This window comes from Micromonospora sp. IBHARD004 (genome assembly GCF_052814115.1).
The window spans coordinates 1902210-1957904 of record NZ_CP199934.1 but is presented as its reverse complement, the minus strand read 5'-3'; the positions used below and the strand labels follow the sequence as shown (position 1 = coordinate 1957904).

Annotated in this window: 52 protein-coding genes, 5 tRNA genes and 2 pseudogenes (2 of these 59 running past the window's edge); 29 read left to right on the top strand and 30 right to left on the bottom strand. The window is 73.7% G+C overall.

What is annotated here, in order from left to right; translation table 11 throughout:
* Positions 1-19: the start of a transposase gene (locus ACTWO6_RS09635; RefSeq protein ID WP_446219299.1), read on the bottom strand. It extends 665 nt beyond the left edge of the window; the window shows 19 of its 684 coding nt (coding positions 1-19); it begins with the start codon at positions 17-19; its stop codon lies off the left edge, out of view.
* A gap of 13 nt (positions 20-32) precedes the next feature.
* On the opposite strand from ACTWO6_RS09635, the gene ACTWO6_RS09630 reads away from it, so the two are divergent.
* The 9 genes from ACTWO6_RS09630 (at position 33) to ACTWO6_RS09590 (ending at position 9718) form a co-directional block, all read left to right on the top strand.
* Positions 33-191, top strand: coding sequence for a hypothetical protein (locus ACTWO6_RS09630; RefSeq protein ID WP_446219298.1), 159 nt, complete (start codon positions 33-35; stop codon positions 189-191).
* 31 nt (positions 192-222) lie between these two features.
* Positions 223-789 (top strand): TetR/AcrR family transcriptional regulator, encoded by a 567-nt coding sequence (locus tag ACTWO6_RS09625; protein ID WP_446219297.1) that lies wholly within the window; start codon positions 223-225, stop codon positions 787-789.
* Positions 786-1610 carry an oxidoreductase gene (locus ACTWO6_RS09620; protein WP_446219296.1) on the top strand — a complete coding sequence of 275 codons (825 nt, stop codon included), beginning with the start codon at positions 786-788 and terminating at the stop codon, positions 1608-1610. Before ACTWO6_RS09625 ends, ACTWO6_RS09620 begins: the two co-directional genes overlap by 4 nt.
* A 91-nt stretch (positions 1611-1701) precedes the next feature.
* Entirely contained in the window at positions 1702-2526 is an 825-nt protein-coding gene (locus tag ACTWO6_RS09615; RefSeq protein WP_446219295.1) for a universal stress protein, read from the top strand.
* Positions 2527-2653: 127 nt separating this feature from the next.
* Positions 2654-5056 carry a phosphoketolase family protein gene (locus ACTWO6_RS09610; protein ID WP_446219294.1) on the top strand — a complete coding sequence of 801 codons (2403 nt, stop codon included), beginning with the start codon at positions 2654-2656 and terminating at the stop codon, positions 5054-5056.
* Positions 5057-5087: 31 nt separating this feature from the next.
* A complete protein-coding gene (locus tag ACTWO6_RS09605) occupies positions 5088-5954 on the top strand; it encodes a universal stress protein (protein ID WP_446219293.1) in 867 nt (288 codons plus the stop codon).
* A gap of 100 nt (positions 5955-6054) precedes the next feature.
* A complete protein-coding gene (locus ACTWO6_RS09600; protein ID WP_446219292.1) occupies positions 6055-6663 on the top strand; it encodes a DUF402 domain-containing protein in 609 nt (202 codons plus the stop codon).
* Between the two features lie 280 nt (positions 6664-6943).
* A complete protein-coding gene (locus tag ACTWO6_RS09595; protein ID WP_446219291.1) occupies positions 6944-7954 on the top strand; it encodes an Acg family FMN-binding oxidoreductase in 1011 nt (336 codons plus the stop codon).
* 42 nt (positions 7955-7996) lie between these two features.
* Complete coding sequence (locus tag ACTWO6_RS09590) at positions 7997-9718, top strand: GAF domain-containing protein (RefSeq protein ID WP_446219290.1); 1722 nt, start codon at positions 7997-7999, stop codon at positions 9716-9718.
* 30 nt (positions 9719-9748) lie between these two features.
* Here ACTWO6_RS09590 and ACTWO6_RS09585 read toward each other — a convergent pair whose 3' ends face one another.
* A complete protein-coding gene (locus ACTWO6_RS09585; RefSeq protein WP_446219289.1) occupies positions 9749-10387 on the bottom strand; it encodes a response regulator in 639 nt (212 codons plus the stop codon).
* A gap of 186 nt (positions 10388-10573) precedes the next feature.
* Between ACTWO6_RS09585 and ACTWO6_RS09580 the strand changes: the two genes are divergently transcribed.
* Positions 10574-11548 carry an Acg family FMN-binding oxidoreductase gene (locus ACTWO6_RS09580; protein ID WP_446219288.1) on the top strand — a complete coding sequence of 325 codons (975 nt, stop codon included), beginning with the start codon at positions 10574-10576 and terminating at the stop codon, positions 11546-11548.
* A 3-nt stretch (positions 11549-11551) separates the two neighbouring features.
* On the opposite strand, the gene ACTWO6_RS09575 is transcribed toward ACTWO6_RS09580, so the two are convergent.
* On the bottom strand, positions 11552-12568 hold the full coding sequence (locus ACTWO6_RS09575; RefSeq protein ID WP_446219287.1) for an NAD-dependent epimerase/dehydratase family protein: 1017 nt from the start codon (positions 12566-12568) through the stop codon (positions 11552-11554).
* Positions 12569-13002: 434 nt separating this feature from the next.
* On the opposite strand from ACTWO6_RS09575, the gene ACTWO6_RS09570 reads away from it, so the two are divergent.
* On the top strand, positions 13003-13587 hold the full coding sequence (locus ACTWO6_RS09570; protein ID WP_446219286.1) for a hypothetical protein: 585 nt from the start codon (positions 13003-13005) through the stop codon (positions 13585-13587).
* 213 nt (positions 13588-13800) lie between these two features.
* Here the strand turns inward: ACTWO6_RS09570 and ACTWO6_RS09565 are convergent, their stop codons facing one another.
* The 4 genes from ACTWO6_RS09565 to ACTWO6_RS09550 all read right to left on the bottom strand — a co-directional run bounded on the left by ACTWO6_RS09565 (position 13801) and on the right by ACTWO6_RS09550 (position 18359).
* A complete protein-coding gene (locus tag ACTWO6_RS09565; RefSeq protein WP_446219285.1) occupies positions 13801-15456 on the bottom strand; it encodes a PKD domain-containing protein in 1656 nt (551 codons plus the stop codon).
* A 322-nt stretch (positions 15457-15778) separates the two neighbouring features.
* A complete protein-coding gene (locus tag ACTWO6_RS09560; protein ID WP_446219284.1) occupies positions 15779-16036 on the bottom strand; it encodes a hypothetical protein in 258 nt (85 codons plus the stop codon).
* Positions 16037-16221: 185 nt separating this feature from the next.
* A complete protein-coding gene (locus ACTWO6_RS09555; protein WP_446219283.1) occupies positions 16222-17754 on the bottom strand; it encodes an alpha/beta fold hydrolase in 1533 nt (510 codons plus the stop codon).
* Between the two features lie 74 nt (positions 17755-17828).
* A complete protein-coding gene (locus ACTWO6_RS09550; protein ID WP_446219282.1) occupies positions 17829-18359 on the bottom strand; it encodes a PadR family transcriptional regulator in 531 nt (176 codons plus the stop codon).
* A gap of 101 nt (positions 18360-18460) precedes the next feature.
* Here ACTWO6_RS09550 and ACTWO6_RS09545 point away from each other — a divergent pair, with 101 nt between their 5' ends.
* Positions 18461-19192 (top strand): alpha/beta fold hydrolase, encoded by a 732-nt coding sequence (locus tag ACTWO6_RS09545; RefSeq protein ID WP_446219281.1) that lies wholly within the window; start codon positions 18461-18463, stop codon positions 19190-19192.
* Positions 19193-19364: 172 nt separating this feature from the next.
* On the opposite strand, the pseudogene ACTWO6_RS09540 reads toward ACTWO6_RS09545, so the two are convergent.
* Positions 19365-20677, bottom strand: a pseudogene (locus tag ACTWO6_RS09540) (transposase); the annotation flags it as partial.
* Positions 20678-20702: 25 nt separating this feature from the next.
* Positions 20703-20843 (bottom strand): hypothetical protein, encoded by a 141-nt coding sequence (locus ACTWO6_RS09535; RefSeq protein ID WP_446219280.1) that lies wholly within the window; start codon positions 20841-20843, stop codon positions 20703-20705.
* A gap of 358 nt (positions 20844-21201) precedes the next feature.
* On the opposite strand from ACTWO6_RS09535, the gene ACTWO6_RS09530 reads away from it, so the two are divergent.
* Positions 21202-22527 (top strand): polysaccharide pyruvyl transferase family protein, encoded by a 1326-nt coding sequence (locus ACTWO6_RS09530; RefSeq protein WP_446219279.1) that lies wholly within the window; start codon positions 21202-21204, stop codon positions 22525-22527.
* A gap of 306 nt (positions 22528-22833) precedes the next feature.
* On the opposite strand, the pseudogene ACTWO6_RS09525 reads toward ACTWO6_RS09530, so the two are convergent.
* The 3 genes and pseudogenes from ACTWO6_RS09525 to ACTWO6_RS09515 all read right to left on the bottom strand — a co-directional run.
* A pseudogene (locus tag ACTWO6_RS09525) lies at positions 22834-23678 on the bottom strand (transposase); the annotation flags it as partial.
* Between the two features lie 264 nt (positions 23679-23942).
* Positions 23943-24017, bottom strand: a tRNA-Val gene (locus ACTWO6_RS09520).
* A 61-nt stretch (positions 24018-24078) separates the two neighbouring features.
* Positions 24079-24151, bottom strand: a tRNA-Gly gene (locus ACTWO6_RS09515).
* Positions 24152-24344: 193 nt separating this feature from the next.
* Here ACTWO6_RS09515 and ACTWO6_RS09510 point away from each other — a divergent pair.
* The gene (locus ACTWO6_RS09510) at positions 24345-24584 is read left to right on the top strand and encodes a DUF6458 family protein (RefSeq protein ID WP_089010427.1); all 240 of its coding nucleotides are present in this window, start codon (positions 24345-24347) and stop codon (positions 24582-24584) included.
* A gap of 103 nt (positions 24585-24687) precedes the next feature.
* On the opposite strand, the gene ACTWO6_RS09505 is transcribed toward ACTWO6_RS09510, so the two are convergent.
* Positions 24688-25506, bottom strand: a complete 819-nt coding sequence (locus ACTWO6_RS09505) for an isocitrate lyase/PEP mutase family protein (RefSeq protein ID WP_446219278.1) — start codon at positions 25504-25506, stop codon at positions 24688-24690.
* A 70-nt stretch (positions 25507-25576) separates the two neighbouring features.
* Between ACTWO6_RS09505 and ACTWO6_RS09500 the strand changes: the two genes are divergently transcribed.
* Positions 25577-26557, top strand: a complete 981-nt coding sequence (locus ACTWO6_RS09500) for a helix-turn-helix domain-containing protein (protein ID WP_446219277.1) — start codon at positions 25577-25579, stop codon at positions 26555-26557.
* A 71-nt stretch (positions 26558-26628) separates the two neighbouring features.
* Here the strand turns inward: ACTWO6_RS09500 and ACTWO6_RS09495 are convergent.
* The 5 genes from ACTWO6_RS09495 to ACTWO6_RS09475 form a co-directional block, all read right to left on the bottom strand.
* Positions 26629-26703, bottom strand: a tRNA-Val gene (locus ACTWO6_RS09495).
* A 13-nt stretch (positions 26704-26716) separates the two neighbouring features.
* Positions 26717-26787: transfer RNA gene (locus ACTWO6_RS09490), tRNA-Cys, on the bottom strand.
* Between the two features lie 34 nt (positions 26788-26821).
* Positions 26822-26894 (bottom strand) — tRNA-Gly (locus tag ACTWO6_RS09485).
* A gap of 222 nt (positions 26895-27116) precedes the next feature.
* Positions 27117-28283, bottom strand: a complete 1167-nt coding sequence (locus ACTWO6_RS09480) for an alkane 1-monooxygenase (protein ID WP_446219276.1) — start codon at positions 28281-28283, stop codon at positions 27117-27119.
* Positions 28284-28437: 154 nt separating this feature from the next.
* Positions 28438-29292, bottom strand: a complete 855-nt coding sequence (locus ACTWO6_RS09475; protein WP_446219275.1) for a hypothetical protein — start codon at positions 29290-29292, stop codon at positions 28438-28440.
* 182 nt (positions 29293-29474) lie between these two features.
* Here ACTWO6_RS09475 and ACTWO6_RS09470 point away from each other — a divergent pair, with 182 nt between their 5' ends.
* The 4 genes from ACTWO6_RS09470 to ACTWO6_RS09455 all read left to right on the top strand — a co-directional run bounded on the left by ACTWO6_RS09470 (position 29475) and on the right by ACTWO6_RS09455 (position 33256).
* A complete protein-coding gene (locus ACTWO6_RS09470; protein WP_446219274.1) occupies positions 29475-30143 on the top strand; it encodes a class I SAM-dependent methyltransferase in 669 nt (222 codons plus the stop codon).
* Between the two features lie 9 nt (positions 30144-30152).
* The gene (locus tag ACTWO6_RS09465; RefSeq protein ID WP_446219273.1) at positions 30153-31316 is read left to right on the top strand and encodes a cytochrome P450; all 1164 of its coding nucleotides are present in this window, start codon (positions 30153-30155) and stop codon (positions 31314-31316) included.
* A 186-nt stretch (positions 31317-31502) separates the two neighbouring features.
* A complete protein-coding gene (locus tag ACTWO6_RS09460) occupies positions 31503-32438 on the top strand; it encodes an ABC transporter ATP-binding protein (RefSeq protein ID WP_446219272.1) in 936 nt (311 codons plus the stop codon).
* Positions 32435-33256: an ABC transporter permease gene (locus ACTWO6_RS09455; RefSeq protein WP_446219271.1), complete on the top strand. Its 822-nt coding sequence runs from the start codon at positions 32435-32437 to the stop codon at positions 33254-33256. Before ACTWO6_RS09460 ends, ACTWO6_RS09455 begins: the two co-directional genes overlap by 4 nt.
* Before the next feature lie 35 nt (positions 33257-33291).
* On the opposite strand, the gene ACTWO6_RS09450 is transcribed toward ACTWO6_RS09455, so the two are convergent.
* From ACTWO6_RS09450 to ACTWO6_RS09435, 4 genes are all read right to left on the bottom strand, one after another.
* On the bottom strand, positions 33292-33915 hold the full coding sequence (locus ACTWO6_RS09450; protein ID WP_446220607.1) for a response regulator: 624 nt from the start codon (positions 33913-33915) through the stop codon (positions 33292-33294).
* A 50-nt stretch (positions 33916-33965) separates the two neighbouring features.
* Complete coding sequence (locus ACTWO6_RS09445) at positions 33966-35549, bottom strand: sensor histidine kinase (protein WP_446219270.1); 1584 nt, start codon at positions 35547-35549, stop codon at positions 33966-33968.
* A gap of 234 nt (positions 35550-35783) precedes the next feature.
* Positions 35784-36515: a dethiobiotin synthase gene (gene bioD / locus ACTWO6_RS09440; RefSeq protein WP_446219269.1), complete on the bottom strand. Its 732-nt coding sequence runs from the start codon at positions 36513-36515 to the stop codon at positions 35784-35786.
* 295 nt (positions 36516-36810) lie between these two features.
* The gene (locus ACTWO6_RS09435) at positions 36811-37947 is read right to left on the bottom strand and encodes an 8-amino-7-oxononanoate synthase (RefSeq protein WP_446219268.1); all 1137 of its coding nucleotides are present in this window, start codon (positions 37945-37947) and stop codon (positions 36811-36813) included.
* Positions 37948-38130: 183 nt separating this feature from the next.
* Between ACTWO6_RS09435 and bioB the strand changes: the two genes are divergently transcribed.
* From bioB to ACTWO6_RS09415, 4 genes are all read left to right on the top strand, one after another.
* Positions 38131-39126, top strand: a complete 996-nt coding sequence (gene bioB, locus ACTWO6_RS09430; RefSeq protein ID WP_446219267.1) for a biotin synthase BioB — start codon at positions 38131-38133, stop codon at positions 39124-39126.
* Positions 39123-39320, top strand: a complete 198-nt coding sequence (gene bsaP / locus ACTWO6_RS09425) for a biotin synthase auxiliary protein BsaP (RefSeq protein WP_446219266.1) — start codon at positions 39123-39125, stop codon at positions 39318-39320. The genes bioB and bsaP overlap by 4 nt, the downstream gene beginning before the upstream one ends.
* A gap of 4 nt (positions 39321-39324) precedes the next feature.
* Positions 39325-39831, top strand: coding sequence for a GNAT family N-acetyltransferase (locus tag ACTWO6_RS09420; protein WP_446219265.1), 507 nt, complete (start codon positions 39325-39327; stop codon positions 39829-39831).
* A 250-nt stretch (positions 39832-40081) separates the two neighbouring features.
* On the top strand, positions 40082-41191 hold the full coding sequence (locus ACTWO6_RS09415; RefSeq protein ID WP_446219264.1) for a YbfB/YjiJ family MFS transporter: 1110 nt from the start codon (positions 40082-40084) through the stop codon (positions 41189-41191).
* 78 nt (positions 41192-41269) lie between these two features.
* Here ACTWO6_RS09415 and ACTWO6_RS09410 read toward each other — a convergent pair whose 3' ends face one another.
* Together ACTWO6_RS09410 and ACTWO6_RS09405 are read right to left on the bottom strand one after the other, a co-directional pair.
* Positions 41270-42256 (bottom strand): GlxA family transcriptional regulator, encoded by a 987-nt coding sequence (locus ACTWO6_RS09410; protein ID WP_446219263.1) that lies wholly within the window; start codon positions 42254-42256, stop codon positions 41270-41272.
* Positions 42234-42740 carry a DUF488 domain-containing protein gene (locus ACTWO6_RS09405; RefSeq protein ID WP_446219262.1) on the bottom strand — a complete coding sequence of 169 codons (507 nt, stop codon included), beginning with the start codon at positions 42738-42740 and terminating at the stop codon, positions 42234-42236. Before ACTWO6_RS09405 ends, ACTWO6_RS09410 begins: the two co-directional genes overlap by 23 nt.
* 456 nt (positions 42741-43196) lie before the next feature.
* Between ACTWO6_RS09405 and ACTWO6_RS09400 the strand changes: the two genes are divergently transcribed.
* From ACTWO6_RS09400 to ACTWO6_RS09390, 3 genes are all read left to right on the top strand, one after another.
* The gene (locus ACTWO6_RS09400; RefSeq protein ID WP_446219261.1) at positions 43197-43943 is read left to right on the top strand and encodes an LPXTG cell wall anchor domain-containing protein; all 747 of its coding nucleotides are present in this window, start codon (positions 43197-43199) and stop codon (positions 43941-43943) included.
* Positions 43944-44094: 151 nt separating this feature from the next.
* On the top strand, positions 44095-44613 hold the full coding sequence (locus ACTWO6_RS09395; RefSeq protein ID WP_446219260.1) for an isochorismatase family protein: 519 nt from the start codon (positions 44095-44097) through the stop codon (positions 44611-44613).
* A gap of 289 nt (positions 44614-44902) precedes the next feature.
* The gene (locus tag ACTWO6_RS09390) at positions 44903-46468 is read left to right on the top strand and encodes an aldehyde dehydrogenase family protein (protein WP_446219259.1); all 1566 of its coding nucleotides are present in this window, start codon (positions 44903-44905) and stop codon (positions 46466-46468) included.
* A 120-nt stretch (positions 46469-46588) separates the two neighbouring features.
* On the opposite strand, the gene ACTWO6_RS09385 is transcribed toward ACTWO6_RS09390, so the two are convergent.
* Positions 46589-47647 (bottom strand): GNAT family N-acetyltransferase, encoded by a 1059-nt coding sequence (locus tag ACTWO6_RS09385; protein WP_446219258.1) that lies wholly within the window; start codon positions 47645-47647, stop codon positions 46589-46591.
* Between the two features lie 80 nt (positions 47648-47727).
* Positions 47728-48432: an amino acid-binding protein gene (locus ACTWO6_RS09380; protein ID WP_446219257.1), complete on the bottom strand. Its 705-nt coding sequence runs from the start codon at positions 48430-48432 to the stop codon at positions 47728-47730.
* Positions 48433-48581: 149 nt separating this feature from the next.
* Between ACTWO6_RS09380 and ACTWO6_RS09375 the strand changes: the two genes are divergently transcribed.
* Together ACTWO6_RS09375 and ACTWO6_RS09370 are read left to right on the top strand one after the other, a co-directional pair.
* Positions 48582-49670: a phosphotransferase family protein gene (locus ACTWO6_RS09375; RefSeq protein WP_446219256.1), complete on the top strand. Its 1089-nt coding sequence runs from the start codon at positions 48582-48584 to the stop codon at positions 49668-49670.
* Positions 49670-50890, top strand: coding sequence for an acyl-CoA dehydrogenase family protein (locus ACTWO6_RS09370; RefSeq protein WP_446219255.1), 1221 nt, complete (start codon positions 49670-49672; stop codon positions 50888-50890). Before ACTWO6_RS09375 ends, ACTWO6_RS09370 begins: the two co-directional genes overlap by 1 nt.
* Before the next feature lie 36 nt (positions 50891-50926).
* Here ACTWO6_RS09370 and ACTWO6_RS09365 read toward each other — a convergent pair whose 3' ends face one another.
* From ACTWO6_RS09365 to ACTWO6_RS09355, 3 genes are all read right to left on the bottom strand, one after another.
* Positions 50927-51973, bottom strand: coding sequence for a LacI family DNA-binding transcriptional regulator (locus ACTWO6_RS09365; RefSeq protein ID WP_446219254.1), 1047 nt, complete (start codon positions 51971-51973; stop codon positions 50927-50929).
* Positions 51974-52053: 80 nt separating this feature from the next.
* On the bottom strand, positions 52054-53487 hold the full coding sequence (locus tag ACTWO6_RS09360; protein ID WP_446219253.1) for a GH1 family beta-glucosidase: 1434 nt from the start codon (positions 53485-53487) through the stop codon (positions 52054-52056).
* A gap of 185 nt (positions 53488-53672) precedes the next feature.
* Positions 53673-54218, bottom strand: a complete 546-nt coding sequence (locus ACTWO6_RS09355) for a plasmid pRiA4b ORF-3 family protein (protein WP_446219252.1) — start codon at positions 54216-54218, stop codon at positions 53673-53675.
* A 150-nt stretch (positions 54219-54368) separates the two neighbouring features.
* Between ACTWO6_RS09355 and ACTWO6_RS09350 the strand changes: the two genes are divergently transcribed.
* A complete protein-coding gene (locus ACTWO6_RS09350; protein WP_446219251.1) occupies positions 54369-55154 on the top strand; it encodes a pyrimidine reductase family protein in 786 nt (261 codons plus the stop codon).
* Here the strand turns inward: ACTWO6_RS09350 and ACTWO6_RS09345 are convergent.
* Positions 55151-55695 carry the 3' portion of a sigma-70 family RNA polymerase sigma factor gene (locus ACTWO6_RS09345; RefSeq protein WP_446219250.1) on the bottom strand. It continues 496 nt past the right edge of the window, so only the last 545 of its 1041 coding nucleotides appear in the window; its start codon lies off the right edge, out of view — the gene reads right to left on this strand; its stop codon occupies positions 55151-55153. The two genes, ACTWO6_RS09350 and ACTWO6_RS09345, sit on opposite strands and share 4 nt — an antisense overlap.

Genomic DNA, 55695 nt, shown 5'->3' with positions numbered 1-55695 from the left:
GGCTGCTGGAGCTGATCACCGTCGACCACACCATGGCCTGGCTGGGCCTGCTGCCCGGCTGGTGGCCGGCGGCGTCCCCGGAGGCGGCCCGCGCCCGCCACCAGCTGCTGCGCCACGTCGGCCACCCCGACCGGCCGGACGCGGCGGGTACGCCGCTGCCCGGCTCCCGGCGTGACCGCGAACACCCTTGACGCTCTGACACTCTGTGCAAATATTGTCAGCATGTCGAACAAACGGTTGGACACCATCCTCGCCGCCGCGTACGAGTGCTTCACCCGGCACGGCGTGCGACGCACGACGATGGACGACATCGCGGCGGCCGCCGGCATGTCCCGTCCCGCCGTCTACCAGTACGTCCGCAACAAGGACGACGCCTACCGGCGGCTCGCCGAGCGGCTCTTCGCCGGCTCCCTCGCCGACGCGCGGCAGGCCGCCGAGGCCCCCGGCGCGGACCTGACGCAGCGGCTGCACGACGTGCTCGCGGCCAAGCTGGAGCTGACGCTGCGGCTGCACCGGGAGAGCCGGCACGCCGCCGAGCTGCTCGACACCAGCACCCGACTCACCGGGGACCTCGCCGAGGCGTACACCCGGGAACTGACCGACGTGGTGGCCGGCGCCCTGGCCGGCGCCGCCGGGCCACGGGCCCGCGCGGTCGCCGACGTGCTGGTCGCGCTCACCCGCGGCCTGGAGGCCGACCTCACCGACCCCGACCTGCCCCGACGGCGGCTGGGCGACGGCGTCGCGCTGGTCGTCGCGGGCCTCGCCACCCACCCTGGAGCCCCGTCATGACCACCGTTCTGATCACCGGCACCTCCTCCGGCATCGGCCGGGCCACCGTCCGGCGCCTGGCCCGCCGCCCCGACCTGACCGTCTACGCCACCGCCCGCAAGGTCGAGGCCATCGCCGACCTGGCCGAGGCCGGAGCCCGGCTGCTCCCCCTCGACGTCACCGACGAGGCGTCCATGCGGGCCGCCGTCGCCGCCGTCGAGGCCGAGCACGGTCAGGTCGACGTGCTGATCAACAACGCCGGCTACGGCGAGTACGGCCCGATCGAGGAGGCCCCGATGGACCGGGTCCGGGCCCAGTTCGAGACGAACGTCTTCGGGCTCAGCCGACTCACCCAGCTCGTGCTGCCCGGCATGCGCCGGGCCGGGCGGGGTCGGATCGTCAACGTCAGCTCGATGGGCGGCCGGCTGGTCTTCCCCGGTGGCGGCTATTACCACGCCAGCAAGTACGCGGTGGAGGCGATCTCCGACGCGCTGCGGCAGGAGGTGCGGCCGTTCGGCGTCGACGTGACGATCGTCGAGCCGGGGCTGATCCGGACCGGCTTCGGCGCGGTCGCCAGCTCCTCGCTCGGCGCCGGGGCCGACCCGGCCGGGCCGTACCGGAAGATGGTCGCCTCCGTCGACGCGGTGATGGCGAAGTCGTACCGCAGCACGGCCCTCTCGGCCACGCCGGAGACGGTGGCCCGGGTGATCGAGCGGGCGGTGACCGCCCGCCGGCCGCGGACCCGCTACCTGGTCACCGCCGCCGCCTGGGCCATGGTGCACACCCGCCGGCTGCTCGGCGCCCGGGTCTTCGACGCGGTGAACCGGCTCCAGTTCCGCTGACCCGATCCCGCCCCGGGTGGGCACGGCCCCGACTACCGTGGGTGAGGAGAACGTGGTCGTGCCGTACCCGGCGCCGGGGAGGTGAGGCGGGATGGCCGCACCCACCCACGGGGCCGTCGTGGTCGGCGTCGGGTCGTCGGAGGAGGACCTCCAGGTGGTCCGGGAGGCCGCCGGCGAGGCCGCCGCCCACGACCGCCCGCTGCACCTGCTGCACGCCTTCAACTGGGCGGCGGCGCTGGAGGCACCGTCCGTGGCCGGGTCGCGCACCGCGGCGGAGGACCTGCTCGAGCGGGCCGGCCAGGTCGCCGGCGAGGTCGAGCCGGCGGTCCCGGTGAGCGGCGAGATCGTCGAGGGCTCCCCGGTCGAGGCCCTGATCCACGCCTCGGAATCGGCGTTCATGGTGGCGCTCGGTGACGGCGGCATGGCCGATTGCCCGGACTGCGTGCCGGCCGACGCGCCCGCCGTGCAACTCGCCGCCCGGGCCGGCTGCCCGGTGCTGGTCGGCCGCGCCGAACCGGCACCGCAGGGACCGGTGCTGATCGGAGTGGACGGCTCGTCGAGCTCCGAGACCGCCCTCGGTTTCGCCTTCGACTACGCCGACCGTCGCGGCGCCCGACTGCTCGCGGTACGGGTGGTCGAGCCCGGCCGGCCGGACGACGACGTGCTCGCCGCGGCGGTCGCCCGGCACGCCGAGCGGCACCCGTCCGTGGCCGCGGAGTGCCACACCGTCCGCGGGGACCCCAGCACCGTCCTGGTCGAACAGTCCCGGTCCGCGCAGGTGGCGCTGGTCGGCGCGCGCGGCGACGAACCGTGGCGGGGCATGCTCGGCGAGGTAAGCCAGACCCTGCTCTACCACTCACCGGCCCCGGTGATCGTCGTCCGTGGACTGAAGCCCGCGCCGCCGGTCGGGACATGACGCCCTCCGGTCCCGGGACCAACGGCCCTGATCGATTGCCCGGGCCTGGGGCGAAGCTGGACGGGCCCGGGGCGGATTCCCGCCTTCGGGTGGCAGAAGACCCCGAGCCGCGAGAGGCTAACGCAGCATGGACACCGCTCTCGACCTGCAGAGCCCACTGACCGAAGACGAGCTGCGCCGGCTTGACGCCTACTGGCGGGCGGCGAACTACCTGACCGTCGGGCAGATCTACCTGCTCGACAACCCGCTGCTCCGCGAGCCGTTGAAGCCGGAGCATGTCAAGCCCCGGCTGCTCGGCCACTGGGGCACCGGCCCCGGCCTCAACCTGATCTACGCGCACCTCAACCGGGTCATCGTCAACCGCGACCTCAGCGTCATCTACATCACCGGTCCCGGGCACGGCGGGCCGGCCCTGGTGGCGAACACCTGGCTGGAGGGGACCTACAGCGAGCTGTACCACTCGGTCAGCCGGGACGAGGCGGGCATGCAGCGGCTGTTCCGCCAATTCTCCTTCCCCGGCGGCATCCCCAGCCACGTGGCGCCGGAGGTGCCGGGTTCGATCCACGAGGGCGGCGAGCTGGGGTACGCGCTGAGCCACGCCTACGGCGCCGCCTTCGACAACCCGGATCTGCTGGTCGCCTGCGTGATCGGCGACGGCGAGGCGGAGACCGGCCCGCTGGCCGGAAGCTGGCTGTCCAACGTCTTCCTCAACCCGGCCCGCGACGGCGCGGTGCTGCCCATCCTGCACCTCAACGGCTACAAGATCGCCAGCCCGACGGTCCTGGACCGGATCCCCACCGACGACCTGCTCTTTCTGATGCGCGGCTACGGATACGAGCCGTACCTCGTCTCCGGCGACGACCCGACCCGAGTGCACCAGAGCCTCGCCGCCACGCTGGACCGGGCCGTCGACGAGATCGCCGAGATCCAGCGCCGGGCCCGCTCCGGCGGGGACAGTCGGCGCCCCCGCTGGCCGATGATCATCCTCCGTACGCCGAAGGGCTGGACCGGCCCGCGGGAAATCCACGGCAAGCAGGTCGAGGGGACCTTCCGCGCCCACCAGGTGCCCATCGACGGGGTGCGGAAGGATCCGGAGGCCCTGGCCGAGCTGGAGCGCTGGCTCCGCAGCTACCGGCCGGAGGAGCTCTTCGACGCCACCGGCGCCCCGGTCGCCGAGCTGACCTCGCTGCCTCCGACGGGGAACCGGCGGATGAGCGCCAACCCGGTCACCAACGGCGGCGTGGTGCTGCGCGACCTGAACCTGCCGGACTTCCGCGCCTACGCGATCGACGTCAAGGAGCCGGGCGAGCCCATGGTCGGCTCCACCGGCGTGCTCGGCCAGTGGGTCCGCGACGTGATCACCGCCAACCCGCAGAACTTCCGCCTGTTCGGCCCCGACGAGGTCGCCTCCAACCGGCTGGGCGCCGCCTTCGAGGTCACCGACCGGGCGTTCGTCGGCAAAACGGTCCCCGGCGACGACCACCTCTCCCCCGACGGCCGGGTGATGGAGGTGCTCTCCGAGCACCTCTGCCAGGGCTGGCTCGAGGGCTACCTGCTCACCGGCCGGCACGGTATCTTCACCAGCTACGAGGCGTTCATCCACATCGTCGACTCAATGGTCAACCAGCACGCCAAGTGGCTGAAGGTGACCCGCGGCATTCAGTGGCGGCAGCCGCTGGCCTCGCTCAACTACCTGCTTTCCAGCCACGTGTGGCGGCAGGACCACAACGGCTTCTCGCACCAGGACCCGGGCTTCATCGACCACGTGGTCAACAAGAAGGCCGAGGTGGTCCGGGTCTACCTGCCGCCGGACGCCAACACCCTGCTCTCCACCATGGACCACTGCCTGCGCAGCCGGCACTACATCAACGTCGTGGTGGCCGGCAAGCAGCCGGCGCCGAACTGGCTGACCATGGACGAGGCCATCCAGCATGCCAGGCGGGGCCTGGGCATCTGGGACTGGGCCAGCACCGACCAGGGCACCGAACCGGACGTGGTGCTCGCCTGCGCCGGCGACGTGCCGACGCTGGAGACACTCGCCGCGGCCGACATGCTCCGCCAGCACCTGCCCCAGTTGAAGGTGCGGGTGGTCAACGTGGTCGACCTGATGCGGCTCCAGCCGCCGTCGGAGCACCCGCACGGCCTGCCGGACAACGAGTTCGACACCATCTTCACCAGGGACAAGCAGATCATCTTCGCGTACCACGGCTACCCCTGGCTGATCCACCGGCTCACCTACCGCCGGACCAACCACGACAACCTGCACGTACGCGGCTACAAGGAGGAGGGCACCACCACCACGCCGTTCGACATGGTGATGCTCAACGACCTGGACCGCTTCCACCTCGTCATCGACGTCATCGACCGGGTGCCCGGGCTCGCCGCGCGCGCCGCCCACCTCCGCCAGGAGATGGTCGACGCCCGGCAGGCCTGCCGCGACTACACCCGCCGGTACGGCGAGGACGACCCCCGGGTCGCCGAGTGGCGCTGGATCCGCGAGACCGAGCCCGGCCTGCGGAGCGGTCAGTGAGCGGGCTTCGAGGCGACGGGAGGTCGGTCCGGTGAGCGGCGATGAGATCCTGGTCGGCTACGACGGCTCCGCGGACGCCACGGTCGCCCTGAACTGGGCCCTGGACGAGGCGGGTCGCTCGGGCCGGCCGGTCCGCCTGGCGTACGTCTTCGAATGGCTCACGGTGGCCGGTTGGATCGGTCCCGGGCTGGCGCCCGGCGTCTGGCCGGACGAGCACGCCCGGCGGCAGGTCGAGGAGCTGGTCCGCAAGGCGGCGGCGGACGCCGCCGCCGAGCGGCCCGGGCTCACCGTGCACGGCGAGGTCTTCGACGGCCCGCCCGCCCTGGTGCTGCAGGAACGCTCCAACCAGGCCGGGATGCTGGTCCTCGGCAGCCGCGGGCACGGCGGGTTCGGCGGCCTGCTGGCCGGCTCCACCGCGGTCTCCGTCACCGCCCACGCGCACTGCCCGGTGGTGGTGGTCCGGGACGGCCAGGCCGCCACCTCCGGCCCGGTGGTGGTCGGCGCGGACGGCTCGGAATCCTCGCTGCGGGCGCTCGGCTTCGCGGTCGAGCGGGCCCAGCAGCGGGACGTGCCGCTGCGGGTGATCCGGGTGTGGGAGCCGCCCGGCGAGCCGTGGGCACCGCCGGGCTTCGACCCCGAGGAGGCGAACGCCACCGCACGGGCGGCGGCCGAGGAGGAGCTGGCCGGCTGGCGGGAGAGCTTCCCGGCCGTCGAGGTCGACCTGCGGGTGTCGCCGGGCAACCCGGCCGCCCTGCTGGTCGAGGCGAGCCGCGAGGCGCAGCTCGTGGTGGTGGGCAGCCGCGGTCGGGGCGAGCTGCGCGGAATGCTGCTCGGCTCGGTGAGTCAGCAGCTGCTCCAGCACGCGCACTGCCCGGTCGCGGTGGTCCGGGAACGCTGAACGCCCCGACCCGACCGCCGGCCCGCCGGTCGCCGGTCGGCGGTCGGCGGGGTCGATCTCGGGTACGGCGTGCTCGATCAAGCTCCGATACCCTGCGGCGATGGTGTTCGAGCCGGGACAAGTGATCATCCGCAGATACCTCCGGGGGCCGTGGTGCACCTGGGCGCAGCCGATGCGGGTGCTGGCCGACGACGAGCGGGGGCTGCTGCTCTGGCACCCCGTCGGCAGCGACTTCGCCCGGCTCGTCGACGCCGACGGCAACACCCAGCACGAGATCACCGTCGACCGGATGCGGGACCCGAAGCTGACCGGCCTCACCTGGCGGGAGTACGACGTCCTGGTGCTCATGCCGCCGGGGGCGGCCCACTCGGTCTGGTGGTTCTTCCGTGCCGGTGTCTTCGCCGGCTGGTACGTCAACCTGGAGGAGCCGTACGTCCGGCGGCCGGACGGGGTGGACACCAACGACCTCATCCTCGACATCGTCGTGACGCCCGACCGGCAGTGGGAGTGGAAGGACACCGACGAGTTCGACGAACGCATCGGGCATCCGCTCTACTTCGACGAGGCGACCGCCGCCGTGGTGCGCGCCGAAGGCGACCGGCTCGTCAAGCTGATTGAGGCGGGCGAGTTCCCGTTCGACGGCACCTGGACCGACTTCCGGCCGGACGGGCACTGGCCGCCACTCCGACTACCGGCGGACCTCGGCTGAGGGCGCGGATCATCGACCGTCGCCCGGCCGGCCTTCCGCCGGGCTGAGCGACAAGTAGTCCTCCTAATGGGCCAGGTGCCCGCCCTAATGGGCCAGGTGCCCGCCGACCCGGTCGACCAGCCGCCTGACAGGGCGGGTATCGCGGCGGGACGAAGGGCCCGGCGGCGGGGGGCCTGCGTACCCGTGCCACCGGGCGCCCGATGGCCGAGGATGAAGCGGCAACCCCGCCCCCGCCCCGGCGGGGTGCGGCACGATGGGAAGAAACCGAAAGGTCGTGACGATGAGCCACCAGACGCCGGCCACGGACCGCCCGCTGACCACCGCCCTCGCGGAGGCCGCCGGAACGGCGAGCCACGCGCCCTCGGTGCACAACACCCAGCCGTGGCGCTGGAAGGTCCTGCCCGACTCGCTGGAGCTGCGGGTGGTCCGGGACCGCCAGCTCACCGCCACCGACCCGGAGGGACGGCTGCTGGCGATCAGCTGCGGCACCGCGCTGCACCACGCCCGGGTGGCGCTCGCCGCCGAGGGCTGGACGCCGGTGGTGGAGCGCCTGCCCGACCCCGCCCAGCCGGACCTGCTGGCCCGGTTGACCGGGTTCCGGCACACCGGGGCCGACCCGGACGCGATGCACATGGTGCAGTGCATGCAGGTCCGGCACACCGACCGCCGACCGGTCAGCGAGGAGCCGGTGCCGGCGGCGGCCCTCAGCGAGATCGACCGGGCCGCCACCCGGGAGGGCGTCAACCTGCAGGTGCTCGACGACGACCAGAAACTCCAGTTGGCCACCGCCGCGCAGCACGCCGCCGCGGTGGCGGCGGAGGACCCGCAGCTACGCGAGGAGCTGGCGTACTGGACCAGCCGGGCCGGCACCGGCGCCGGACTGCCGCCCGAGGTGCTGCCCGAGCAGGCGCCGCGGACCACCGTCCCGGCCCGCGACTTCGGGCGCCCCGGCAGCCTGCCGGTCGGCCCGGGGCACGACCGCGCCGCCGCCTACGGGATCCTCTGGGGCGCCGAGGACGAACCGGACAGCTGGCTACGGGCCGGCGAGGGGCTCTCCGCCGCCTGGCTGACCGCCACCCGGCTCGGGGTCTCGCTGGTGCCGCTGAGCGGGGTGGTCGAGGTCGAGGGGACCCGACAGGTGCTGCGGCAGCTGCTCTCCGGCCTCGGCTTCCCGTACATCGCGCTGCGGCTGGGGATCGCGGACCCCACGCACGCCGGGCCGCCGCACACCCCGCGGCTCGACACCGCGCAGACCGTCGACACGTCGGAGGTGCGCGACCAGCTGTCGTAACGGGGCTCGTCCCGCACGATCATGGGGCGATAGCATCGCCGGATGGCCAGTGCACCGAATCCCCGGCACGAGCACGTGACGCCGTCGCTGGGCCTGAGCCCGCTGTCCCGGGTCCGCCTCGACGAGCTGCTCCAGGAGATGCTGGACCGGGTCGGGGACGTGGTGGCCAGCCGGGAGCGGCTACGCGCCCTGCTCGACGCGGTGGTCGGCATCGGCTCCGACCTCGACCTGCGCAGCACCCTGCAGCGGATCGTGCAGTCGGCGTGCGAGCTGGTCGGCGCCCGCTACGGCGCGCTCGGCGTGATCGGCCCAGACCGGCTGCTGCACGACTTCATCATCCACGGGATCGACGACGAGCTGCACGCCAAGATCGGCGACCTGCCGCACGGTCGGGGCGTGCTCGGCCTGCTCATCGACGAGCCACGCCCGGTGCGGATGCCGGACATCACCCAGCATCCCAAGTCGTACGGCTTCCCGCCGCACCACCCGCCGATGCACAGCTTCCTCGGTGTGCCGGTCCGCATCCGCGAGCACGTCTTCGGCAACCTCTACCTGGCCGAGAAGCAGGGCGCGGCGGAGTTCACCGAGGATGACGAGGAGATCGTGGTGGCGCTCGCCGCCGCGGCCGGCGTGGCGATCGAGAACGCTCGCCTCTACGCCCTGGCCCACCGGCGGGAACGCTGGCTGGCCGCGACCGCCGAGATCACCTCGGTGCTGCTCGGCGAGGTCCGGCGCACCGACGCGCTGACCCTGGTGGCCCGCCGCGCCCGCGAGGTCGCCGAGGCGGAGCTGGCGCTGGTGCTGCTCTACGACGAGGACGAGAGCCAGTTCACCGTCGAGGTCGTCGACGGAGCCGACGATCAGGCCCGGGAGCTGGTCGGCGCGGTGCTGCCGGCGGCGGAGACGAGCTTCGCGGCGGAGGTCACCGAGCGCCGGCACACCCTGCTGGACGACCTCGCGCAGGCCGCGCCCTGGCCCACGCCGGTGATCGCCGGCCCGGCGGTGGTCTCCCCGCTCGCGGCGGCGGACACCCTGCACGGCGTGCTGGTGATCGCGCACCGGCCGGACAGCGCCCGCGCCACCGAGGACGACGTCGCGCTGCTGGGCAGCTTCGCCGGCCAGGCGGCGCTGGCCATGGAGCGGGCCCGCGGCCAGGAGGAACGGGAGCTGCTGGTGGTCCTCGAGGACCGCGAGCGGATCGCCCGGGACCTGCACGACGTGGTGATCCAGCGGCTCTTCGCCACCGGCCTGCAGTTGCAGAGCGGCGCGATGAACGCCCGGCCCGAGGTGGCCAAGCGGATCAACTCAGCCGTCGACGACCTGGACGCCACCATCCGGGACATCCGCCGGACCATCTTCGAGCTGCGCACCCCGATGAGCGCGGCGCTGCGCACCGAGATCCGCGAGGCGATCGAGGTGGCCGCCGAGTCCCTCGGCTACCGGCCCGGCCTGGAGCTGACCGGCCCGATCGACAGCGCCGTCCCGGACGCGCTGCGCCCCGAACTCACCGCCGTGCTCCGCGAGGCGCTCTCCAACGCGGTACGCCACGCGCACGCCGCCCATGTGACGGTGGCGGTCAAGGTCGACGCCGGCTGGGTCAGCGTGACGGTCACCGACGACGGCGTCGGCTGCGACCCGGAGGCGGCCCGCAGCGGCCTGGTCAACCTCCGCGAACGGGCCGAACGCCTCGGCGGCGACTTCCAGCTCAGCCGGGTGATCCCGCACGGGACCGAGGTGCGCTGGAGCGTCCCGCTGCGCGACTGATCCGGGCGCCCCGGCGGGGGCGAGGCCGGGTCAGTGGGTCTTGCCGAGCAGCCGGGTGGCGAGCACCGCGGCCTGGGTACGCCGTTCCAGGCCGAGCTTGGCCAGCACGCTGGAGACGTAGTTCTTGACCGTCTTCTCGGCCAGGAACATCTTGCCGGCGATCTCCCGGTTGGTGAGCCCCTCGGCCACGTACTCCAGGATCCGCCGCTCCTGCTCGGTGAGGGTCTTCAGCTCGCGGGGCTGCTCGACGCCGTTGCGGATCCGCTCCAGCACCCGGGTGGTGATCGCCGGGTCGAGCAGCGACTGCCCGGCCGCCACCCGGCGCACCGCGTCCACCAGGTCGGTGCCGCGGATCTGCTTGAGCACGTACCCGGCGGCGCCGGCCATGATCGCCGCGAAGAGCGCCTCGTCGTCCTCGTACGAGGTGAGGATCAGCCCCTTGATCGAGGAGTCCACGGCCCGGACGTCCCGACACACGTCGATGCCGTTGCCGTCGGGCAGCCGGGCGTCGAGGATCGCCACGTCGGGGCGGAGCGCGGGGATGCGGCGGGCCGCCTCCTGGGCGGAGGAGGACTCGCCGACCACCTCGATGTCGCCGCTGCTCTGGAGCAGATCGGCAAGGCCACGACGGACGACCTCATGGTCGTCGAGCAGGAACACCCGGATCATCCGTCTTTTCTACCCGGTCGCCGCCGCGTTTCACACGGGCCGAAGGTCCCTACCGTGGCGCGCCGCCCCGGGCAGTGGGGCCCGACCAGGAGGGGACCTCCGGCCCTGCGCGCAAAGCCGCTGGTGACGGACTGTGGGAGTGAACCAACCGGGGGGCGGCACGGCTGCCACGGAAGGAGCATGACCATGACCACCGGCTTCACCGTCGAGCAGCTCAGGGCCGCCGCCAGCGACGCCGTCCGGGCGCCGTCCCTGCACAACACCCAGCCGTGGCGGTTCCGGCTGCGCGACGGCGGGATCGAACTCTCCCTCGACCCGCTGCGCCGGCTGCCCGCCACCGACCCCGGCGGCTGGGGCGCCCGGATCGCCTGCGGGGCGGCCCTGTTCAACCTGAGGCTGGCGCTCGCCGTCGCCGGCACGCCGGCCACGGTCCGGCTGCGGCCGTACCCGGCGGAGCCGGACGTGCTGGCCCGGCTCGTCCCGGACCTGCCGCGCCGCCCCACCCCGACCGAGCAGAGCCTGCAGGGGGCGATCCGCCGCCGGTTCAGCAACCGCGCGCCGTTCTGGCCCGACCCCGTCCCCGCCGACGCCCGCTGGCAGCTCGGCGAGGCGGCCCGGGCCGAGCAGTGCTGGCTGGAGCTGGTAATCGGGACCAGCGCGGTCAACGCGTTCGCCGAGATCGCCCGCAGCGCCCACCGGGTGCTCGAACGCGACCCCGCGTACGTCGCCGAGCGGACCGCGTGGATCCGTTCGGAGCCCTCCCCCGACGGGGTGCCGGCAGCCGCCGGCGGCCCGCAGAGCGAACCGCAGGACCTGCTGCCGCAGCGCGGCTTCGGCGGGCGCAACCGGGCGCCGGGGCGGGACTTCGAGCCGGAGCCCCTCGTCGCCGTGCTCGGGTCGGTGGGAAACACCGCCACCGACCAGATCATCGCCGGCCAGGCCCTGCAGCGGGTGCTGCTCACCGCCACCGACGTCGGGCTGAGCGTGTCGATGATCTCCCAGCCGATCGAGGTGCCGGGGGCGCGGGAGGCGCTGCGGCTGTCGCTCGGCCGGTTCGGCACGCCGCAGATGGTGATGCGGATCGGGTACGGGCAGCCCGGCGTCGCCACCCCGCGCCGCCCCGTCGACGAGGTGCTCGACCTGCCGGTGGTGCCGGCCTGACGGTCAGGCCGGCGCCGCCCGGCCCGCCACCGCGGCCAGCAGGGCCGCCTCCCGCTCCGGATCCAGGCCCACCGCCGCCCGCGCCGGTCGGCCCGCACGCGGCGGGATCCGCCCCACCTCCCGCAGCCAGCGCCAGGTGTCGGCGACCGTCTCGGCCGCCGGACGGCAGGCCAGTCCCGCCGCGTACGCCCGCTCGACGTCGCGCTCCTGCAACCAGCGGTACTCGTGGCCGAGCGGGATCCAGATCGGCAGGTCGTTCCAGGGCTCCACGCCGGCGGCGAGGATGGGCTCCGGGTCCGTCCAGCGCAGCACCGCGTCCGAGCCGGTCACCGCGACGGCCGCGTCGAGCAGCTCACCCATCGTCGCGTGCCCGGTGCGACCCACCACGTTGTACGCCCCGCCGACGCCCTCCGCGCCCCGGTCCAGCAGCCACGTCGCCAGGTCCCGTACGTCGACGTACTGCACCGGCAGCTCGCGCGGCCCGGGCGCCAGCACCTCGCCACCCCGGGCGACGCGCCCCAGCCACCAGGGCAGCCGCCCGATGTCCTCCCCCGGCCCGAGGATCAGCCCGGCCCTGGCCAGCAACGCCCGGTCCGCGAAGACCTCCACGGCGGCCCGCTCGCCGCCCGCCTTCAGCTGCGCGTAGTCGCCCTCCACCGCGTCGGCGGCCGCCGCGACGGTCGGCGCGTCCTCGTCCGAGCCCGGCTCCACCGGTTCGGCGTAGACGGAACCGCTGGAGACGTAGACGTAGTGCGGGACCGAACCGACCAGCGCCCGCGCCGCGTCCCGCACCGCCCGGGGCGCCCCGTCCCAGGTGTCCACCACCAGGTCCCACTCACCACCGGCCAGCGCCGCCAGGCCGCCCGGCGCCGTCCGGTCACCCCGCAACCGCTGTACGCCCGCCGGCACGTCGCCGTGCAGCCCCCGGTTGAACACCGTCACGGACCAGCCGCGGCGTACCGCCTCGGTCACGGTGGCCCCACCGACGAATCCCGTTCCACCCAGCACCAGCATTCTCATGCGCCCAGCCTGCCCAGGCTCCGCGTTGACCGCGAGAGATGTTCACGGTGAGCGGATCTGCCCTGGGCAGAAGAGGGGCGGAATGTCCGGTTCGTGGGTGGATGGCAGCGCGCGCCTGCCGGGGGTGCGGGGTACGTGTCCGGGTGTCGGGTTCAGCAGGCCGGCCGGTTCCTCAGGCGGGAATCGTGGCCGGGTCGGCGTCGTTACATATCCCGTTACGACCGAAGCACCTGGCCCGCTCGACCCGGCCGATGGCCGGGCCCCGGAATGATGGCGGGCCGGCGGTCGTTACACATGGTCCCGGCGCCGCGAAGAGGCCCCCGCCCCGCGGTCGGACCAGAGACTTCCCCCTTTTTGCTTGTGAGCGCCTGACGGTGCTTGCGCATCTCCCGGCCCCCACCGGGTGTGCGCCAACCCCCCAAGGAGCTTTCGTCATGAACACGATGCTGCGTAAGAGCGTGCTCGGTATTGCTGGTCTGGCGTTCGCCGGTGGTCTGGCCGCCGGCCCGCTGAACCACCACGACGCCACCCCGACCAGCGCGATGACCCCGGCCGCCGTGCAGGCCGACAAGCCCGACATGGGCAAGCTGATCCCGCACGGTGTGCAGGGCGCCCAGTCGAAGATCACCCTGAACGACGAGCAGACCGCCAACGCGAAGGCGATCATCGCCGCGACGAAGAAGGCGGGTCTGCCGGAGCGGGCCGCGGTCATCTCGATCGCCACCAGCCTGCAGGAGTCGAAGCTGGAGAACCTGGGCCACCTGGGTGACGCCAACGACCATGACTCGCTGGGCCTGTTCCAGCAGCGCCCGAGCTCGGGTTGGGGTACGCCGGAGCAGATCACCGACCCGGAGTACGCGACCCTGGCGTTCGAGAAGGGTCTGAAGCAGGTCGACGGGTGGCAGGACATGCCGCTGACCGAGGCCGCGCAGACGGTGCAGGTGTCGGCCTACCCGGACGCCTACGCCCAGTGGGAGAAGCAGGCCGCCCACATCGTCGCCCAGCACTGGAACAGCTGACCTGTAGAGCAATACGCCGCTGGCCGGCACCCCGAGACAGGGGTGCCGGCCAGCGGCGTATTCGCGCCCCCACACCGGACCGGGTCAGGGGAGCACCTCGATGCCATGGGCTCGCGGCGGCCCCGGTCCACGGTGGACCGACCTACTGGTCGGGCCGGGGGTGGCACCTCCGGCCCGACCAGGGGACGTCGTGTCGACCCGGCGACCGCCCGTCTAGGCGGACGGCCGGAGGATGACCGTCCAGCTGGTCGTGGTGGTGCTGGCGGCGGCGCCCGTCGCGGTGAGGCCGCCGTAGCTGCCCGCCGGCACCGTGCTCGCCGAGTCGGCGAGCAGCGCGGTGACCCGTCCCCCGCCGGTCTGCGCGCTGTTGCTGCGCACCTGCACCCCGGGCGGCGGGGTCAGCGCGGTGGAGAGGCCGTCGCCGTGCATCCAGTACGACACGCCCCAGCTCTGCGCCACGGTCACCGCCGCGTACGGGGTGACCCGGGCGGCGGAGCTGGCCGCGTCGGTCGCCCGGGCGTACGCCTCGATCGGCTGCGTCGCGTCGACGCCCCGGTACGCCGCGACGATGAGGTTGCCCTTGGACTGCGCGTCAAGCGTCACCCGTACCGTCGATCCGGCGTCCCCCGCGGCCGCGACCTTCCACCAGGCGGTGGTGGTGGCGGAGCCGCCGTCGAGCCGGTCCAGCTGGGTCCAGCCGGTGACGCCGGTGGGTTGCCCGGTGCCGGCGTGGGTGTTCTGGCTGAGGAAGAGCAGCAGGGTGTCCCCGGCCTGCACGGCCGACGGCACCGCCACGGCGTGGCTGGTCCAGTTGGCGTTCGCGGTGGCCTGGCCGACGAAGGAGATCCGCTCGGCGACCGGCGCGACGGTGACCTGGACGGACGCCGTCCCGGTGGCGCCCCGGTCGTCGGTGACGGTGAGGGTGACAGGGTAGGTGCCGGCCGCCGCGTACGTGTGGGAGGTGGCCGGCACGGAGACGGTGTCGTCGGTGGACCCGTCGCCGAAGTTCCACCGGTGGTCCTGGATCGCGCCGTCGGCGTCGGTGGAGCCGGCGGCGGAGAAGGTGCAGACCAGCCCGGAGCACGACGGCGCGAGGTCGGCGACCGGCGGTTGGTTGGCCGGGCCGCCCGCCCCCTTGAGGATCTTGACGTAGTCGATGTCACCGGCGAAGTAGTCGCAGGTGACCTTCACGCCGTCGCACTGGCTCTTGCCGCCGATGGAGAGCTGCCAGCTGTTCGCGATGGTGCCGGTCGGCCCGGTCAGCCGGCTTTTCCGCACCCCGTCGACGTACATCTCCACATAGGTTGAGGTGCGGTTGCAGGTGACCGTGTGCCACTGCCCGTCGGCGATCGACACGTCGGTGTAGCCGGTACGCGAGGAGCCGTCACCGCCGCGGAACAGACACTTCGGCTTGCCGCCGGGCGCCTCGAACTTCCAGTAACCGCCCGCCGTATTGCCCTGCCCCTTCTGCAGGATGTTGCCGAAGGAGTACGTCGTCCGGTAGCGGATGGTGAACGAGAAGTCCCCCGCGTCCGGGTTGAACTCGGTGCTGTGCGGCACCAGGTTGACGTGGCCCGGGACGTACTCCATGTCGGTGGGCAGGTGGGTGGCGAAGCGGTGGGCCGTCGCCCCGCCGTACCGCGCCCCGGTCACCACCTCGGCGCCGACCGCGCCGTCCCGGCCGTTGCCGCTGCTGTCCTTCAGCACGGTGGCCCCGGCCGGCTCGTCCATGCTCCAGAACGCCACCGTCCGGGTGGCGGTCGCGTGCGCCGGCGTGGTCGCCACCGCTATCCCCGTCGCGGCCAGCACGGCGGTCACGCCGAGCCGACCGACCGTACGCCGCCAACGTCGTCCGGTGCCTGACCGCATGTGATCGCCTCCCTGATCCACGAGCCCTCACCCTGGCACGGGTGGCACGGCCGTTCCATGGCCCGTTGGGCGGATCCGGGGAGCCATCGTCGGCGGTGCGAATTGACCGATGTGGGCAAGGGCGGGGGGCCGGTCGCGGTCCGCCGGGACCGACTGATGAGACGGCCCCGGTGATCGGCCCGGCACGCGCGACGAGCGGCCGGGGGGCCCGAACACCCACCGCCGGGCGAGTTCCTGGGCCGGAGTGTCCTGGGACCGGCCATCGTGGACGGATCGGCCCCAGGGCCCGGTCGCCGGGGTGCGGGGAACCCGGCGTCCTGGCTCAGGTCGGGCCGTTGGCGGCGTCGACGATCAGCTCGGTCACGACGTCGGGATGGCTGATCATCGCGACGTGCGATGCGGCGACCTCGACGGTGTGCGGACCGGCACGCTGGTACCCGTAGCGCTCGAGCGCCGCGGGGATCGCCTTGTCCTGGGTGGCCACCAGCCCCCAGGAGGGAATGGTGTGCCAGGCGGCGGCCTGCGTACGGTCGACGTTCCAACTGGACGAGGCGTCGGCGAAGCCGCCGTGGACGAGCACGACCGTCGGCGTCGGGTCCGGCTTGGGTGTCCGGCTGGTGGCATCGGCGGAGGGAGCGGAGGCGACCAGTGCCGCTGCTGCCGCGAGGACGGCCGCGGCTCCGGTGAGAGCTGAGGGGCGCGCAGCCAGTTACGGATGGACATGGTGATCCTCCGACGGGGGGACGTGGGAGAGGGGGATCGGGCCTAGCGGGACCCGGCCGCGGCCTGCTTGATGAGGTCGGCGACGGCCTGTGGCTGCGACAGGTAGATCGAGTGGCTGCCGGACGCCTCGGCCACGGTGGAGCCGGCCCGGTCCGCCATGGACCGCTGGGCGGGCGGCGGGATCATCCGGTCGTCGGTGGCCACCAGGTACCAGCTGGGCTTCGTGCGCCACGCGGGCTCGCTCACCGCGCCGCCGAGCGCGTCGACGCCCCACGGCACCTGCGAGTCGGCCATGAACTGCGCCTCGTCGGCGGGCAGGTCGCCGGCGAACGACGCCGGGAACTTGTCGCGGTCGAGGAACAGGAAGCCGTCCTGCGGCGGCAGGATCGGCGGAACGGGCGCCCCGGGCGGCGGGTTGGCGATCAGGGTGTTCACCGACTCGCCCTTGTCCGGCGCGAACGCGGCGATGTAGACGAGCGCCGACACGGCGGGGTGCGTACCGGCCTCGCTGATGACCGCGCCGCCGTAGGAGTGGCCGACCAGCACGGCCGGACCGTCCAACTGCTGGAGGACCTGCCGCGTGGCCGTGGCGTCGCCCTCGAGGGAGAGCGTCGGGTTCTGCACGACGTGGACGTTGTAGCCGTCCTTGCGCAGCAGGTGGTAGACCCGCTGCCAGCCGGATCCATCGACGAAGCCGCCGTGCACGAGGACCACGTTCCTGGCTGTGTTCATTGTCTTCTCCAATGCTTTCGAGTGGTCGAAGCCGGAGATGACGCTAGGAGTGGGCCTGGGGCGCTCGCCTCTGTCAAATGACCAGTCACCCGGTTGGGGGACGTTCGACATCCCCAGCCGGGGCAGGTCCGTCAGCGCGTCGCGCAGGGCGGCTCGAGAAGTCACGCCGAGCTTGGGGAAGATCTGGTAGAGGTGGTATCCCACGGTGCGGGACGACAGGAACAGCCGCTCGCCGATCTGCTTGTTGGACAGGCCGGACGCGGCCAGCAGGGCGATCTGGCGCTGCTGCGGCGTGAGAGTTTCGGCAATCGGCGGGTTCGCCCGGTCGCGCTGCAGGCCGGCTGCCCGCAGCTCGTTCTCCGTCCGCATGATCCAGGGCCGGGCACCCAGCTGCGCGAAGCCTTCCAGGGCGGCGGTGAGAGGCTCGCGGGCGGCGGCCGGGGACCTGGTGCGCCGCAGCCGCTCGCCGTAGGTCAGCCGGATGCGGGCCAGGTCGAACGGCCACCGGTCGGCGTCCGGGGTCCGCAGAGCCCGTTCGAAGAGGTCGGGGTGGTCCTCGTCCGAGGCAGCCAGGTCCCGCAGGTGGCCGGAGGTCACGGTCCGGTCCGCCGCCGGTCGCGCAACTGCTGCGATGAGCACGGCGGGCGCCGCGTCGCGCAGCGCGAAGCCGATCTCGGCCGGGACCCGGTCACCGCGTTCCACACCGAGCGCACGCAGTCCTGCGGCCAGTCGCGCGACCCGGTCGGCGGACTCGGACACCGACCGCACCCGTTCTCCGCAGATCGTCAATGCCCGACGCGGGTCCTGCTGCACGGCTCGGTGCAGCGCCTGGGTGAGGTACATCCGACGAATTCCTCCAGCAGCAACGGTGTCCTACGGAGGAGAACGGTAAGCGAGCCTCTGCTGTCGCGTGAGCGTCATGAGACCTGGTTCAGGGTCGCGAGCGTCTCGCGTAGCCACTTCAGCTCGGTACGCGTCGTGGCGGTGGCGATCGTGAACAGCCCCTGTCGGAAGGGGTCGTCGAAGTCGGTGGCACGCAGTGGCCGTTCGCCGTCCCAGAAGAAGCTGGCTGGCTGCGTGAGGAAGTCAAGCCGACGCTGCAACACGGCGGCCTGAGCCGCCGGGTCATCGAGGTGGCGCAGGAAGGCCAGCAGGGTGAACCACCTGTTCTCGTCGGTGATGAACAGCTCGTCGGGTTCACGGAGCCGGTCGAGCAGCGCTCTTCTGCCTTCGGAGGTCAGCGACAGCATGTGCCGGGGTGCGGCAACCTGGCCGGGTTGGAGTTCCCGGGTGAGCAGCCCGGCGGCTTCCATGCGCTTGAGCAGGGGATAGAGCGTGCCGTCGGCGATGGGGCGCACGTGTCCGGTCAGGGCGGCGATGCGTTTGCGGAGGTCGTACCCGTGGAGCCGCTCGTCGTAGAGGAAACCGAGGATCGCCAGTTCCAGCATGATCTAGATCATACCCCGTTGCCAGGATACCTCGGATACGAGATATCTTCTGCGCTATGCATAGCGCAGAAGTAGCTCCTGACGGCTCCCGCATTCGCTGGGTGGAGATCCCCGGCGCCCAGCCCGCCCGCGTCTACCTCCACGGCCTGGGAGCCAGCTCGGCGCCGTACTACGCCCAGGCGGTCGCGCATCCAGCCCTTTCCGGCCACCGCTCGCTCCTCATCGACATGCTGGGCTTCGGCATCAGCGACCGACCTGCCGATGCGCCGTACACCCTGGAAATGCACGCGGACGTCTTGGCCCGGGCGCTGGAGCAGGCCGCGGTGAGCGACGCCGACGTGGTCGCGCACAGCATGGGCGGCGCGGTCGCGGTCATCCTCGCCGCACGCCACCCCCAGCTGGTAAGCCGGCTTGTGCTCGTCGACCCCGCCCTCGATCCGGTGCACCCGCTGCCGACCACGAAGCGACCGGGCAGTTCCGGCATCGGCGTCTATCACACCGAGGAGGAGTTCCTCGACCACGGCTGGGGCGAGACGCTGGAGTTCGTCGGGCCGGAGTGGGCGGCCACGATGCGACTGGCCGGGCCACAGGCGCTCTACCGCAGTGCCATCAACCTGCTGCGCGGCACCGTGCCCATGGTGCGCGGGCACCTGGACAAGCTGACCATCCCGCGCACGCTCCTGTACCCGGCGGCTGACGGGCCGCGCTTCGACGCAGACCGGCTCGCGGCCTCGGGTGTCGAGGTGGTGGCGATTCCTGACTGCGGCCACAACATCATGATCGACAACGTGGAAGGCTTCGCCCTCGCGGTAGAGGCCGACCTCCGTGACTAGGAGACCCCTGAACAAGGGGTGTTGAGGGGTGGGCGGGTGCCGACAAGGCCGTCTGTGCGGCGTGAAGGTCAGACCCTGGGGGTCGACAACGTGGTCACCCGCCCACCACTGGTCAGGATGTCCCGGGTCGGCGGCGGCGGTCAAGCGGCCGGATGTGGGGGTCGGTTGGGTGTCACGCGATCGGGGCGAGTGTCCAGGTGCCGTGCTGGTGGTGCAGGCCGAGGTTGGTCAGGCGGCGGAGGTTGAGGGCTGCCATGCGGGTCTGCAGCCACAAGTCGTTGGCGGCGACGCCGCGGTAGCGCAGTTTGCGGCAGCGTCCTTTGGGTCCGATCAGCCAGGCGATGGAGCGTTCGACCATGGGCCGGTGTTGGCGGTAGGTCGCTTGTAGGTCAGGGTTGGTGGACCAGTCGCGGCGGGCGGTAGCAGCGCGTCGTGTGGGTGCAGGGTCAACGATCGGCTGGTCTTCGATGTAGTGCAGCGGGCGCGTAGCGGGCAGCCGCGGCAGGCGGCGCCGAAGGTGACGGTGCGGCTCGGGGTGATCGGCCGGGTTAGCCCGTTGGGGCAGGTGACAGTACCGGCGGCCTCGTCGGTGGTGAAGTCGTCCAGGGTGAACCCGCCGGTCACCGCGGGACGCAGCGGCACAGGTTTGATGATCGCGGTGTGCCCTTTCTTGGTGAGGGCGGCGCGGGCGTCGCCGGTGCCGTAGGCCGAGTCGCCCAGCACCTCCAACTCGCCGGGCTCCTCGTCGTCGAGCAACGCGAGGCCGACGACGGCCTCGTGGTTGTCCTCGCCGGCTGCCTCGGTGACCTCCCCGGCGGTGAACAGCCCGGTGTCCGGCTCGACCGCGACATGCGCTTTGAACCCGTCCTGGCGGTGATGCACGGTCTTGTGCGCGTGCCGCGCCTGCGGGTCGATCACGCTGATCACCCGGTTCTCCACGACCCGGCGGGCGATGCGCCACCTGCCGTCGGTGCCATCGCTGCCTTCGGCGGGCTCGACGTCCTGACCGGCCACCAACGCCAGCAGGGCGAGCGCCCGCGACCCCTGCTGGTCCAGCTCGGCCTCGCGTAAGGCGTCCACGAGCAGGCTCGCGTCGTTGACCAGAGCCGACACCAGCGCGTCACGGGCGGCCCTGTCGTCCCAGGCGATCGCCGGCTTACCAGCATCGTCCCAATCATGGGCATGGCAGTGTTGCGCGATCACCTGCGCGGCGGCGGGCACCTCACGACGCACCCGCCGCACCGCCGCGATCAACTGGGTGACGGTGTCCTGCGTGGCCACCGCGTCGTCGAGCACCACCGAGTCCAACGCCCGACGGGTCCTACCCCGCAACACTCCGGTCTGGGCGGTCACCGTCCGCACCGCTTCGAAGATCCGTTCCGGCCGGTCCGAGGCACGTAGCCGGTTACGCCACACCGTCAACGTCGTGGGATGGAACCCCTCGTGGTCGATGGGCAGACCACACGCCACCTTCCACCGCAGGTCACACCGCAGCCGAGGGGGGATTCCGTCACCTTGGCCGCCGAGGCTCACCTATTGGCGTGCCTGACGTCCGGAGCAGGACCAATGGGGCCGAGCCTGGCTCCAGTTCAGCAGGTAGCTGTCCGTCCAGATCGTGTGCTCTGCCCGGTGGCCCTCCGTCCTGCGCCAAGGACAACAACTGGACGGCCAGACCCCGAAGGGCCCGCTGAGTCGCCCTCGATCGTCACGTACCCGTCGTTGACCTGCACTGCAAGGAAGTAGGCATCGGGCCATTGCCGCGCAAGACCCCGGCATCGGAGTTCGGCGTGCCATGGTTTTGGTAGTCGTCCGCTGGCACTTGCGATGGGAAGCTGAGGACGCGCGTCCACCTTCGGGCCGACGTGACAGCCGGCAAGTGGGATCCGGACCGGCGTGGAGATGGCATAGGATCTCTGCTCCTGCACGGAACGGGGCCGTGCACCGGCCGATCGCGCCGCTTCGGCCTCGCCGGGCGCCGTGGCGTCCGGGACGAGAGGTGGACACCCCGGATGCACCAGCGGATCCTGCTGCGCGCCCGCAAGGGCCCGTTCGACGTCCTCACCCCCGAGGAAACCTACGAGCGGGACTGGATCGGCAAGAACAGCGGCAACCTGGTCTTCAGCCACGCCGCGTACAAGCTACTCGCCACCTCGGCGGCGGAGATCACCCCGTCGCGGTTCCGGGCGAACGCGCGCGCCGCCGACGAGATCAACGAGAAGTACGACGTCCTCGTGATCCCGCTGGCCAACGCGTTTCGCCACACTTACGCGGGCCGGCTGGTGTCGATGACCCGGCTGATCGAGCGGCTGAAGATCCCGGTGGTGGTGCTCGGGGTCGGGGTGCAGACCGACGTGGACGGCAACCGCGAGTACCTGCGCCCGATCGACGAGCCGGTCAGCGCCTTCTGCCGGGCGGTGCTGGACCGCTCGCACAGCATCGGCGTACGCGGTGAGATCACTGAAAACTACCTGCGTACGCTGGGTTTCTCCGCCGTCGAGCAGATCGGCTGCCCGTCGATGTTCCTGCACGGCGACAGCTTGCGGGTCGAGAAGGCGAAGGCGGCCCTGGGCACCGAGGATCGGCTCGCGCTCGTGATCTCGCCATACGTCCGCGCGTTGGCCCCGATCGTCCGCCACCACCACCGGCGCTACCCGAACGTGCGCTACGTGGCGCAGGGCCTCCCCACCCTCGGCGCCCTGCTCTACGGCGACGTACCGAAGTATCGCGGCAAGACCGACGACATGCCGGTTTACACCTCACACCCGTTCTTTGTCGAGGACAAGGTGCGGATGTTCGTGGACCCGTGGCCCTGGATGGAGTATCTCTCCGGATTCGACTTCGCCTTCGGCACCCGGATCCACGGCACCATCACGGCGCTGATCTCCGGCACCCCCGGGTATCTCCTCGCGCACGACTCGCGCACCCTGGAGCTGGCCCGCTACTTCGACATCCCGCACCGGTTGATGCGCGACGTACCGCCCGACGTCGACGCCGCCCAACTCTACGAGGAAGCCGACTACACGGCCCTGAATGAGGGACACAAGGAGCGCTTCGCACGGATCACCGCGTTCCTCGCCAAGCACGACCTCGGCCTGTCGTTCGCCGACGGGGACAGCGCCACCCGCTTCGACCGGCAGGTTCGCGAAACCGTCTACCCGCAGGCGGTGCGGCCGGCCTCCGCCCACACCGCCGAGGAACTGCTGACGCGCATCCAGCGGCTGCGCGAGGAGAACCAGACCCTCCAGCAGAAGATCACGGCACGCCGCGCGCAGCCACTGCGCGAGCAGGTCAAGCAGGCGGTGGGCGGCCGGGTCCGCCGGATGCTGCGGCGCTGACCGTCGTACGCGGTTCAAACCCTCGATCACGCGGACGCCAGCGACTGACACAGCCGACGCCCGTGAGGGGGTAGATGCAGGTGGCCGAGATTCGGGCTGCCGTCCTTCGCGCGAAGAGCGTCAACATCACCTAGGAGACCCCTGAACAAGGGGTGTTGAGGGGTGGGCGGGTGCCGACAAGGCCGTCTGTGCGGCGTGAAGGTCAGACCCTGGGGGTCGACAACGTGGTCACCCGCCCACCACTGGTCAGGATGTCCCGGGTCGGCGGCGGCGGTCAAGCGGCCGGATGTGGGGGTCGGTTGGGTGTCACGCGATCGGGGCGAGTGTCCAGGTGCCGTGCTGGTGGTGCAGGCCGAGGTTGGTCAGGCGGCGGAGGTTGAGGGCTGCCATGCGGGTCTGCAGCCACAAGTCGTTGGCGGCGACGCCGCGGTAGCGCAGTTTGCGGCAGCGTCCTTTGGGTCCGATCAGCCAGGCGATGGAGCGTTCGACCATGGGCCGGTGTTGGCGGTAGGTCGCTTGTAGGTCAGGGTTGGTGGACCAGTCGCGGCGGGCGGTAGCAGCGCGTCGTGTGGGTGCAGGGTCAACGATCGGCTGGTCTTCGATGTAGTGCAGCGGGCGCGTAGCGGGCAGCCGCGGCAGGCGGCGCCGAAGGTGACGGTGCGGCTCGGGGTGATCGGCCGGGTTAGCCCGTTGGGGCAGGTGACAGTACCGGCGGCCTCGTCGGTGGTGAAGTCGTCCAGGGTGAACCCGCCGGTCACCGCGGGACGCAGCGGCACAGGTTTGATGATCGCGGTGTGCCCTTTCTTGGTGAGGGCGGCGCGGGCGTCGCCGGTGCCGTAGGCCGAGTCGCCCAGCACCTCCAACTCGCCGGGCTCCTCGTCGTCGAGCAACGCGAGGCCGACGACGGCCTCGTGGTTGTCCTCGCCGGCTGCCTCGGTGACCTCCCCGGCGGTGAACAGCCCGGTGTCCGGCTCGACCGCGACATGCGCTTTGAACCCGTCCTGGCGGTGATGCACGGTCTTGTGCGCGTGCCGCGCCTGCGGGTCGATCACGCTGATCACCCGGTTCTCCACGACCCGGCGGGCGATGCGCCACCTGCCGTCGGTGCCATCGCTGCCTTCGGCGGGCTCGACGTCCTGACCGGCCACCAACTCGCGGTCGAGACCGGATCTACCCTGCACCCACCAATTATCGACCAAACCCGATTAAATCGGTAGAACGGCACGCCGCACTATTCAGGGGTCTCCTAGGACTCCATCGCGCGCCCTCCGCCGCGCGCGACCGGGACGATGCACGATGCGGTTCGCACCGGGCTAACCGGGCAAGCCTGCCCTGGCGGACTCCTGGCTGATGCTGGAACATGAAGCCCGGCTCATCGAGCCGGGCTTCAGGAAGTGCAAATGTCCGAATTTTGCTGGTGGGCGATACTGGGTTTGAACCAGTGACCTCTTCCGTGTCAAGGAAGCGCGCTCCCACTGCGCCAATCGCCCGCGCGCGCCGGGTGGCGAGACCAGCACCGGCGACGGTCGACCCCGCGAGGGGCGGATCGCGAGCGGACGACGGGATTCGAACCCGCGACCCTCACCTTGGCAAGGTGATGCGCTACCAGCTGCGCTACGTCCGCGTGCCGCCGGCTTGCGTCGGCAACGGACAGAACTCTACCCGATCACAAGATCGCCGTCCGGACGCCCCCACCCGCGACCACCGCGATGGCGGGGCTGCCGGGTGACCGCCGCAACAGGCGGGTGATTGCGCTGCTCACCACCTGGGTACTGACTGCTCTCGACAGCACACCACGTCCCCTGAAGGAGGCTGTCGTGGGAATCGGTACCAGCATCTTCCTGATCGCGGTCGGCGCGATCCTCACGTTCGCGCTGGACGCCAGCATCGGTGGAGTCAACCTCGACGTCGTCGGCTGGATCCTGATGGCCGCGGGCGTGCTCGGCCTCATCATGACGACCCTGGTCTGGGGTCGCCGGCGCGAGGTGGTCACCCCGGCCGAGCCGGTCGAGTACCGGCGGGTCGAGGAGCGCCGGGACGTCGGGCCGCCGCTGTGACCCGACCGACCCGGAACCGACGGGGCTGATCGGTCGCGGGTCACCAGGCACGCGTACGAGGGGGTGCCGGCCGACACGGCCGGCACCCCCTCGTGTCCCCGCTTCAGCCGCGCATCAGGTCGTTCAGCGCGCCGTAGTCGAACGCGCCGGCCAGCGCGTCGTACGTCCCGGCACCGAACGCCTCCTCGGCGGCCCGGCGCGCCACCGCGTACGCGGCCTCGGCGACCGAGGAGCCGAGGCTGATCCGGGCCACCCCGAGGCGGGCCAGCTCGGGCACCGCCGGGGCGCCCGGCCCGACCAGCACGTTCAGCGGGGCCGGGATGGCCGCGACCAGGGCGGCCACCGTCTCCGGGTCGACCGTCCCGGGCACGAACACCCCGTCCGCACCGGCCGCCAGGTAGGCGTGGGCCCGCGCCAACGTCTCCTCGACGCCGCCGGCGCCGCGCAGGAACGTGTCGATCCGGGCGTTGACGTACAGCGGCACGCCGGCGTGGTCCGCCGCCCCCCGGACGGCGGCCAGCCGGGCGCACTGGTCCGCGACCTCGCGCAACGGCGCGCCCCCGTCGTGGCGGGCGTCCTCGACGTTCACGCCGACCGCGCCCGCCGCCACCACCGCCCGTACGGTCGCCGCGACCTCGTCGACGGTGTCGCCGTACCCGGACTCGATGTCGGCGGTGACCGGCAGCGGCACCGCGGCGACGACCCGCCGGACCAGGTCGACGGCCGGCCCGCGGCCGAGCGCGTCGCCGTCCGGCGCGCCGAGGCTCCAGGCGACCCCGGCGCTGGTGGTGGCGACCGCGCGGGCGCCGGCGGCCGCGACGATCCGGGCGCTCGCCGCGTCCCAGGCGTTCACCAGGACCAGTGGCTCGCCGGGGACGTGCAGGGAACGGAAGTGCAGGGCTCGGATGTGTTGATCGTTCACCCGGCCAGTCTGGGTCCGCGCCGCCGCCGGCCGTATTGTTTCAGTCCCAGCTGAAACGACGGAGGACACCGTGGTCGCGATCGGCCTCTCCGCGGATGCGGTCGCCCGGGTCCGCTTCGCCCTCTCCTGCCTCTGGGAGGTCGTCGCCAGCGTGCGGGTGCTCCGCGACCCGGGCGACCACGCGGTCCACCTGCCCTGGGTGAACCGGGTCCGGCCGCGCCTGGCCGAGGCCGGGCTGGCCGGCCCCGACGGCGGGCTGCTCTGGCAGCTGGTGCCGCCCGCGCCGGGCTACCTGGCCGACTTCCTCACCCCGCCGCCGGCCGGTCTCACCCCCGACCTGGGGCAGGAGCTCTCCGCGCTGCGCGCCACCCCGCCCGGCACGGTCCGCGCCCAGCTCGACCTCTACCCCGGCGCCCGGCCGCCGGCGCTGGCCGCCCTGTACGCCGACCCGGCGGACGGGCTGCGCCGGCTCGCCGAGGAGATCGGGGCGTACTGGCGGCTGGCCCTGGCCGCGGAGTGGCCCCGGATCCGGGCGCTGCTCGACGCGGAGGTGTTCCGGCGGGCCCGCCGGCTGGCCGAGGCGGGCGCCGCCGGGCTGCTGAACGACCTGCACGAGCGGGTCCGCTGGGAGGGCGACGCCCTGCTGATCAGCCAGCGGCACTGCGCCGCCCCGGACGTGCCGGACGGCAGCGGGCTGGTCCTGGTCCCCTCGGTCTTCGTCTGGCCGTCCGTGCTCAGCATCGCGGCGGGGGACGTGCCGCAGCTGGCGTACCCCGCCCGGGGCCTCGGCGCGTTGTGGGAGTGCCCGCCGGCGGCGCCGGACGCGCTGGGGGCCGTGCTCGGCCGGGGCCGGGCCCGGCTGCTCGCCGAGCTGGACGCGCCGCGGTCGACCACCGAGCTGGCCCGGCGGACGGGCATGTCCCCCGCGGGCGTGTCCCAGCACCTCGCCGCGCTGCGCGCCGCGGGCCTGGTGGTGACGCACCGGGCGGGCCGGTCGCTGCTGAGCAACCGGACCCCCGTCGCGGAGGCGCTGCTGACCGCGCCGGGGTGAGCGGGCGGGCACTGGGAGAAACAGGAAGGCTCGTCACCGATGTCCGGTGACGAGCCTTCTGCTCATCCAACTGGTGGGCGATACTGGGTTTGAACCAGTGACCTCTTCCGTGTCAAGGAAGCGCGCTCCCACTGCGCCAATCGCCCTCGTCAACTGCCGAGGTGGAGACGGGATTTGAACCCGTGTACACGGCTTTGCAGGCCGTTGCCTCGCCTCTCGGCCACTCCACCGAGGTTGCCCCCGACATGCGTGGCGGCAGCTCCGAGCGGACGACGGGATTCGAACCCGCGACCCTCACCTTGGCAAGGTGATGCGCTACCAGCTGCGCTACGTCCGCGTGCCCCCGGTTGTTTCCCGGTGACGGATGAGAACTTTAGCCGAGGCCGGGAACGGTTGCCAACTCGGGGGGTCCCCCGGCGCGTCCCGGGTGGTGGTGGCGGCGGGCGTGGCCGGTGCCTGGTCATCCCTTCTAAAGCTTCCTAGGAGCCTGGGTGGCAGGTCCGGACCCGGGCTCGCACCGACAGGTGCCGATGGATCAGCGGTCGCGACCTGCGGAAAACTACTGTCGGCCTCGGCGCCGACGCTCCCGCAGCCGGCGCAGGGCCGGCGGGTGGACGTTGGCCCGCCCGAGGTCGCCGCCGTAGTGGGCGAGCACCCGGTGGTCCATCACCCGCCGCCAGACCGGCGGCACCAGCGCGGCGACCAGCATCGTGGCGTAGCCGGCCGGCAACTGCGGCGAGGCGTCGAAGCTGCGCAGCGTCTGGTAGCGGCGCAGCGGGTTGGCGTGGTGGTCGCTGTGCCGCTGGAGCTGGAAGAGGAAGACGTTGGTGACCGTCCGGTCGCTGTTCCAGCTGTGCCGGGGGTCGACCTTCTCGTACCGGCCCGCGACAATGCGCTGCCGGGCCAGCCCGTAGTGCTCCAGGTAGTTCACCACCTCCAGCAGCGAGAAGCCGACCACCGCCTGGGGCAGCAGGAAGAGCAGCACCCCGGGGCCGAAGGCGAGCACCAGCACCGCGTAGAGGACCAGGGTCATCGCCCAGGCGTTGAGGATGTCGTTGCGCCACGTCCAGGGGCTGCGACCGCGGATGCGGAACCGGCTCGTCTCCAGCCGCCAGGCCGAGCGCAGGCTGCCCCGGACCGTACGCGGCCAGAACGCCCAGAAGCTCTCCCCCAGCCGCGAGCTGGCCGGATCCTCCGGGGTGGCGACCCGGGTGTGGTGGCCGCGGTTGTGCTCGACGTAGAAGTGCCCGTACCCGGTCGGCGCGAGGGCGACCTTGGAGAGCCAGCGCTCCGCCGACTCGCGCTTGTGGCCCAGCTCGTGGGCGGTGTTGATGGCGATGCCGTTGACCACGCCGACGGTGGCGACCAGACCGGCGGCGCCCAGCCAGGACAGCTCGCCCCGGGCCCAGACCGCACAGCAGAGGACCAGGGCGGCGTACTGGGCGGGCAGGTAGAGGTAGGTGAGCCACCGGTAGTAGCCGTCGGCCTGCAGGCGGCGCACCGCCTCGTCGGGCGGGTTGCGCCGGTCGTCGCCGATCAGCAGGTCGATCATCGGGATCAGCCCGAAGACGACCATGGGGGTCAGCCACCAGGCCCAGGCGCCGCCGGTGGAGTGCCAGCCCAGCCAGCCGACGAAGGGCAGCACCGGGACGAGCAGGGCGAGCGGCCAGAGCGGCTTTCGGGTGTCGCGCCAGGCGAGGGGCGTCGCGTCGGTGCCGGTACTCATCGTCAGCCTCCGATCTCTTGACTCCTCCCCAGACTGTGGCAGCCGTCATGCCGTTTTACAAGAGGTCGTGTTTTGTAAACCAACTCGGCGCGGAGACACACCGGGGCCGGGAGGATCTCCCTCCCGGCCCCGGCCACCCCCGATCAGCGGCCCGCTACCGCCACCGCCCCCGCGGCGCCGGACGCTCGAAGGCCCGGCCCGGCTCGTCCCCGGCCGCCGCGTCCCCGGCCGGGCGCAGCAGGTGCCGCAGCCGCAACAGCAGGCCCGCGCCGAGGAAGAGGAGCAGGCCGCCGAGGAGGAAGGCGCCCTGCACCACCCCGAAACCACCGGACTGCGCCACCGGCCGGCCCGCCGCATCCGGCGGCGGCAGTTCGGCCACCGCCTCGTCGCTCGGCGTCGCGTCCGCGCCGGGATCGTCCGACACCGGCGCCGAGGCGGCCGGGTCGCTCGGCGCGGCGGAGCTCTCCGTCGGCTCCGGCGTCGCGCTCGGCGTCGCCTCGGCCTCCTCCCCGATCACCTGCCGCGTCGCCGTCTGCCGGGCCAGCAGACGCAGGTTCTCGTCGTACGCCTCGGCGGCGAAGCTCACCCGCCCCCGGGTGACGTCCCCGGCGAAGGCCACCAGGTAGCGGGCGGTGACCGTCCGCCCGGGGCAGAGGATCCCCGGGTCCAGCTGACGGTCGGTCAGCCGGGCCACGTCCCCCTCGGTCCGGATCTCCAGCGGGAAGGAGCCGCTGTCCTCCACCCGGTCCATCTTCACCTGATCCAACCGCAGGCCCTGCACCCCGAGCACCATCGACCAGCGCACCTTGACGCAGCCGCCGCCGTCGGAGCGGGAGACCACCGCGGAGACGGTCTCCACCCGGTTGCCCGCGGTGAACTCGTCCGGCAGCCCGCTCAGCTCGGTGGCGAAGCCGGCCGCCGCCCGCGCCGGCACGGCCGCACCCAGCCCCGCCCCCGACAGACAGCCCAACACCATCCCGATCCGCAGCGCGGTCCGCCACACGCTCACCACCGCCTCCTCCTCCCGTCGGTCGCGTCCAACTGGCAACGCTATGAGCGGGCGGGGCAAGCCGACAGACGGGCGTGTTCGCACCGACCGGCAAGCGCGAGGGTCGATTTCACGGACAGTGGTGAACCGGTCACGCCCGCCCCGCGACACGCCCGGAATCCCGGCCGGCGCAGAATCACGGGGTGTCCGACCTGTCCGCGGCCTTCGTCCGGCTGCACGCCCGGCTCGCACCGGTCCCGTTCGTTCCCGAGGTGCGGCTGCACCAGGCCGACGAGCCGATCGGCCTGTGGGAACTGACCGAGGGCGAGTTCCGCAGCGCCCAGCCGCCACCGTTCTGGGCCTTCGCGTGGGCCGGCGGCCAGGGACTGGCCCGCTACGTCACCGACCACCCCGAGCTGGTCGCCGGCCGCCGGGTGCTCGATCTCGCCGCCGGCTCCGGCCTGGTCGCCATCGCCGCCGCCCGGGCCGGCGCGGCGGCCGTCCGCGCCGTCGAGGTCGACGAGCGGGCCGTCGCGGCCGTCGCGCTCAACGCCGAGGCCAACGGGGTACGCGTCGACGCCGAGTTCGGCGACATCCTCGACGGCGACGCCGGCGGCGCCGAGGTGGTGCTCGCCGGGGACGTCTTCTACAGCGATGCGATGGCGCGGCGGATGCTGCGCTTCCTGCTCCGGGCCGCCCGGTCCGGGGCCCGGGTGCTGGTCGGCGACCCGGGGCGGGCGTTCCTGCCCCGCGAGCGCTTCCACGAGCTGGCCGCGTACGACGTGCCGGTGCCGGAGGCGCTGGAGAGCGTACGGGTGAAGCACACCACCGTCTGGGAGCTGGACCCCGCGCCGCCGGGGGCCGCCCGATAGCGTGGCGGCGTGCTGTTCCGGGGCTGGGGGGAGTCCGTCGACCGGCGGTGGCCGGACGTGGCGACCGCGGTCGACCACGTCGGCGTCGGTCACCTGGTGGTCACCCGGCACGCCCTGGTCCGGCGGGTGCTCACCGACCCCGTCACGTTCCGGCCGGACAACGCCCTCGACGCGGTGACGCCGCTGCCGGTGGCCGCCCTGCGGGTGCTCGCCGGGCACCGGTTCCGGCTGCCGCCGACCCTCGCCAACAACTCCGCCGCCAGCCACCCGGAGATCCGCGGCATCGTCGCCGACGCGCTGCACCCCACCCGGGTGGCGGCGCAGCAGCCCTGGCTGACGGCGCTGGTCCGGCAGCGGGTGGACCGGCTCGCCGCCGACCTCGACGCGGGACGGCCGGTCGACCTCTACACCGAACTCGCCGCCGACCTGCCGCTGCTGGTGCTGGCCCGGCTCGTGGAGCTGCCGGACGCCCCGGTCGGCGCGGTCAAGGAGTTCGCCCGGGCCGCGCTGGAGCTCTTCTGGGCGCCGCTGGACGCCGAGCGGCAGCGGGCGCTGGCCACCGAGGTCGGCCGGTTCCACACCGTGCTGCGGGCGTTCGCCGTCACCGGCGGCGGGCTGGCCGCCCGGCTGCGGGCCGCCGGGCACTCCCCCGACGTGGTGGTGGGCGCGCTGTTCTTCCTGCTGGTCGCCGGCCAGGAGACCACCTCGCAGTTCCTCACCCTGCTGCTGCATCGGCTGACCGGCGAACCGGAGGTCCGCGCGGGGCTGCGCGCCGGCGAGGTCGCCGTCGCCGACGTGGTCGAGGAGGGGCTGCGGCTGGAGCCGCCGATCGTCACCTGGCGGCGGGTCGCCACGGTGGACACCACGCTGGGCGGGACGGCGGTGCCGGCGGGCACCAGCATCGTGGCGTGGCTGGCCCGGGCCGGCCGGGACCCCGAGGTGGTGGCCGCCCCGGCCGAGTTCCGGCCCGGCCAGCCCGGTTCCCGCCGGCACCTGGCCTTCGGGGCGGGGGCGCACCGCTGCGTGGGGGCCCAACTGGCCCGGATGGAGGCGGCGGTGATGGTCACCGAGGCGGCCCCGCTGCTCGACGGGGTGACCGTGGTCCGGCCGCCGTGGTGCCCGGACAACCTGACCTTCCGGATGCCGGACGCGTTCGTCGTCCGCCGCGCCTGACCGCTCCGACGCCGCGGCCGACCGCTCCGGCTGCCGGGACCTCCGGCGGCACCTGTGGAGCGCGGGCGCCCGAGGTGTGGCGCGGCGCGGGGGTGCGGCGCGGGGCGGCGGTCCTGACGAAAGTCGGGGTCGGTCGGCGACGATCGGCAGCGGTGCGGCGGCCGGTGCGGTTCGTACCGTCGGCGCATGATCACATTACGTGGGTTGACGAAACGGTTCGGGGGGAGGACCGCGGTCGACGACCTGACCGTCGAGATCGCGCCCGGGCGGGTGACCGGCTTCCTCGGCCCGAACGGCGCGGGAAAGTCCACCACCATGCGGATGGTGCTCGGCCTGGACCGACCGACCGCCGGCGATGCCCTGGTCGACGGGCGGTCGTACCGGACCCTGCGCCACCCGTTGCACGAGGTGGGGGCGTTGCTGGACGCGACGGGCGTCCATCCGGCCCGGTCCGGCCGGGCGCACCTGCGGGCCATGGCCCGCAGCAACGGCATCCCGCCGCGCCGGGTCGACGAGGTGCTCGGTCTGACCGGCCTCGACGGACGCGCCGCGGACAAGCCGGGACGCTCGCTCTCCCTCGGCATGGCGCAGCGGCTCGGCATCGCCGGCGCGCTGCTCGGCGACCCGCCCGTGCTGCTGTTCGACGAGCCGGTCAACGGCCTGGACCCCGACGGGGTGCGCTGGATCCGGCGACTGACCCGCACGCTGGCCGCCGAGGGGCGGACCGTCCTGGTCTCCAGTCACCTGATGAGCGAGATGCAGCAGACCGCCGACCAGCTCGTCGTGATCGGCCGGGGCCGGCTGATCGCCGACGCGCCGGTCGCCGAGCTGATCGCCGCCAGCGCGACCGCCGCGGTCCTGGTCCGCGGCCCGCAGCCCGCGGCGCTGGCCGCGCTGGGTGAGCGGTTGACGGCCGAGGGGGCCAGGGTCACCCCGCACGGCGCCGACGGCCTGACCGTCTCCGGCGCCGCCGCCGGCCGGGTCGGTGACCTGGCGTACGAGCTGGGGGTCCGGCTGCACGAGCTGACCCCGGTGACCGGCTCGCTGGAGCAGGCCTTCATGGAACTCACCGCCGACAGCGTCGAGTACGCCGGCGGCACCGTCGGAAGCGAGGCCCGATGAGCACCGTCCGCACGATCGCCCCCGCCCGGCCGGCGTCCCGACGCGCCCCGGCCGGCGGCCCGCTCACCGGCGCGGTGGCCGCCGAGTGGACCAAGCTCTGGTCCGTCCGGTCCACCTGGTGGACGCTGCTGGCCGGCGTGCTGGTGATGGCGGCCACCGCCGGTCAGCTCGCCATCTACGCGGTCAACGCCAACACCGACGACGACCCGACCAACAACCCGGGCGTCGGCACCGTCGGCGGCATCGTGATCGGTTCCCTGGACCTCACCCAGTACGCCGTCCTGGCCCTGGGACTGCTCGCCATCACCTCGGAGTACGCGACCGGCACCATCCGGACCACGCTGCGCTGCACCCCGTCGGGGGGCCGGATGCTGCTGGCCAAGGCGGTCGTGGTGGCGGTCGTGACGTTCCTGTTCGGACTGCTGCTCGGTGGCGTCGGTGCCCTGGTGGCCGGGCCGGTGCTGGGCCGGTGGGGCCGGGCCCCGATGGCCGGGACGCTGGGCGACGTGCTGGCCACCGCGAGCTACCTGGCGCTGGTCGGCGTGCTGGCGCTGGGCCTCGCGGCGGCGCTGCGCGGCGCGGTGTTCACCCTGACCGTGCTGCTCGCCGTGCTGATGATCGTGCCGCTGTCGCTCCAGGAGCCGCGGATCACCGTGCTCACCCGGATCGCCGACGCCCTCCCCGGCGTCGCCGACACGCATTTCCTGGCCGGGGACAGCGAGCCGTACCCGGCGGCGGTGGGGCTGCTGCTGCTCGCCGGCTGGGCGGTCGCCGCGCTGGCCCTCGGCCGGGCCGCGCTCCGGCGGCGCGACGCCTGACCCGCCAGCCCCGGACGGGGAAGAGGCGGGGCTGGTCAGCCGGTCGGCGGGACCAGCCCCGCCTCGTACGCGAGGATCGCCGCCTGCACCCGGTTACGCACGTCGAGCCGGGTGAAGATGCTGGTCAGGTAGCTCTTCACGGTGCCCTCGACCAGGTGGAGCCGGCGGGCGATCTCGGCGTTGGACAGCCCGGCGCCGACCAGCGCCAGCACCTCCCGCTCGCGCTCGGTCAGGCCGACGAGCCGGTCCCGGGCGTACGGCCCACGGGCCAGCCGGCCGCCGGTCAGCTCGATCACCCGCCGGGCCACCCGGGGCGACAGGTACGCCCCGCCGTCGGCCACGGCCCGGACCCCGGCGAGCAGTTCGCGGGGATCGCCGGCCTTGAGCAGGAACCCGCTCGCCCCGTGGCCCAGCGCCCGGGCGACGTGGTCGTCCTCGCCGAACGTGGTCAGCATGACGCTGGCGGTCTCCGGCACCAGCCGCCGGATCTCCGCGGCCGCGCCGATCCCGTCCAGCCTGGGCATCCGGATGTCCAGCAGGGCCACCCGGGGGCGGTGGGCGCGGACGAGTTCGACGGCCTCCCGACCGTCGGCGGCCTCGCCGACCACCTCGATCCCCGGGTCCGCCGCCAGGATGGCCCGCACCCCGGCCCGGACCATGGCCTCGTCGTCGGCGAGCACGACCCGCACCGGGCGCTCGCGGTCCTCGCTCACCGGGCGATCCGCTCCTTGCTGGCCAGCCGGCCGTCGGCGAAGCAGAGCCGCCAGGTCGGCTCCGCGAAGGGGAAGTTGCCGTCGGTGTAGTACTCGCACCCGCCCGCCGGGGCGCCGTCCGGTGGCTCGGCCTGCCGCCGGGGCAGCCCCAGTGCGGCGCGCGGGTCGCCGACCCGCAGCCGCTCGTAACCGGGACGGTCCAGCACGGCGCCGGCCGTGGCGAGCGGGTAGTAGACCAGCGACAGCACCAGGCCCAGCGTGACCGGGGCGCCGAACGCGATCAGCAGGCTGCGCCGCACCCGGCGTCGGGCGTCGCGCAGCCGTCGTTCGGACTCGCCGGGCGGGTCGGCCGACGCGGGCCCGGGCCGGCCGTCGACCGGCCACCCGCCCGGGACGTCGGGCGCCGGGACCGGCCCGTCGGCCTCCCCCACAGGCCCGTCGGCGGTCAGCGGCAGCCGGGCCCGTACGGCGAACCCGCCGTCGCGCGGGCCCGCGTCGAGGACCCCGCCGGTGAGGCGGACCCGCTCGCGCAGGGCGAGCAGACCCGAGCCGTGGGCGGGCGGGCCGGGCAGCGGCGGGGCCGCCGGCGGGGCGTTCACCACCCGCAGGTCGACCCGGTCACCGGCCCGGGCCAGGGTGACGGTGACCGGAGCGCCGGGGGCGTACCGGGCGGCGTTGGTCAACGCCTCGCGGACCACCCGGTGCGCGGCGTGCGCGACCATCGGCGGCAGGTCCAGGTCGGCCGGCGCGGCCCGCAGCTCCACCGTCATCCCGGCGTCGCGAGCCCCCTCCACCAGCTCCGTCACGGTCTCGTCGGCCGGCCGGAGGTCCCGGCCCCGCTCCTCGCGCAGCACGCCGATGACGTCGTGCAGCCGCTCGGTGGCGGCGGCCACGCTGGCGCGCAGCTCACCGGCGGCGGCGCGGTGCGCGGGGGCGAGGTCGACGGCGACCTCCAGCGCGGCGGCGCGGAGCGCGATCAGGCTCAGGTCGTGGCCCAGCGAATCGTGCATCTCCTGGGCGATCCGGGCCCGTTCCCGCAACCGGACCCGGTCCACCGCGCTGCGCCGCTCCCGGTCCACCGCGTCGGCGTGCCGCCGCTCGGCCGCCGCCAACGCCCGCTGCTGGCGCCGGTGCCGGCCGAGCAGCCAGGGGAACACCCCGCCGAAGAGCAGCACCGACGCGAGCTGGTACCAGGTCGCCGGTCCGGTGCCCAGCAGGCCGAGGTTGAGCCCGGTGCCGGCGGCCGCGATCGCCCCGAAGACCCCGGCGGCCCGGGCGGTCCCCGCGCCGCGCCGCCCGGCGAGGTAGCTGAAGACCGGGATGGCGAAGACGAAGTTGCCGTCGAAGAGCGAGCCGAGCACCACCGCCAGCAGGGCGGTCAGCGGCAGCCGCCGACCGGTCCCCACCGCCAGGGCCAGCAGCGCCAGCGAGGCGACCAGCAGTAACAACGCGGAAGGCGGACGGGGTGGGGTGATCCCGGCGTACCCGATCGGGGCGGCCAGCGCGGCCCAGAGCAGCAGGTCACCGACCCGCCGCCGGTCCCCGAGCAGGCGGGCGCGACGCCACCACCGCGATTCCACGGCGGTCAGGCTACCGACGGGCGGCCGGTCCGGACACCGACGAAAGTCAGGTGCCCGGCCGGTGTCCACCGGCCTACCGGGGCGGGGCGGTCAGCCGGGGTGGGCGGTCTGCACCGGGGCGGCCGGGGCGTAGCGCCGGCGCCACGCACCGGGGCACCACCGCGCCGCTGCGCCGCTACCAGGACCCGCGCCGGCAGCCGCCGTACGAGATCCTGGAGACCGTGGCGGCGTACCCTAGCTGATCTCCTCGGCCCAGGTGCGCCAGTCGTCCAGCACCCCGTGCAGCGCCGGGGTGAGCCAGCCGGGCGCGGAGCGGCGGAAGACCCCCGGGTCCATGCCGCCCGCGCCGTCGGGCAGGGCGCCGAGCAGGTTCGGCACCAGGTCGGTCAGGTTGGTCCAGTGCACCAGCTCCGGCGTCGCCGGCCAGGCGCCGATCACCACCCCGGCCGGGACCGCCCGGCGCTCCAACGCCTCCAGGGTGAGCGCGGTGTGGTTCAGCGTGCCGAGCCCGGCGCGGGCCACCACCACGGCCGGCGCGCCCAGCGACACCGCGAGGTCGGCCACCGTCCAGGGCTCGCCCGAGGGCCGCAGCCCCATCGGTACGAGCAGCCCGCCGGCCCCCTCGACGAGCACCAGGTCGTGCTTGTCGACCTCCTCGCGCACCGCGTCGACCGCCGCGTACAGCTCCAGCGGCTCCAGCTCAGCGACCCGGGCGGCGGCGAGCGGGGCGAGCGGGTCCGGGTAGCTGGCCAGGGTCCGGCCGGTCAGCGGGGCGGCCAGTCGGGTCACCGAGTCGATGTCGCCTGGCTCGCCGGTGGCCGTACCGGTCTGCCCCGGCTTGACCACGGCGACCCGCAGCCCGGCGGCCTGCGCCGCCGCCGCGATCGCCGCGGTCACCACCGTCTTGCCCACCCCGGTGTCCGTGCCGGTCACCAGCACCGGCCCGGTCCACCCGCCATCCGTCATGGTGCCACCTCGGTTCGCGACTGCGGGGCTCGCAAACCCGGCTCACTCCTCGCGCTCACGGAGCCCACCTCGGTTCGCGACTGCGGGGCTCGCAAACCCGGCTCACTCCTCGCGCTCACGGAGCCCACCTCGGTTCGCGACTGCGGGGCTCGCAAACCCGGCTCACTCCTCGCGCTCACGGAGCCCACCTCGGTTCGCGACTGCGGGGCTCGCAAACCCGGCTCACTCCTCGCGCTCACGGAGCCCACCTCGGTTCGCGACTGCGGGGCTCGCAAACCCGGCTCACTCCTCGCGCTCACGGCGCACACTCCACGATGACGTCCAGGGCCCGCTCGTAGTCCGCCCGGGCCACCCCGGCGCTGATCGTCAGCCGGAGCCGGGAGCGGCTGTCCGGGGTGGACGGCGGCCGGAAGCAGCCCACCGCGACCCCGCGGTCGCGGCAGTCCGCCGCCCAGGCGGTCGCCGCCTCCGGGCCGGGGGCGGTCACCGAGACCACGGCCGCGTCGGGGGCGGAGACGGTCAGCCCGGCCGCGCCGAGCCGCCGCACCGCGAACGCGGCCCGGTCGGCCAGCTCGGCGCGGAGGTCGTCGCCGGTGCGGGCGAGCCGCGCGGCGGCGGCGACCCCGGCGGCGACCGCCGGGGGCAGCGCGGTGTCGAAGATGAACGTCCGGCCCGTCTCCACCAGGTGGCGGACGAACTCGGCGGGGCCGGCGACCACCCCGCCCGCGCCGCCGAGCGCCTTCGACAGGGTGGCGGTGACCACCACGTCCGGCTCGCCGGACAGGCCGGCGGCGGCCACCCCGCCGGCGCCGGCCGGGCCGGTCACGCCGAGCGCGTGCGCGTCGTCGACCAGCAGCAGGGCGCCGTGCCGTCGGGCGACGGCGTGCAGCGCGGCCAGCGGGGCCAGGTCGCCGTCGACGGAGAAGACCGACTCGGTGACCACCACGGCCGGCCGGCCGGGGGCGGCGGCCAGCGCGGCGGCCACCGCGTCGACGTCGGCGTGCGGGGTGACCACGGTCTCCGCGCCGGAGATCCGGCAGCCGTCGATCAGCGAGGCGTGGTTGTGGGCGTCGGAGACGAGCAGCGTACGCGGCTGGACGACGCCGCGGACGGCGGCGAAATTGGCCAGGTAGCCGGAGGAGAAGACCAGCGCCCGGTCGGTGCCGAGCCACTCGGCGAGGGTGTCCTCGAGGGCGTGGTGGGCGTCGGTGGAGCCGCGCACCAGGCGCGACCCGGTGGCCCCCAGCCCGTACCCGGACAGCGCCCGCGCGGCGGCGGCGGTGACCTCGGGGTGGGTGGCCAGGCCGAGGTAGTCGTTGCCGGCCAGGTCGACCACGGCGTCCCCGGCGGCGCGGGGGCGCAGGGTGCGGGTGAGTCCCGCTCTGGCCCGCAGCTCGGCGCGACGGTCGAGCGCCGCCAGCCAGTCCGCCACCGTCACTCCCCTCGTCCGCCGCACCCACGGGCGCTCCCGCCGGGCGAAGTTACCACCCGGCCGGCCGGCCCCGGCGTGGCGCGGGCCACCCCGCCGGGGCTGCTCGGACGCCGCTGGTGCCCGGATCGAGCGTCGGGCGTCGGCCGTTTCTCCACCCCGGAGCGGCCTTGTAGGGTACGAGCCATGCCAGAGATCCTCGACCAGGCCCGGACCCAGGTGCTGGAGAACGGCGTCGGCCTCGACGAGGCCGGTGTCCTCGCCGTGCTGAACCTGCCCGACGAAGACGTCCCCGCCGCCCTCCAGCTCGCCCACGAGGTACGGATGCGCTGGTGCGGCCCGGAGGTCGAGGTCGAGGGCATCGTCTCGCTGAAGACGGGCGGCTGCCCGGAGGACTGCCACTTCTGCTCGCAGTCGGGGCTGTTCACCTCGCCGGTCCGCTCGGTATGGCTGGACATCCCGTCGCTGGTCGAGGCGGCGAAGCAGACCGCGAAGACCGGGGCGACGGAGTTCTGCATCGTGGCCGCCGTGCGCGGCCCGGACGCCCGGCTGATGAAGCAGATGCGCGAGGGCGTCGCCGCCATCCAGGCCGAGGTCGACATCCAGGTCGCCGCGTCGCTGGGCATGCTCTCCCAGGAGCAGGTCGACGAGCTGGTCGAGATGGGCGTGCACCGCTACAACCACAACCTGGAGACCTGCCGCTCATACTTCCCGAACGTGGTCACCACGCACTCCTGGGAGGAGCGCTGGGAGACGCTGAAGATGGTCCGCGAGTCCGGCATGGAGGTCTGCTGCGGCGGCATCCTCGGCCTCGGCGAGACCGTCGAGCAGCGCGCCGAGTTCGCCGCGCAGCTCGCCGAGCTGGACCCGCACGAGGTCCCGCTGAACTTCCTCAACCCCCGCCCGGGCACCCCGCTGGGCGACCGCCCGGTGGTGGAGGGCAAGGACGCGCTGCGAGCCATCGCCGCGTTCCGGCTGGCCATGCCGCGGACCATCCTGCGGTACGCGGGCGGCCGCGAGATCACCCTCGGCGACCTGGGCACCCGGGACGGCCTGCTGGGCGGCATCAACGCGGTGATCGTCGGCAACTACCTGACCACCCTGGGCCGGCCGGCAACCGACGACCTCGCGCTGCTGGACGACCTGAAGATGCCGGTCAAGGCGCTCTCCGCGACGCTGTGAGACCGACGGTGACCGAGCTGTGGTGCGACCGCTGCGGTGAATCCGCCGCGGCGGGTCCCCACCCGGGGTGCGCGGCGGCCCGGGTGCTGGAGCCGCCGCGCTACTGCGCGCGCTGCCGTCGCCGGATGAAGGTGCAGGTGCTGCCGGTCGGCTGGTCGGCGGTCTGCGTCGAGCACGGCGAGATCCGGGGCTGAGGCCGTGCTGCGGGGGCGGGCGGTGACGCTGCGACCGGCAACGGACGCGGACGTGCCCGTCCTCGCGGCGATCCGGGCCACTCCGGAGGTCCGGCACTGGTGGCGCGGCGGCGACGACCTGACCGAGGCCGTCCGCGCCGACCTGGCCGACGACGACCTGACCGTGTACGCGATCGAGCACGACGGTCGGGTGGTCGGCGCGATCCAGTGGTACGCCGAGCCCGACCCGGACTACCGGCACGCCGCGATGGACATCTTCCTCGACCCGGCGGTGCGCGGCGCCGGCCTCGGCGGGGACGCGATCCGCACCCTGGCCCGGCACCTGGTCGACGAGCACGGTCACCACCGGTTCACCATCGACCCGGCGGCGGCGAACACCGCGGCGATCCGCGCGTACGCGAAGGTGGGTTTCCGCCCGGTCGGCATCATGCGCCGGTACGAGCGCGGCGCCGACGGCCGCTGGCACGACGCCCTCCTGATGGACCTCCTCGCGGACGAACTGGCCGATTAGGCGCGTATACCGGACAAAACAACCGGGACGGTGATGTCCCGATCCGAGGGTCGCCTGTCCGTCCGGACGGCCATCGACCCCCGCCCCCTCCGCGTTCCACCTGCCAGTGGGCAACCGAGCCCGCCGATAGAGGAGGAACGATGTCCCCGAATCCACGCCGGCGCGAGGCGCTGATCGCGCTCGGCCTGGCCGCCGGGCGGTCGTCGCGCTCGGCTTCACCCGCTTCGCGTACGCCCTGCTGCTGCCCGCCATGCGCGGCGACCTGCACTGGACGTACGCCCAGGCCGGCGGCCTGAACACCGCGAACGCCGCCGGCTACGTGATCGGCGCCGGGACGGCGGTGCTCTGGGCCCGCCGGCTCGGCGACCGGGCCGCCTTCGCGGGCGCCCTCGCGGTCAGCGCGCTCACCCTGCTGGTCACCGGGACCACCGCGGACTATCCGGTGCTGAGCCTGCTGCGGTTCGTCGGCGGGCTGGCCACGGCGGTCTCCTTCGTGCTCGGTTCGGCGCTCGCCGCCCGGGTCGCCACCGGTGGTGGCCAGCGCCGGGCCGCGCTGCTGGTCGCCCTCTACATGGCCGGGGTCGGCATCGGCGTGGTGCTCTCCGGACTGCTGGTGCCGGCGGCTCTCGCCGTGGCCGGGGACGCCGGGTGGCGGGCCGGGTGGCTGCTGCTCGGTGTGGTGGCCGTGCTCGCGGTCGGGCCGGCCGTGCTCGCCGTCCGGCGGGTCCCGGCGGTGGCCGGGACGACCGGCGCCGGGCTGGCCCGGGCGGACCTGGCCCGGCTCGCCCCGACGTTCGCCTGGTACGTCCTCTTCGGCGCCGGCTACGTCAGCTACATGACCTTCGTCATCGCGCTCCTGCGCGACCAGGGTCTCGGCACCGCGGGCGTCGCCACCTTCTTCGTGGTGCTCGGTCTCGCCTCGGCGGTGGCCACGCTGACGGTGTGGGGGCGGGTGATCGGGCGCCTGCCCGGCGGCCGGGGGCCCGCGCTGGTCTCGGTGCTGGTGCTGGTCGGCGTGCTGCCGGTCCTGCTGCTGCCGGCCGGGCTGCCCGCGGCGCTGGTGTCGGCGGCGGTCTTCGGCAGCTCGTTCATGGCCGGCCCGACGGCGGCCACCGTGCTCGCCCGGCGGACCCTGCCGGCCGGCGGCTGGACCGCCGGCATCGCCCTGCTGACCGTGGCCTTCTCCGTCGGTCAGGCGGTCGGCCCGCTGGTCTCAGGCGCGCTGTCGGACTCCGGTGGCGTCGCGGTGGGGCTCTGGCTCTCCGTCGGCCTGCTGGCCGCCGCCGGCCTGGTCGCCCTGCGCCAGCGCGACACCGTCCCGGCCGAGGCCCCGGAACCCGTCGCCGCCCTCCGTCGCTGACCCGGCCGTCCCGGCCACGATCCGGGGCCTGTCGTCCGGCTTTCCCGCCGGCCACGACAGGTCCCGGATCGGGGCGGTTCAGGGGGTGGGGTTGATGCCGGTGGTGCGGAAGCGGGAGCGGTAGGCGCCGGGGGTGACGCCGAGTTCGCGGAGGAAGGCCCGGCGCATCGTCTCCGGCGAGCCGAAGCCGACCCGGCGGGCCACCACGTCGAGAGTGTCGTCGCCCCGCTCCAGCAGGTCCTGCGCCGCCTCGACCCGGACCCGGTCGAGGTAGACCGCCGGGGTGATGCCCAGCTCGGTGCGGAACAACCGGCCGAGGTGCCGCGCGCTCACCCCGGCCAGCGCCGCCAGGCCGGCCAGGTCGTACGGCCCGGCCGGGTCCGCGGCCACCGTGTCCAGCACCCGGCGCAGCAGGTCGTTGCGGGTGCTCGCGGTGTTGGTCCGGACGCTGAACTGGGACTGCCCGCCGGGGCGCTGCATGAAGACCACCAGGTGCCGGGCCACCGCGCGGGCCGTCTCCGGGCCGAGGTCCGCCTCGACCAGCGCCAGGGTCAGGTCGATGCCGGCGGTGATCCCGGCGGACGTGATGATCCGGCCGTCGACGATGAAGATCGGGTCCGGGTCGACGGTGACCGCCGGGAAGTGCGCGGCGAGCTGGTCGGCCAGGTCCCAGTGCGTGGTCACCCGGCGGCCGTCCAGCAGGCCCGCGGCGGCGAGGGGGAACGCCCCGGCGCAGACCGAGGCGGTCCGGGTGGACCCGGCGGCGAGCCGGCGGATCTGGTCCAGCAGCGCCTCGTCCGCCGCGGCGGCCTGCCAGTCCGGCGCGCCGGGCACGACCAGGGTGCCGACCGGGCCGGTCACGTCGGGCAGCGCCAGGTCGGCGCCGAGCCGGGCGCCCGCGCTGCTCACCACGTCCCGTCCGTCGGGCGAGGCGAGCAGCGGCCGGTACGAGCCGCCGTGCTCGTTGGCGACGGTGAGCACCTCCAGCGGCCCGGTGACGTCGAGCAGCCGCACCCCGTCGTAGACGACGAAGAGCACGGTGTCACTGCACCCCCGGGCCCGCACGGGTCGAGCTTAGGCAGGCGGTGATGCGGTGGGGCGGCCATCGGGCGTCCCGTCCCAGATCAGCTGGCCGTCGGGGAGCGCGCGCGCCGTCGGCGGCGCGGTGCGGGCTGAGCCGGCCGTCGGGCATGAGGTGGTTCACCGGCACCTCGCGGCCCAGCACCGCGACGTCGGCGATCAGTCGCCGGTGGCAGCGCCACCACACGTTCTCGCTGCACATCACCGCCGTGGTGCGGCGGGCCGCCGCGGCCAGCACCCCGTCCAGCGCCGCGTCGAAGGCGGCGGTCCGGGTGTACGCCGCGTACGCCCGGAAGGCCGCGACGGTCCACCAGGTGTCGGGCTCCGGCTCCCCGGCCCGGACGTGCCGCCGGCCGCCGAGTCGCGGCTCCCAGCGGTAGTCGATCCCCGCCTCCGGCAGCCAGCGTTCCAGCGCCTCGCGGCGCACGTCCGGGTTGGTCCGGCTGCCCGGATAGGGCCGCACGTCCACCAGGAGTTCGATGCCCGCCCCGCCCAGCAGTTCGGCGAGCCGGGTGCGGTCCGCCGATCCGGGCCGATGGTCAGCAACACGTGCTCCATCCGCCCAGCATGCCGGTGGTCATCGCGGTGAGCATGGGATGCCCGACAGCCAGGGCGACCGGGCGGCGTGTCACGTGGGTCAGGGGAGCGACGCGGGGCTACCGGGTCCACTATGCTCCCGGGAGCCAACCGGGACGTCGCGGAGAAACGGGAAACATGTCGAATTTCTCGTCGTCCGAACCTGCGCCGGCATCGGTGGCGGGCGGTGGCTGCCGAACGACGGTCGGCGACTTCCATGAACGCGTAACGATGTCGGTACCTCACGACGCTCTGTCAGTAGCGACATCCGGCCGTTCAGAGGATGCATGGCGACCTAACAGTCAGTGATCCTTTAGCGTCCCTTAAATCAACTTCCGGAGGACTTCCCATGCGACAGCGTCGACGCCTCGCGCTCGCGCTCAGTTCAGCAGCAGCCGCCGGCGTTGCGTGCCTCGCGATCGCCACTCCCGCTCTTGCCGAAGACCCGCGTGGCAACAACGGGACTGTCAAGATCGACACTATCGAGGTCGACGACCACAACGACCCGAACATCGCCAACCGCCCGCATGTGGGCTGCGACTTCCAGGTCAGGTTCTTCGGCTTCGACAAGGACCAGACGGCGAAGATCACTTTCACCATCCACCCGCCGTCCGGGTCCGGTGCGGAAATCATCCCCTCGGTGACCAAGCCGATCAGCAACGACAGTGCCGCCGGGGGCCTGAACGACGAGGACGAGGTCTTCACGTACCACGTGTCCGACTGGGACCTGACGAAGTACAAGGAGCACGAAAAGCAGGGCTACCACGTCAAGCTGACCATCTACTCGGAGGGCGTGCCCGGCGGCGTCAAGCACAAGGTCTTCTGGGTCCAGGGATGCCAGACCCCGACGACCCCGACCACACCGCCCACGACCCCGCCGACCACCCCGCCGACCACCCCGCCGACGAACCCGTCGTCGCCGGGCGCCTCGCTGGGTGGCGGCGCCGGTGGCGGCAACGGCGAGAACGGTGGCAGCCTGCCGCTGACCGGCGTGGCCGCGACCAGCACCGCGCTGACCGGTCTCGCCCTGATCGGTGGCGGTGTCGCCCTGATGGTGCTCCGTCGCCGTCGGGACAAGATCACCTTCACCAGCTGATCCCAGTCGGTGATGTGAACCGGCCGTCGGACATCCGTCCGGCGGCCGGTTCCGTCTTTTTCGGACAGCCGCAGAGGTCACGTCCTCCAGCCGTCCGCATCCCTTACCCGAGGGGTGCCTGAGCAGCGGATGTCCCGATACGATCTTGGGTGTGGACGCACTCGAACCGACCCGTACCGCCGTCGTCCTGATCGACCTCCAGCGTCGCATCGTGGACCTGCCCACCGCCCCGCACACCGGCGCGGAGGTGCTGACCCGCTCGGTCGCCCTGGCTGAAGCCGCCCGCGCCGCCGTCGTCGTGGTCCGGGTCGAGCGGCCGGGCCCGGACCCGCAGCCCGAGGGAAGCGAGTTGGTGCCCGAGGCCACCCCGCGCCGCGGTGACCTGGAGGTCGTCAAGCACAGCTGGGGGGCCTTCCACGAGACCGGGCTGGACGCCGCCCTGCGCGAGCGGGGCGTCGACACGCTGGTCGTCGCCGGCCTGGTCACCAACTTCGGCGTGGAGCAGACCGCCCGGGTGGCCGAGGAGATCGGCTACCGCGTGGCCTTCCCGCACGACGCGATGTCCGGACTGGACGCGTACGCGCACGAGTTCGCCGTCGACTACATCTTCCGCCGGCTCGGCACGGTCTGCTCGACCGAGGAGGCGGTCGCGGCGCTGCGCGGCTCCTGAGCGAGCGTTGAACCGGATCCGGTATTGATCCGTACTGACGGGTAACCCGGTCGACGTCGCCCGGAGATGGATCACATAGTCGACGGTTTTCTATTTGCTTGAAGCGTACTCCCAGGTCAGAGCCGGTGGTCGACGGTCGCGAGATACCGCGAGCGGCGCCGGACGGCGGACCTGGTGTCCTGGCATACGAGCGTACGGTTGCCGCCGCGCTCGATGGCGCGGGACAGTACGCGACACCAGCGGTGCCATCGACGCCGCCGCTCCCCCGGTCCACCCTGAGGAGATCGCGATGGCTCTCAGACTCGCCGACGGCACCGCCTGGTCCGACACCCTCGCCCGCGCGGTGGCCGCCACCCCGGAGGCCTTCGGGGCGCCGGCCGACGGCGTCACCACCCTGCACAACCTGGTCGAGGGCGACTGGCGGGCGGTCGGGGCACCCACCCCCGTCCGCACCCCGGTCGACAACACCGTCCTGGTCAACCTGGCCCGACTCGACGCCGACTCGGCCCGCGCGGCGGTCGCCCACGCCGCCGCCGCGCACCGCGAGTGGGCGCAGGCCCCGCTCGCCGACCGCAAGGCCCGGGTCACCGACGCGCTGGACGCGCTCACCGCGCACCGCGACCTGCTCGCCCTGCTGCTGGTCTGGGAGATCGGCAAGCCGTGGCGGCTGGCCTGCGCCGACGTGGACCGCGCCCTGGACGGCGTCCGCTGGTACGTGGGCGAGATCGACCGGATGCTTGCCGACGGCCGGGAGGCGCTGCCCGGCCCCGTCAGCAACATTGCGTCTTGGAACTACCCCATGAGCGTCTTGGTCCATGCCGAGCTGGTGCAACTGCTGGCCGGCAACGCGGTCATCGCCAAGACCCCGTCCCAGGGCGGCGCGGTCTGCCTCACCGTCGCGCACGCCCTGATGCGCCGCGCCGGGCTGCCCGCCACGCTCGTCTCCGGCAGCGGCGAGGAGCTCTCCGAGGTCCTGGTGCGGGCGCCGGAGATCGGCGCGGTCGCCTTCGTCGGTGGCCGCTCCAACGGCGGCAAGGTCGCCGCCGCGCTGCTCGACTCCGACAAGCGGCACTTCATCGAGCAGGAGGGCCTCAACGCCTGGGGCATCTGGAACTTCTCCCAGTGGGACCTGCTCGCCGCGCACCTGAAGAAGGGCTTCGAGTACGGCAAGCAGCGCTGCACCGCGTACCCGCGGTTCGTGGTCCAGCGCGACCTCGTCGACGAGTTCCTCGACATGTACCTGCCGGTGGTCCGCTCCGTCCGGTTCGGACACCCGCTCGCCGTCGGCGACGACTGGTCGGCCGGCGACCCGCTGCCGGAGCTGGACTTCGGCCCGCTGATCAGCGGCGCCAAGGCCGAGGAGCTGCGCCGCAAGGTCGACGAGGCGGTACGCGGCGGCGCCGTGCCGCTGCACCGCGGCAAGCTCGACGGCGCGCCCTTCCTCGACGGCCAGGACACCTCGGCGTACGTCGCGCCGGCGGTGCTGCTCGCCCCGCCCGGGCGGTCCCGGCTGATGCACGCCGAGCCGTTCGGCCCGGTCGACACCATCGTCGTGGTGGACACCACCGACGAGCTGCTGGCCGCGATGAACGCCTCCAACGGCGCGCTGGTCGCGTCGCTGGCCTGCGACGACACCGACGAGGCGGCGAAGCTCGCGGTCGACCTCCAGGCCTTCAAGGTGGGCATCAACAAGCCCCGCTCCCGCGGCGACCGGGACGAGCCGTTCGGCGGCCGGGGCGCCTCCTGGAAGGGCGCCTTCGTCGGCGGCGACCTGCTCGTCCAGGCGGTCACCGTCGGCGGGGACGGCCGGCTCTACGGCAACTTCCCGGACTACAGCAGCTACCCGGCCACCTGAGTCACCGCACATGGGCAGGGCCCCCGCACCGGGGGCCCTGCCGTTTCACCGCCTCCGCACCGGAGGTCGGCCGTCCCGCCGGCACCGGGCGCACCGCCCGACGCCGACGCTCCATTCAGCTCACCCGGACCGCGCCGGGATGGTCACGTCGGCCACCAGCGGCACCGTCGCGGTCAGCAGGGACCCGTCCCGCTCCACCGGGGTCGGGCGGCCCAGCCGGGCCAGGGTCCGCAGCATCGGCGCGTTCTCCGCCAGGACGTGCAGCACCAGGGCCGCGTAACCGGCCCGCTCGGCGTGCCCGACCAGGCGGTGGAGCAGCGCGGTGCCGATGCCCCGCCGCTGCCAGTCGTCCCGGACCAGCAGCGCCACCTCCGCCTCGTCCCCCTCGGCGAGCAGGTTCGCCATCGCGACGACCGACTCCGCCGCCCCGCCGGAGCCGGACCGGGTCACCACGAGGCTGACCCCCCGCGCCGGTTCGAGCAGCCGGCGCAGCCGGGACGGCGACGGGCACCCCGCCCCGCCCAGGTACCGGCGCTGCCGGCTGCGCGCCGAGCAGCCCTCGTGCAGCTCCACCACGCCCGCCAGGTCGTCCACCGTCGCCGGCCGGACCAGCAGCTCCGCCCCGTCGGGCAGGAGCAGGGTGACCTGGTCCACCGCCCGGCGGGCCACCGTGGCGGCCAGCTCGGCGAGCGCCTGCGCCCGGGCGTACTCCGCCGGGGTGAAGCTGGGCGCGGCCCGGCGCAGCTCGAACGACCCGCCGGTCGGGTCGGCGAGCCGCATCGTCGCCGCGCCGATCCCCGGTCGGCCGCCGACCGGCACCGGCCGCCAGGTCACCGCGTCCGCGCCGAGCAGGGCGCGCAGCGCCTCCCCGGTCGCGTCCGGGTCGCGGACCAGCCGGTTGGCCAGGCCGAGCACCCGGGTGGGCTGGTCGGCCAGGCCGCGCGCCTCGCTGCGCGCCACCCAGCAGTCCCGTCCCCGCCCCCGCTCCACGGCGGCCAGCAGGTCCGCCTCGGTCAGCTCGTCGGGCGCGTCGACGAGGAAGTCGTCGACGGCGCCCACCTCGGTGGTGTGCACCTGCACGGTGAGGATGTTGACCCCGCGCAACGCGAGGCTCGCCGTGAGCACCGACAGGTAGCCGGGCCGGTCGTCCACGGTGGCTCGGATCCGCCATAGCGTCATGTCTGCTCCCTCCCTCACCACAAGACCCTGCCGGCCCGCTGTTGCACCGGCGTTGCCCGACGGTGACAGGCGCGAACCAGTCAGGTGACGCTGGTCACGGGCGGGGCGCCGACCAGGTCGAGGCGGTCACCGAGGATCACGGCGCTGGCCCGGACCAACTGGGCCAGCCGGTCCACCTCGGTGGAGTGGAACGCGGCGGCCGCCAGGGGCTCGCTGCGGTCGCGCGCCACCACCAGCACCAGGCCGGCACGGCCGAACGGCGCGACCGCGTAGTGGTCGCCGTCCGCGGTGGTCATCGAGCGGGCCCGCAGCGGGGTCACCTCCGGCAGCCGCGGCGGTTCCGGCGTCCGCCAGCTCGCGTGCCCGACCGTCGCCTCGCCGGCCCCGCCGGTGCGCGAGGCCCAGTCCAGCGGTACGACGGCGGCCACCGCCCAGTCGGCGGCGAGCAGCCCGGGCACCGCGTCCACCAGGGTGGCCACCCCGTCGGTCGGGTTCGCGGCGACCTGGGCGAGCAGTTCGGCGTCCTGGCCGGTGGTGGTCGGCGCGCCGATCGCCCGCCACACCCCGTCCACCTTGACGCCGGGGATCGCGGCCAGGCCGGCGAGGAGGCGCTCCACCCGCGCCGCCCCCGGCCAGACCACCGTGAAGTCGTCGACCGCCCGGCCGCCGAGCCGCTCCAGCACCACCACCTGGACGATGTCGGCGCCGGAGACGCCGAGTGTGCGGGCCACCTGGCCGAGCGTCCCGGGTCGGTCCGGCAGGGTCACCCGAACTCTCAGCAACATGTCTGTTCCCTCCGCTCGGCGGGCCGGCCGTGACGGCCGGCAGGCTGGGCACCAGCCTGCCGGTTGACCATTTCGCCCCTGTTGCAGCGGCATGTCCCGGCGGATAATCCGACCTTGACAAGAAAGCTGAGCTGCCATCAACTATCCGGATGACCGAACCGGCCGTCGACCCCGCCCAGACCCCGACCGGCTCGGCGCCCGACCGGTCCCCGAAGGGCCTCGATCTCGACCGGCTCGCCGGTTACCTGGCCGAGCGACGGCCGGAGCTGGCCGCCGGGCCGCTGTCGGCGCGGCTGATCGCCGGCGGCAAGTCCAACCTGACGTACCTGGTGCGCGCCGGCGGGCGCGAGATGGTGCTGCGCCGGCCCCCGCTCGGGCACGTGCTGGCCACCGCGCACGACATGGCCCGCGAGCACCGGGTGATCTCGGCGCTCGCGCCGACCGACGTTCCCGTCCCGGAGGCGCTGCTGCTCTGCGCCGACGACGCGGTGATCGGCGCGCCGTTCTACCTGATGGAGAAGGTCGACGGCGAGGTCTACCGGACCCGGGCGCAGACCGACCCGCTGACCGCCGGGCAGCGGCGCGACCTGGCCATGGCGATGATGGACACCCTCGCCGCGCTGCACATGGTCGAGCCGGCCGCCGTGGGGCTGGCCGACTTCGGCCGCCCCGAGGGCTACCTGGGCCGGCAGGTACGCCGCTGGGCCGGCCAGCTCGACCGCTCCCGCAGCCGCGAGCTGCCCGGCATCGACGAGCTGCGCGACGCGCTCGCCGACACCGTGCCGGAGGGTGCCAACGCGGGACGGATCGTGCACGGCGACTACCGGCTGGACAACCTCCTCGCCGCGGTCGACCCGGTCACGGTCCGGGCGGTGCTGGACTGGGAGATGGCCACCCTCGGCGACCCCCTCGCCGATCTGGGGCTGCTCCTCACCTATTGGAGCGTGCTCGGCGACAGCGAGCTCGCCGAGGGCAACCCCGTCGCCGACGGGATCGGCCCGCGCGCCGGCTTCCCCACCGGGGACGAGCTGATCGACCGGTACGCCGGCCGCAGCGACGTCGACGTGGGCCCGCTGCACTGGCACGTGGCGCTCGGCTGTTTCAAGCTTGCGGTGATCTGCGAGGGGATCCACTACCGGCACACCCTCGGGCAGACCCTCGGCGGCGGCTTCGACCGGATCGGCGACATGGTGGCGCCGCTGGTCGACCACGGCCTGTGCGCGGTCCGGGAGAGGTGATGGACTTCGCGTACGACGCCCGTACGGTCGAGCTGCGGGATCGGCTGGCCGCGTTCCTCGACGAGTGCGTGTACCCGGCCGAGCCGGTGCACGCCGAGCAGGTCGCCGCCGCCGGCGACCCGTGGTCCCGCTCCCCCGTGCTGGCGGAGCTGAAGGCGGCGGCCCGCGAGCGCGGCCTGTGGAACCTCTTCCTGCCCGACCCGCGCTACGGCGCCGGCCTGACCAACCTCCAGTACGCCCCGCTCGCGGAGCTGACCGGACGCAGCCCGCACCTGGCCCCCGAGGCGCTGAACTGCGCCGCGCCGGACACCGGCAACATGGAGCTGCTCGCCGAGTTCGGCTCCGCGGCGCAGCGGGACCGCTGGCTGAAGCCGCTGCTGGCGGGGGAGATCCGCTCCGCGTTCTGCATGACCGAGCCGGAGGTGGCCTCCTCCGACGCCACCAACATCGCCACCCGGATCAGCCGGGACGGCGACGAGTACGTGATCAACGGCCGCAAGTGGTGGTCGTCCGGGGCGATGGACCCGCGCTGCGAGATCTTCATCGTGATGGGCAAGACCGACCCGGACGCCGACCGGCACCGCCAGCAGAGCATGATCCTGGTCCCCCGGGACACCCCTGGCGTGACCGTCCGCCGCGGCATGACCGTCTTCGGCTACACCGACGCCCCGCACGGCGGCCACGCCGAGATCGACTTCACCGACGTCCGGGTGCCGGCGGAGAACCTGGTCGGCGCCGAGGGCGCCGGCTTCGCCATCGCCCAGGCCCGGCTCGGCCCGGGCCGGATCCACCACTGCATGCGGCTGGTCGGCATGGCCGAGCGGGCCCTGGAGCTGCTCTGCCGCCGGGCCAACGAGCGGATCGCGTTCGGCCGACCGCTCGCCGAGCAGGGCGTGGTGCGGGAGTGGATCGCCGAGTCCCGGGTCCGCATCGAGCAGGCCCGGCTGCTGGTGCTCAAGACCGCCTGGCTGATGGACACCGTCGGCAACAAGGGCGCGCACACCGAGATCCAGGCCATCAAGATCGCCACCCCGGCCATGGCCGAGTGGGTGATCGACAAGGCCATCCAGGGGTACGGCGGTGCCGGCGTCAGCCAGGACACCCCGCTCGCCGGCCTCTGGGCCCAGGCCCGCACCCTCCGCCTGGCCGACGGTCCCGACGAGGTGCACCGCGCCTCCCTCGCCAAGCGCGAACTCCGCCGCTGGCCCACCCCCGCCTGACCCCACCCCTCCCCACCGGCCGTGTAGTGGGGTGGGTCAGGCGGAGGCGCGGTGGATGAGTTTGGTGTCGAGGAGGACGTGCGGGGAGGGGATCTCTTCGCCGCGGATGCGGGAGACCAGGAGGCGGGCCATCTGCCGGCCCATCTCCTCCACCGGTTGGAAGACGGTGGTCAGCGGGGGTTCGGCCTGCCGGGCGATGGGCGCGTCGTCGAAGCCGACCACCGCCACGTCCTCGGGCACCCGGCGGCCGGCCTCGCGGAGCGTACGGAGGGCGCCGAACGCCATCAGGTCGGAGGCGGCGAAGACCCCGTCCAGGTCGGGGCAGACCTCCAGCAGCCGTCGCATGCAGGCGGTGCCGCTGTCCTCGCTGAAGTCCCCGTACGCGATCAGGTCCTCCTCGACGCCGGCGCCCGCGGCCCGGACGGCCTCCCGGTAGCCGGACAACCGGGCCAGGCCGGCGCCCATGTCCTGCGGCCCGGCGATGGTGGCGATCCGGCGCCGCCCGCGCTTGAAGAGGTGCTCCACCGCCTGCCGGGCGCCCCCGACGTTGTCCATGTCGACGAACCAGGCCGGCCGGGCGTTGGGGTGCAGCATCCGGGCCGGCCGACCGCCGAGCACGGTGGGCAGGCCACGCTCCTCCAGCAGGGTGGGCAGCGGGTCGGAGTCGTGCAGCGAGAGCAGCAGGACGCCGTCGACGTGCTGGTTGGTCAGGTGGTGCTCCACCCGTTCCCGCTCGATCGGCGACTGCACCATGGCCAGCCACAGCTGCATCGGGGTCTCCAGCAGCCCGGAGCTGACGCCCCGGACGATGCTGGCGAAGAACGGCTCGGTGAAGACCCGCTCGCCGGACTCGGAGACCACCAGCGCCACCGAGTCGGTCCGCTGGGTCACCAGCGCCCGGGCGGCGCGGTTCGGCACGTACCCCAGCTCGGCGATCGCCTGTTGGACGGCGGCCCGGGCCTCCGGGCTGACCTGGGGCGAGCCGTTGACCACGCGGGAGACCGTGCCGCGGCCGACGCCGGCGCGGGCCGCGACCACGTCGAGGGTCGGGCGCCCGAGCGACCGCGTGCGCTGCGTTGTCATGGGCTGCTCCTCCGACATCGGACTGGCCCGGCACCTGTTACGGCGACGAGGCCGGGCCGCCCGTTACTGGCTGGCCAAGCCTATTGTGCGGCCAGGCCGTTGCGTCGGATCACCTCGGCGTACCACCTGCCGCTGGACTTGGGGATCCGGGCCTGGCTGTCGTAGTCGACGTGGACCATCCCGAAGCGCTTGGTGTACCCCCATGCCCACTCGAAGTTGTCCATCAGTGACCAGGCGAAGTAGCCCTTCAGCGGCACCCCGGCGCTGATCGCGGCGTGCGCGGCGCGCAGGTGCGCGTCGAAGTACGCCAGCCGGTCGGGGTCGTCGACCTGGCCGTCGACCACCGCGTCGACGAAGGCGGAACCGTTCTCGGTGATGTAGAGCGGCAGGTCGGTGTAGTCGCGGTGGACCCGCTCCAGGGTCTCGACCAGGCCGGGGGCGTCGATCTCCCAGCCCATGTCGGTGACCGGGACGCCCCGGGTGACGAACCGGACGTCCGCGCTGCCCGGCCAGCACGACGGCGACCGCCAGTACGCCTCCGGCTCCGCCCCCCCGACCGGGGCGGCGACGACGTGCCGGCTGTAGTAGTTGATCCCCAGCACGTCCAGCGGGCTGGAGATGATCTTCAGGTCGTCCTCCCGGACGTGCCCGAAGTCGCTGACCTGGCGCAGGTCGGCCCGCAGGTCCGCCGGGTACGACCCGCGCAGCACCGGGTCGAGGAAGAACCGGTTCGCCAGCCCGTCGATCCGCCGCGCGGCGTCGACGTCCTCGGCCGCGTCGCTGGCCGGGGTGACCGGGTAGAGGTTGAGCGTGATGCCGAGCTGGGCGTCGGGCCGGGACGCACGCAGCGCCTGCACCGCGAGGCCATGGCCGAGCATCAGGTGATGCCCCGCCCGGACCGCGTCGCCGCCGTCCGAGCGGCCGGGCGCGTGCACGCCGGAGCCGTAGCCGAGGAACGCCGAGCACCACGGCTCGTTGAGCGTGGTCCAGTACCGCACCCGGTCGCCGAGGGCGTCCGCGACGAGCTGGGCGTAGTCGGCGAACCGGCCGGCGGTGTCCCGGGCCGGCCAGCCGCCGGCGTCCTCCAGGGGTTGCGGCAGGTCCCAGTGGTAGAGGGTCAGCCAGGGCTCGATGTCGTGGGCCAGCAGCTCGTCGACCAGCCGCCGGTAGAAGTCCAGGCCCGCCTGGTTGGCCGCGCCCGTGCCGCCCGGCTGGACCCGCGGCCAGGAGACCGAGAACCGGTACGACTTCAGCCCCAGCTCCGCCATCAACCCGACGTCGCCGGGCATCCGGTGGTAGTGGTCGCAGGCCACGTCCCCGGTGTGCCCGGCCACCGTCCGACCCTCGGTGTGGCTGAACGTGTCCCAGATCGAGGGGGTGCGGCCGCCCTCGGTCGCCGCACCCTCGATCTGGTACGCGGCGGTCGCCGCGCCCCAGAGGAAACCGGGCGGGAAGGTGAGTTCCGGACCCTGGTCGAGGACTTCGACGGCGGGTGGGCTGGCTGGGTTGCTCACGACTTGACGGCGCCTTCCATGATTCCGCCGAATGATCTGGCGGCCGAACAGAACGAACACGATGAACAGGGGCAGGGCGGCGATCAACGTACCGGCGAAGATCTGATCCGCACCACTCGCTGGGGAGCGCTCCCATGAGCGTGCCGGGAGGTGCCAGGCGTGTCAACCGGGTAGGAGAGCCGGGATCAGCAGAGGCGGCGCAGCAGGGTGGTCGCGCGGGTGGCGTCGAAGACGTCCTGATCGAAGCCGGTGCCGGCCCACTCCCGCATCGCCCGGTGCTCGGGATGGGTCGGATCGGTCAGCGCGGCCAGCAGGACGGCGTACCCGGACGGGCCGCCGACGTCCTCCGGCGGGCAGGCCCGCTCCCCCTGCGGACACGACGGGTACCGCTCGTCCGGATCGGCCGAGCAGACGTCCTCCACCAGCAGGTCGTGCTCCCACCAGTCGCCGAAGTCGTAGGTGTAGTGGAACCGGCTGCCCTTGCCGACCACCGCGTCCAGCCGGACGTCCAGCTCGTCGCGGACCGCCAGCTCGCCGTCCGGGTCCGGCTCGCCGTACTGGAGCCCGTCGATCTCGAACGAGTGCAGGTGACAGTCCCGCCAGCCCATCGCGTGCTGCACCACCCGGTGCACGCGGTCCAGGGTGTAGCCACCGGGGACGAGGACCCGCCGCCAGACCGGCGGCCGGACCCCGGCCAGGGAGACCGTGAGCTGAAAGATCTGACGCGGCATCGGGTCCCATCCTCCCTCGGCATAGGCTGCCAGCATGATCTGCCGAGCGTGCCGGGAGCGACGGCACGACGACTGTCCGGGCCGGAAGTGGTGCGACTGCCAGCACCGTACCCCCCGACCCACCCCTCCGGTCACCGGTCCGGCCAGCGAATGAGCGTCGGAAGTCCGATTTCCCGGGTCTGGCCGGCACCTGCGACCGGGCCGCTGACCGACCCCGAGCTGGCCACGCTCTACGGTCGCGCCGGGCGGCCTCACCTGCGGGTGAACTTCGTGGCCAGCGCCGACGGCGCGGTCACCCTGGACGGCTACTCCGAAGGGCTCTCCGGCGAGCCGGACAAGCGGGTCTTCGGGCTGCTCCGGATGCTCTGCGACGGCCTGGTGGTGGCCGCCGGCACGCTCCGCCACGAGGGCTACCGGGCGGTCCGGCTCAGCGAGCCGCGCCGGGCCTGGCGCCGCGAGCAGGGCCTGACCGAGTACCCGACGTTGGTGGTGGTCTCCGGCTCGCTCGACCTCGACCCGGCCCAGGCGGCCTTCGCCGACGCGCCGGTACGGCCGGTCGTGCTCACCCGCGACGCCGCCGAGCCGCCGCCAGGGCTCACCGACGTCGCCGACCTGGTCCGCTGCGGCGCGGACCGGGTGAACCTCGCCGCCGGCCTGGCCGAGCTGCGCCGGCGCGGGCTCGACCAGCTGCTCTGCGAGGGCGGCCCGCACCTGTTCGGCGCGCTCACCGCCGCCGACCTCGTCGACGAGCTCTGCCTCACCGTCGCGCCGCTGCTCGCCGGGGCCGGCCCCGGCCGGATCACCGCCGGCGACGCCAGCGCGCCCCGGCACCTGCCGCTGCGGCACGTGCTGGCCGCCGGGGACGGGACGCTGATGCTGCGCTACGCCCGGGACCCGGACGGCGCTCCCCCGGCCGGCGCCGCGCCCGCCGCCTAGGGCGCATCCCGTCGGGCCGGGCCACCGGCGGACGGCGGCAGCGCGTCCGGCAGCCCGAACACCGGGAAGTGCGACGCCGCCACGAACGACGTGATCTCCGCGATCCGCGCGCCCCGCAGCGTCAGCACGTCGATCGACCACGGCAGGTGCGGGCCGGTCCCGCCCGGGCGCAGGTAGGACGCGACCGCGGGTTGGCCGTTCGCGCTGGTCGGCAGGTGCCGCCAGCTCCCGCACCGGGTCAGGGGCAGCTCGCGGGCGAAGTCCATGACCGCGTCGAGGCCCCGGTACCAGTGCGGCATCGGCGGCATCGACCAGGTGACGTCCTCGGTGAGCAGGGCGATCAGGGTGTCGGCGTCGCCGTTCTCCAGCGCGGTGGCGTACCCGGTGACGATCTCCCGCAGCCGGGCGTCGTCGAGCGTGCGCAGGGTCCGCAGCTGACTCGCGGCGGGGACCCGCTCGGCGACGACCCGGCGGGCTCGCGCGAGGGCCGAGTTCACCGACGTGGTGGAGGTGCTCATCATGGCCGCGATCTCCGCGGCGG

Bases quoted from the DNA above. Each gene is read 5' to 3' on its own strand.
- ACTWO6_RS09630 (WP_446219298.1), top strand. From the start codon at position 33: ATGGCCTGGCTGGGCCTGCTGCCCGGCTGGTGGCCGGCGGCGTCCCCG.
- ACTWO6_RS09625 (WP_446219297.1), top strand. From the start codon at position 223: ATGTCGAACAAACGGTTGGACACCATCCTCGCCGCCGCGTACGAGTGC.
- ACTWO6_RS09620 (WP_446219296.1), top strand. From the start codon at position 786: ATGACCACCGTTCTGATCACCGGCACCTCCTCCGGCATCGGCCGGGCC.
- ACTWO6_RS09615 (WP_446219295.1), top strand. From the start codon at position 1,702: ATGGCCGCACCCACCCACGGGGCCGTCGTGGTCGGCGTCGGGTCGTCG.
- ACTWO6_RS09610 (WP_446219294.1), top strand. From the start codon at position 2,654: ATGGACACCGCTCTCGACCTGCAGAGCCCACTGACCGAAGACGAGCTG.
- ACTWO6_RS09600 (WP_446219292.1), top strand. From the start codon at position 6,055: ATGGTGTTCGAGCCGGGACAAGTGATCATCCGCAGATACCTCCGGGGG.
- ACTWO6_RS09595 (WP_446219291.1), top strand. From the start codon at position 6,944: ATGAGCCACCAGACGCCGGCCACGGACCGCCCGCTGACCACCGCCCTC.
- ACTWO6_RS09590 (WP_446219290.1), top strand. From the start codon at position 7,997: ATGGCCAGTGCACCGAATCCCCGGCACGAGCACGTGACGCCGTCGCTG.
- ACTWO6_RS09585 (WP_446219289.1), bottom strand. From the start codon at position 10,387: ATGATCCGGGTGTTCCTGCTCGACGACCATGAGGTCGTCCGTCGTGGC.
- ACTWO6_RS09580 (WP_446219288.1), top strand. From the start codon at position 10,574: ATGACCACCGGCTTCACCGTCGAGCAGCTCAGGGCCGCCGCCAGCGAC.
- ACTWO6_RS09575 (WP_446219287.1), bottom strand. From the start codon at position 12,568: ATGAGAATGCTGGTGCTGGGTGGAACGGGATTCGTCGGTGGGGCCACC.
- ACTWO6_RS09570 (WP_446219286.1), top strand. From the start codon at position 13,003: ATGAACACGATGCTGCGTAAGAGCGTGCTCGGTATTGCTGGTCTGGCG.
- ACTWO6_RS09565 (WP_446219285.1), bottom strand. From the start codon at position 15,456: ATGCGGTCAGGCACCGGACGACGTTGGCGGCGTACGGTCGGTCGGCTC.
- ACTWO6_RS09555 (WP_446219283.1), bottom strand. From the start codon at position 17,754: ATGTACCTCACCCAGGCGCTGCACCGAGCCGTGCAGCAGGACCCGCGT.
- ACTWO6_RS09550 (WP_446219282.1), bottom strand. From the start codon at position 18,359: ATGCTGGAACTGGCGATCCTCGGTTTCCTCTACGACGAGCGGCTCCAC.
- ACTWO6_RS09530 (WP_446219279.1), top strand. From the start codon at position 21,202: ATGCACCAGCGGATCCTGCTGCGCGCCCGCAAGGGCCCGTTCGACGTC.
- ACTWO6_RS09480 (WP_446219276.1), bottom strand. From the start codon at position 28,283: ATGAGTACCGGCACCGACGCGACGCCCCTCGCCTGGCGCGACACCCGA.
- ACTWO6_RS09460 (WP_446219272.1), top strand. From the start codon at position 31,503: ATGATCACATTACGTGGGTTGACGAAACGGTTCGGGGGGAGGACCGCG.
- ACTWO6_RS09455 (WP_446219271.1), top strand. From the start codon at position 32,435: ATGAGCACCGTCCGCACGATCGCCCCCGCCCGGCCGGCGTCCCGACGC.
- ACTWO6_RS09450 (WP_446220607.1), bottom strand. From the start codon at position 33,915: ATGGTCCGGGCCGGGGTGCGGGCCATCCTGGCGGCGGACCCGGGGATC.
- bioD (WP_446219269.1), bottom strand. From the start codon at position 36,515: ATGACGGATGGCGGGTGGACCGGGCCGGTGCTGGTGACCGGCACGGAC.
- bioB (WP_446219267.1), top strand. From the start codon at position 38,131: ATGCCAGAGATCCTCGACCAGGCCCGGACCCAGGTGCTGGAGAACGGC.
- ACTWO6_RS09415 (WP_446219264.1), top strand. From the start codon at position 40,082: ATGCGCGGCGACCTGCACTGGACGTACGCCCAGGCCGGCGGCCTGAAC.
- ACTWO6_RS09400 (WP_446219261.1), top strand. From the start codon at position 43,197: ATGCGACAGCGTCGACGCCTCGCGCTCGCGCTCAGTTCAGCAGCAGCC.
- ACTWO6_RS09390 (WP_446219259.1), top strand. From the start codon at position 44,903: ATGGCTCTCAGACTCGCCGACGGCACCGCCTGGTCCGACACCCTCGCC.
- ACTWO6_RS09385 (WP_446219258.1), bottom strand. From the start codon at position 47,647: ATGACGCTATGGCGGATCCGAGCCACCGTGGACGACCGGCCCGGCTAC.
- ACTWO6_RS09380 (WP_446219257.1), bottom strand. From the start codon at position 48,432: ATGTTGCTGAGAGTTCGGGTGACCCTGCCGGACCGACCCGGGACGCTC.
- ACTWO6_RS09375 (WP_446219256.1), top strand. From the start codon at position 48,582: ATGACCGAACCGGCCGTCGACCCCGCCCAGACCCCGACCGGCTCGGCG.
- ACTWO6_RS09370 (WP_446219255.1), top strand. From the start codon at position 49,670: ATGGACTTCGCGTACGACGCCCGTACGGTCGAGCTGCGGGATCGGCTG.
- ACTWO6_RS09365 (WP_446219254.1), bottom strand. From the start codon at position 51,973: ATGACAACGCAGCGCACGCGGTCGCTCGGGCGCCCGACCCTCGACGTG.
- ACTWO6_RS09355 (WP_446219252.1), bottom strand. From the start codon at position 54,218: ATGCCGCGTCAGATCTTTCAGCTCACGGTCTCCCTGGCCGGGGTCCGG.
- ACTWO6_RS09350 (WP_446219251.1), top strand. From the start codon at position 54,369: ATGAGCGTCGGAAGTCCGATTTCCCGGGTCTGGCCGGCACCTGCGACC.